Origin of the sequence: Acidovorax sp. SRB_14, from assembly GCF_012932145.1 — a bacterium.
Lineage (GTDB): Bacteria > Pseudomonadota > Gammaproteobacteria > Burkholderiales > Burkholderiaceae_C > Simplicispira.
Genome location: NZ_MWOK01000009.1, coordinates 1 through 56261 on the forward strand (window position 1 = coordinate 1; position 56261 = coordinate 56261).

The following is a 56261-nucleotide window of genomic DNA, read 5'->3' on the forward strand; positions in this document are numbered from 1 at the left end:
GCGCCCGCCGCGCGCCCCGCCGCCGCGCCCGCATCCCGTCCCGCCCCCGCGCCCATGGCCCCGCCCCCGCGCGCGGCGTCGGGGTTTGACGACATGGACGACGACATCCCGTTCTAAAACGAACTTCATTGCGTTCTTGTTGATACCGAGCCCGTTCTCCGAGAGGAGACGGGCTTTTTTCTTGCCCACACTTTGATTTTGTGGTCTTGTTGTGCTTAAGCTCAACTACTACTTAATGAAAATGGTGGGTAAATGGCCAAGTTTGTAGCAAGGCGCGTACGGTTTCGGAACGGGGAGCGTTTCTCCGTTTTGAGTCGACCTGGAGGGTTACCGGTTCACGAAGTGACTCTGTACTTGGCAAGGTTCCGCAAGCGTGGGCGAGCGGCCAACACCATTCACGCTGTGTGCACGACCATGGCGTTGCTCTATCGGGAGCTGGACAAGGCCGGCATCCCGCTGCTCGAACGTTTGAGGCATGGTCAATTTCTGACGGTGCCGGAAGTCAATCGCTTGGCAGATGCTGCGCAGTATCGAGCGGCGGACCTGTCCTACGAGGATGTCGATTCGCCCAGTCGACCCAACGTAGTTGACATCAAGAAAATACGCATGCGCCGCAAGAGTGTTGGCGATGAAGTCAAGGGGGTTGATGCGGCCAACCAGGCGTCTCGTATCCGGTACATGGCAGACTACTTTGGGTTCCTCTCAGACTACTATGGCGCCACGCTGCCGTCGCCTCAGCGAAAAGAACTTGCGGCTGAAAGTGCTCAGGTGCTCAAGGCGTTCCAAGCCCAAATTCCTAAAGTTTCCAAGAGAGCCAAGATTGGCGCGCGGGAAGGGCTGTCGAAGGAAGACCAAGAAAAGCTACTTGCAATCGTTCACCCAGATTCCCCAGACAACCCGTGGGAGCGAGGGTTCGTCCGACTGCGGAACTGGTTGATAGTCGTGCTCCTGCTCGCCACCGGCATGCGTCGTGGCGAACTGCTCGGCCTGCAGATCGGTGACCTCGATCACAGGCTGCCTCAGTTGCGCATTCTTCGACGAGCCGATGCAGCCGAAGACCCTCGTCTCATCCAGGCCAACACCAAGACAAACGACCGAATACTGGAGCTGCGACCGACCATCATGAGGGCTGTCTGGAGCTACATCAGGAACAACAGAAACAAGATCAAAGCCGCCCGCAAGTATCCGCAGCTCATCGTCGCGGATGACGGACAGCCCTTGTCCGCGAAGAGCGTCGACAAAATGTTTGCGCAGATTCGCGAGGCTTGCCCAGGTTTGCCGGTCACGCTCACGAGCCACGTAATGCGGCACACATGGAACGAGCGATTCTCCGAGCAAGCCGAAAAAATGGGGCTGGCTGAAGTCGTCGAAGAAAGGGCCCGGAATGAACAACAGGGCTGGACCGATGACTCAAAGTCCGGCGCAGATTACACGCGACGTCACACGAGCCGAAAAGGTCGTGCAATCGCTCTGAAACTACAAGAGCAACTCGATGGCCCTAGCAACTGAGCCTTGCTCATCAACCGCACTTGCCGTCACGCTACCGGAGTGCGTCTTCACTCGTACGGGCTCAAGCATTGACCCGAGGAATGATGTCTGGGAATGGACCGACGGCCCGTTCCACGCGCGAATTGACTTCGGACGGTATGACAGTGGATTCAGAACCCTCGTTCCTTTCCTGAAGCAAACGCTGGTTCCATTCTTGAAGAGACATTCCTCCGGATATCTCTTGTGTCTAAACAACGGGTTCTGTAGTTTCGCGATCATGACTGGAAGGGGACTTGAGGGAGTGATCACTCCCCAACACATTTCTAACTATTTGGCTCACCTGCCTGTTGATAGGAGGTGGCGAGTGAGCACGCTCAGCGTGCTGCTTCGAAAGTGGCTGCAGCTTGGCCTCCCGGGAGTTGACGCGAAGTGTGAGACGTACTTGCTGGAACGTCGCATACCTGGCGGCAAGAGGGGGGAGCCCGTTAGAACGCGTGACCCTGTTAGAGGACCTCTCAGCGAGGACGAGTACACCGCCCTCCACTCGGCCGTGAACGCCGCGTACGGGCGCGGAGAGCTCCCCTTGTGGACACTCCTGCTAACAAGGCTTCTCCTCGCCTCTGGCGGTCGCATCTCCCAGTATGCTTCTCTGAAGATCTGCGATTTTGATAGCGCCTCAGCCGTCCTCAACCTGCCGCAAGCGAAAACTCGTGAGCAGCACATGCGGACAAGCTTCCTTGCGTTCGACATCAGCCCTCAAACTGCTCGTCTCATGTCCGACTACATCGTCTCGCTGCGTGAAATGGACCATGATGACCAGTCGCCGTTATTTCCTGCCTCCTTGATCATGCCTGTCGGGCCTCGAAAGAACATTCGATCGGTCGACGACTTGTTCTATGGGCACTGTCTTCCAAGACAACTTTCGAGCTGGTTTGTCCAGCTCGTGGCTGAAGTTGCTCCTCCGACGGCTAGGCTCGACTTCGCACCGTTACCTGTTGCGCCCAAACGGTTCCGATACACGTTCGGAACGCGAATGGCCGAGGAAGGAGCAAGCAGAGTGCTGATAGCGAACCGTCTTGGCCATTCTGACCTACAGCACGTCGAGGTGTATGTTGCAGCCTCGCCTAAGGTCGTGGAGAACATCGACAGGGCAATGGGGACGATGCTCGCGCCGCTCGCCCAAGCGTTTCAAGGGCGAGTGGTCGAGGATGAAGAGCACAGCACCCACAAGGGTGCACCCGGCAGCCGCATCATCGACTTCCGCGTGTCATCTGCGCCCGTGGGCAGTTGCGCGGGCAAAGGCGGCGGCTGCGCATTCAACAAGCCGGTGGCCTGCTATACCTGCTTCCGGTTCGAACCTTGGCTTGACGCTCCTCATGAGAAGGTGCTTCAACGCCTGCAATCCGAGCGCGAAAAATGGTCAGCCGACGAGCGCATGGCGGCGGTGAATGATGAGCCGATTCAGGCGGTCGTAGAAGTTGTCGCCCTCTGTGCACAAATTTGGCAACAGCGCGCCGGAGCGAGCGTTGAGGCCACGTCATGAGCGCCGCCGTTCTCAATTTCACGCCTCGGGTCGAACTGGAGCCTATTGCCAACGTCGCGGTTTTCGTCGAACTGTGCAAGAGCTCGTCTGTCCTGAACGCTGCGGCGCAGTTCGACAAGGACGTCTGGGAGGTGGGGTATCAGAAAGGGCAGAACAAGGTCGTGCGGGCGATCTTCAGCACGCTGGAAGCCTCCGGACGAAACGAACCTGAGCCCAGTCTTCCGTCGCCGTTTCTGGACTTCGCTAAGGCCACCCTCGTGTACCTCCACGACAAGCGGCCAGTGGTTTCACAAGCTGTGCGCATCTCGGCACTTCGATGCTTGGAAGCGGCGTTGCGTGAAGGCACTAAGGGCTCGAGGCCCACGGCTGTAGATGAGACGGTACTGGAAAGTGCAGTGGCGCTTGCTCGGAAGCAGGCGGGTCCAAGCGCGGCATATCGAATCGCAGGGCAACTCGAGTACATCGCTGATTTCATGCGCTCGAAAGATTTCATCACGCTCCGGCAGCGCTGGACCCATGGACTCAAGAAACCGCAAGAGGCAGGTTCGCGCATCTCGAAGGAGGCACTACAGGCCCGCCACGACAAGTTGCCGTCCGCTGCGACCCTCCGTGCTCTCGGTGAAATCTTCTACGAAGCCATCGAGCCCGCTGACGTTATGTTGTCGAGCAACACTGCCTTGATGCTATGCGCGCCGGAGCGCATTAACGAGGTGCTTCGGCTGCGGCGCAACTGCATTGTGGACGGGGACGGCGAGTTTCGGGGAAAGCTCGGGCTTCGCTGGTCTGGGTCGAAGGGCTTCGACAACACGACGAAATGGATCCCTACGGAAATGGCCCCCATCGCCCGCAAGGCCGTCGCAAACATGATCGACATGTCGGCGCCCGCCCAAAAGTTGGCTGCTTGGTACACGGCGAATTCGAATAAGTTGTACCTCCATGAAGGGGCAGCGCATCTCCGGGACAAGCAGGTCCTGACGAAGCAAGAAATCGGCCTTGTCCTTTGGGGCGATGAAACGGCAAAGAGCGCTGCCAACACGTGGGCGCTGATAACCAACAAACTGCCCAAGCAGCCGCTTGGCGGGCGCGCCTTTGGCTTCCTATTCTCAGACGTCGAGCGCGCTGTTATTGCGATGCTGCCTGAGACGTTCCCATACGTGCCCGGTGCTCCGGATCTCCTGTGCCGAGACTCGATTGCGCTCATACGCACGAACGAGATGCATTCAGCGAGAGCGACGTACTTGTGCATGTTTAGCTGCGTTGATCATGGCGTGATCACCAACGCCTTCGGAACTCGCGACGATCGCGCCTCTATTTTTGAGCGATTTGACTACACAGAGGACGATGGCTCTCCTATCGAACTGCGCAGTCATAGCTTGCGCCATTACCTGAATATGCTGGCGCAGACCGGCGGTCTGAGCAGTGCCGAAATTGCCATCTTCTCAGGTCGGAAAGACGTTAGGCAAAACCGCGCTTACGACCACATGACCTCGGCAGAGGTGCAAACGCCTATAAACCAAGCCCTGAAGGATGGCTTCACATCCGAGCTGGAGCCCGTATTGAGCGTCGGGCGCAACCTCGTTGCGCGAGGCGAGTTCAAGGGACTGGGGCTTACGGCTGCGCATACGACGGAGTACGGCTGGTGTGTCCACGACTTTGCAGCCGAGCCCTGCCAAATGTACCGCGACTGCATCAATTGCGAAGAGCAAGAGTGCGTTAAGGGACAGGAGCAAAAGGAGAAGAACCTTCGGTTGCTCAAGAGCGAAACGGAGTACCTGTTGAAGCAGGCGAAGACAGCTCTAAGCGAAGAGGAGTACGGCGCCGATAGCTGGGTCAAGCACCAGTCCGGCACCTTGGAGCGAGTAGGTGCCCTTCTGTCGATTCTGGAGGATCCAGCAGTGCCCGTAGGGGCACGGATCAGGTTGGACGTGGCCAACGCTCCGCTCATCACGACCGGCAATATTCATCCCATAAAGTTCGTCAAGAACACTCGGAGAAGGGCGCAGGCATGAAGAAGGGCAGAGCACCGGACCTTACCAGTGAACGTATTGCCACCGTGCTCGAGACGCTCGACACATGGAAGGTAAAGCTCACTTGGGAACTCTTGCTGGACGCCGTGGAGGCTTCGACGGGCTATCGCTATTCGCGGTTTACCTTTGCTGACTATCCTGAGATTGCCAATGCCTTCTCGCTGAAGAAGGACGCATTACGCGGCGCCTTGCCGCGCTCACGTGGCGAGCCGCGTGACGAACGCGTGCGTGCAGCGCTCGCCCAGGCCGAGCGTGCAACTGCCAGGGCCGATCGGCTGGAGGCCGAGAATAGGCTCCTGACAGAGCAATTTGTGACCTGGGCGATCAATGCCGAACGCAAGGGCGTGACTTTGGATATGTTGAACGCTCAGTTGCCCAAGCCTGAGCGTGACCGGTCTAAAGGGGTGAAGTGAATCGCAAACGGTCAACAGGACACACCATGGAGCCGGTTCTGGCGAAAAAAACACCACACCTGCGCCTAGATCGCTTAGTTCCGTCGCAGAGAAGTTTTTCGATTTGCTCGTCGAAGGGCGTCTTCGACTAAGCCTACGATGGTGCAGCTATCAGTGCCAAGAGCTGAACAGATCTTCAATACGACGAACAATGTCGGCTGGCTCTCGCCGCGTTCAATGCGGCCGTAGTACGAACGTTCGACATTTGCCATGTGCGCCAATGCCTCCTGGGATATTCCGGCAGCTAAGCGACCCTCTCTTACGATTGATCCAAAGGCCGCGGCAACATCAGCGTCGAAACTCGTGGCACCGCGAGGGCGGCCGCGAGCGGGGGAAGGCTTGGCGCGTGGGAGCATCCGGCAGAGCGTCGCCCAGCCGTCTCTTTAAAGCCACGTTATTTAAAACGCAACGGAATGAGAGTTAAGTCGACCTGATGTTGCCCCCGTATTCCCGGCCCCGCCTTATTCGCAATAAAGCGCCTGGTCAGTCACCGCGGCCTGCTGCCTCCTGAACTCCCGAGGCGAGCGCATTTTCAACGAAGAGTGCGGATGCCGCTCGTTGAAGTGCTCGAAGGCCGCTGGCAACTGCGCCAGCACAGTCCGCGCGTCACGCAGGTCCATGCGTGCCACGTAGTCGCGCTTGAAGGTATTCACGAAGCTCTCGGCCATGCCGTTGCTCTGCGGGCTGCAGACGGGTGTGTTGATGGGCTTGAGGCCCAGCGAGCGTGCCAATGCCCGCGTTTCTGCTGCGATGTAGGCACCCCCGTTGTCGCTCAGGAACTCCAACTCGTGGCCTACAGGGACCGCCTCCACCGCCCCAAAGCGCCGCTCCACAGCTTCGATGAGCATCTCGCGCACCGGCTCGCCCGGCAGCCCTTTGCCCTCCCAGGCACGCCAGGCCATCACCTCGCGGTCGCAGCAGTCCTTGGCGAAGGTAGCCGTCACCGTCTGGCCCGAGTCACACTTGATTTCCAGGCCGTCGGAGCACCAGCGCAGGTCGCTGCGCGCTACGGCGACGCGGCCTTCGTGTGTGCGTGTGGACTGGCGCCGGCGCGGTGCCTTGGGCAACAGCAGGCCCGCCCCAGCCATGACGCGGTACACGCGTTTGGCATTGACGCGGGCGGCGCCTTGGCGGTTCGCTGGCGGTTCACCAAGGCACAGGCGCGCCGGTAGCCGTAGCTGGGTAACTCGGCAATCTCCTGGTGCAGTTCGACCAGCAACTCGGCATCGTCACGGGGCGTGCGATGGCTGCGGCCGTCTGTCCAGTCATCACCACGCCCGAGCAGGTCACGCACATGCGAGCGCGCCAACCCCAGCGTCCGGCAGACCGTCTTCACAGGTCTTCCCCGGGCAACAAGGGCGAGCGCGCAAGCCACTTTTTTTCGGCAGCGTACTCCACCGCTTCCTTGAGGATTTCGTTCTCCAAGGTCTTCTTGCCCAGCACGCGCTGGAGCTTGGCGATTTCGGCGCGGGCCGCCGCCAACTCGGACGCCGGGACCACAGCTTCGCCAGCGGAGACTGCGGTCAAGGCGCCTTGACGTTCAAGCTTGCGCCACTGAAAAAGCAAGCTGGCGGCGACGCCTTCCTGACGCGCCACAAGGGACACGCTCATACCCGGTTCATAAGTACGCCGCACGAGCGCCGCTTTCTCGGGCAGGGACCAGCGCCTGCGGCGCTGGTCTTTCAAAATCACCTCCACCGATTCCGTATGCCTAGTCGTATTCATAGTCCTACTCCTATCTCAAAGATAAGCGACAGGACGGGGCCGGGGATTCACGGGGCTATCTCAGACCGAAGAGAGCGACAGAACTATCTCCCCTCTGCATCTTTTCGTGTTCTGCGCTTGTCAGTCGGGTCCTTGCATCTCGTCGCGCGAAACCTCGGATCCGGGACCGGACTGCCCTTCAGATTTTGATCAAGTTCCCTTGTAAACGTAACGAAATCGATTTCCAGGGCGTTTAGCCACGACCAGAGTTCGACGACATCTAGACGTCGAGTACCGCGTTCGACCTTGCTGACTGTTGCTTGACCTCGGCCGAGGCGGATCGCCAAGTCCAATTGCCGGAGCCGCTGTGCTTCACGCTTGCTGCGTAGCAAGCCTAGGAAAACATCATTCTGTCGACTGTGTAGAGACTTGAGCATGGGCTACCTTGAACTGAAACCGTAGTTCAATTTGCCGCGTATTCCGAAAAGGAATCTATCCACTGACAGGGGGTATGGCCATCACGAAAATCCAGGCAGCCAGGTCAAGGTTGAATCAGAATTCGTGCGTTTTATATAACTCAAACTGAAACCGCGCTTGCTCAGCGGATTTTCGGAACCAATGAACCAATGTTTGTGACTTTGCCCCAGCTTTCCATCCCGTATCCCACCGCTCTAGGAGTGCGTGGAGCGCAGTACTGGCGTGCCTTCCACTTGACCTTCCCTCACCCCTGGTTCATCGCCAATTTCAAAACAAATGCAGGGGAAGATGAACTTCATGAGGCATGGTGCATGTCCTCTGATATTGAGCTGGTAGATCGGGTGGAGCATGTTACGGATGAAAGGCTGATTGGTTTGCTCTGTGTCGTACCTCCGTGGAGTTCTTGCACTGGACGGTGGTCATGTCGCGAGGTTAGTTCGATTTGGCGTGCACGAGATCCAGAGCTTGGAGCCCGCACGTTGTTGTTTCGCGACCTAGCGGGCGCTGACTTTGTTGCAGGTTTTCGCGTCGAGGTTGCGGAAAATTTCGTTGATCGAAAGCTTGTCGTGGAAATTCCACTGAGCGGGATTTACAGCCCCTCCGCTACTGACGCTCAATGAGCGCTGCCTTGGCGACTTCTTCCCTGACGGTGGTCAACAGAGGTTTAGGATGCCCATCCAAACGCATGAACATCTGCTTCGGATTCTTGAACTCATTGAGTTGGCTAGCGAAACCTTCGAGTCAACCGTTGAGGTTGCACGGTGGCTATGCAGGCCTCACCCAATGCTAAAAGGCATACCCCCGCTAGTGGCGGTCAAGAGCCCCTTCGGTGCCGAGTGCGTGAAGGAAATCCTCGTTGCCGTCAAACACGGTGGAGCAGTTTGAAATAGGGTCCACGCACCGGTGACCGAGCGGGCACACGTCATTCGCGCCCGGTGTTGCAGTGGGTGGGGATTCCCTGCGGGGTGGGCATCGCCCCGACAAAGACCTTGGCCAAGCTGGCCAACCATGTGGCCAAGACCGCAGAGCGCAAACCGGGCTCCTATGAGCGGAACTGCGGACCGGTCTCGCTGTTCTTGACAGCACCCGCGCCACAAACCAGTTCTGGGCGACGGCGTGGGCCGCGCGCAGGTGTATCTAATTCGCGAGCTCGGCCCGACTCACCAGATAGCAGTTAGGCGTTAACGGTCAGCGCCCCTCAGGTCACAACGCCACACCAGCGGCTCGAAGCCAAAGTACTTCTCAACCTCCCAGCGAACATAGCGTTCGACCTGGCACTCGCCCAGTGCGTTCGTAACGACGGCGAGTTCCCACAAGGGATCTGTACCAGCCTTGAGCCATTCGTTGCGGGTTAGGAAGAACCCTGGCAGGTCAGATGCTGTGCCTTTAACCTCTACGTGGAGGACACTTGATCCATCGTCGGCTAGCACATCGATGTCGTAGCCAAGGTTGAACTTGCTGACGTCTTGTGGGTTCAAACCCTCTTTGACGAAAAGGTCCATCATTTTCTCCATCGATTTGGCTTCGACTAGGTCGCGATGGTCCTGATCCGGAAACCTGAACAGCAGCTCTTCTGAGCCTTCGCCGCTGCGTGGTTGCGTAATAAGATCCTGTGGCTTGTCCGGGTCGACGATCTTGCGGTGCGTAAGGTATTGCTCGATCTCGGCGTCGCTAGGAGCCCAGCCGGGCTCGCCTCTGACGAGGATGGCCCGCTCCCGTGCTTCATCCCAGCGTGCGACGTGCCATGGTGAGTCTTTGATCCGCTGGGCAGGCTTTGAGATCTCGTTGCGCTTCAGTTCATCGATCGACCGCTCATTTGTCTGCAGTACCGCGATGAAGGGTTGTCCAGTGAGTATCTTGCTCATGAGACGTCGGCGGTCGTTGGTCCGTTGAAGCTGTGCTGCACTCATCAGCGCCCCGCCAATCAGTGTGCTCCGCTCTTCCAGCCCCTCCACAGAGAACATTCGGCCATTCAATGGATGAACGCCGACATCCTCGGCCCAGATCGTGAAAATCGGCGCGCCGGTTGGGACTTCCCAAACGTACTCGAAGAGCTTGTTCCTGGCGTCACTGACGCCAAGCTTTTCTAGCACGTCGTAGATGTTCCGCTTGCCATAGTTGATAAAGTACTGGTCTACGACCGCAAGGACTTCCTGAGGAACTTCGTGACGCATGGCATGCTGACAGTTGCTGGGCGAGCCAGCTTAGCAGCTTTCAAGTGATTGGCACCCCGACACGCGAGCGACTGCAATGGGTCGAATGCGACCATACTGTGTTTGCCGTTCGTCCTCGTTCCAAGGTCGGGCTGCCCAATAGGCCCACTGTCAGGAGGTGCCATGTCCAAGCACGTGTACAAGGTCCTGGAGCTCACGGACTCCTCGCCTTCGGGCATAGAAGATGCCGTCAACACGGCCATTGCCAGAGCCAGCGAGATCGTGCGCAATATGCAGTGGTTCGAGGTGGTGGAAACGCGCGGCCATATCCACGAGGGCACGGTCGCCCACTGGCAGGTAACAGTAAAGGTCGGACTCACCCTCGAGGGGCGAGGCGCGTAAGCTGCGGTGAGTTCATCGCGGGACCCATCTGACCTGGAATTTTCGAGCAAACCCAGATCTGGGGCTGCTTCCGACCAGGAGCCTTCCCGTGAGGCAGAGAGCCGAGTGTCGGCTTCAGGCGGCGGATTCAACCGGTCGATGCAACACACTAACCACCGCATAGGCGGCAGGAGTGTTGCAGATTAAACAGTCTTGCCGGGATGTGTCCAGAAGACAAAGGCATCGCGTGTCGCGGTGCGCTGCCGCTCGGCGGGGCATCGGGATAGGAGGACAGGCCACGCATGGGGCTGTCCAGGTGCAGGTCTGCGGTGTGAACGAATTTCACGCGAGAAGCTCCTCTTGATTGCCCATGGCCGGACCTGGCGGCAGCCTCACCTGTGGGGGGCGATCCAGTGGCTCCAGACACCGCGCATCCAAGCGCCCAGGTAGATCACGCTCACAATGAAAGTGCCCCATTGGTCTCCTTCCATGCGGCGTAAAACCAGGCGAGCTGGCCCAGCATGCCGAAGATGCAGGCCCAGCGCCGCAGCTTCTCGCTGCGCGCCTGGGACAGCTAGGCTGCGAGGGCGCCGAACAGGGCGATGGCGAATTGGTCGAGTTCCATGTAGCGATTGCGCATGACTGGATGAAATCACAGCACCCAAACTTCTCGACAGCACGAACAGCCGGGCAAATTCGTCGGCGTAAAGAAATGCTGTGCAAATAATCTGCTTGCATCCCTAGTTGGGATGTGTAAGATGCATCCCAACTAGGGATTAATGATGCAGATCTTCGGCAAATCCAGACTTGAAAGTTTTGCGCAAGAGCACGAAGACTCGCGTGTTCCCTTGGGCGCGTGGCAGCTGGAAGCTGAGGAGGCTCAGTGGAGCTGCCCCGAAGAGGTCCAGGCAAGGTATGCCAACGCCGTCGTCCAGCCAGACCGCGTCATTTTCGACATCAAGAGCCTGTACAAGATTCACGTGAAAGCCAAATTTAACCAAGGGGTGCTGTTGATTGACAAGGTGTGGGCGATCGCCACACCCAAACCGGCGGGACGTGTCAGCCGTACTGCCGCCATCAGGAGCAAAGCATGATTCAAACAGTTCGTGTACTGAAGAGCGAGCAAGATCTTGAGAATGCGCTCAGCCGTTTGGGCGAGTTGATGGACCAGGAGTTTCAGCCAGGCTCTGACGAAGAGGCTGAATTTGATCTGCTGAAACTGGTCATCGACAGCTATGAATCCAAGCGCTTTAGCAGCCCAACGGTGACCCCTTTGCAAGCCATCGAGTTCCGGATGGAGCAGCAGGGACTGAGCCGCAAGGACCTCGAACAGTTCATTGGCTCCCAATCCAAGGTTTCTGAAGTGCTCGCTGGCAAACGCCCTCTGAGTCTGCAGATGATCCGTCAACTTCACAAAGGACTCGGCATCCCGGCCAAGGCGCTGCTCGTCTCAGCTGACGAAGCTGAAGTCGATGTGGCGGATGAGGAAACCTACGCTTATGAGAAGTTTCCGCTGAAAGAGATGCGTCAGCGAGGTCTGTTGGATAGCGATGAGAGCGACAAAGCACGTGACCAAGTGCGCGCTTTTCTCCAGCGCATCGCTCAGTTGGATGTTGAACCCGCATTGTTGCGTGCGCCACTCCACCAAAGCGGCGCACGCATCATGGACACGTACGCGCTCCTGATCTGGCGTGCTGTGGTCGTCGACAAGGCGCATCGCAACCCGCCATTGGGAATCTACAGAAAGGGCTCAATCACAACGACTTGGCTGCGCGACTTAGCGAAGCTCTCATGCTTTGATCGAGGGCCTCAGTTAGCTCAGGAGTACCTGAGCCAGCACGGCATCTGCTTGGTGATCGAAGCACCCTTCAAGAAGACCTACCTTGATGGCTGCGCGATGCTCGACGGAGACCGCCCGATTGTGGGGCTGACCCTTCGCCACGACCGAATCGACAATTTCTGGTTCGCGTTGTTACACGAAGTGGTCCACGTGCAAAGGCACTTGACAGTCGATTGCCGCTTCATCGCTGACAACCTAGATGACAAAGGACGCATTGGGCAGGCGCAGGAGGACGAGGCCGATGCTGGGGCGCGCGACGCACTGATCCCGCCAGAGCTCTGGGCCACAGCGGTGGTGCGTGACACCCACGATGCAGAGGATGCGCGAGCGTTGGCCAGGCAAGCGGGAGTGCATCCGGCAATCGTGGCGGGGCGCGTGCGGCATGAAACCGGAAACTGGCGCCTGCTCAGCAGCCTGATCAGCGAGGCAGGCTCTGTGAAGGCATGCTTTTCGGAGTAACGCAATGAATGCGGAAACCGATTTCAATCAACGACAGGAGGGCCGAATGATCAACCATAAATAAGAACAACCGAATGCCTAAGCACTCGGCCGCGGGGTGACGAGCTTGTGACTCGCCGGATTGGCGTCTGCGATTGTCCATAGCCCGTTACTCCCAGTCAAGCGTTATTGGTACCGGCCAGGTCAGCCGGTAGAAGCTGAGGCATGCCTACTCGGCGCCAAGGCACATCCCAATGCTCAACTGTGGAATCCACCATGAGTAACGAAAATTTGAACGAACACGGCCGCGACCATGACAAAGGCGGCAAGGACAAAGACGACAAGCTCGTCACCATCTACGTTGAAACGAAGCCTCACCGCTGGCCGAAAAACGAGCCGATCTCGTTTGTCCAAGTTGTGCAGCTTGAAGTTCCAAGCTACACCCCCCAGTCGAACATCACCTACTCGGTGAAATGGACCAGGGGCAACGGCGACAAACCCGAGGGCATTCTGGTCCCTGGCGCTTCCGTGAAGGTGAAAGATGGCATCCGTTTCACAGTTTCGGAAACTGGTCAGTCGTAACCAGGACATCGCCAAGCTGGTCGAGACGGGTTATGCAGTCACTTTCGATAGTGGCTGGATGATCCTGCGGGACATCCCATATCTCGACCAGCATCGCGAGCTGCACTGGGGCGCAATTGCCACCAAGCTGGTGCCCGTTGACGGCGCCGGCCTGGTGACCCAGGAAGACCACACCATTCTGTTCGCAGGGGCCCACCCCTGTGGGTTGGATGGTCTGACGATTCCAGCGATAGACGCTGGAAAGCACGAACTACAGCTCTCCAGCGCATGCGCGGATGTCGTAGTCCAACGCCGTTTTTCCAACAAACCGATTGTGGGAGGTGTTCACCAGGGGTTTGCCAATTTCTTTGACAAGATCGAAAGCTACGCGGGGATCATTGCTGGACCGGCGATGGAGGTTTATCCCGATAGGGCAAAGCCTTTGACGTTCAGGTCCGTGGAGGACGCGCCAGAGCCCTCCGTGTTTCGCTACCAAGACAGCCTGACCTCCAAGGCGGAAATCTCCGATCTCTCTAACAAGCTGCAGGGTGACATCATTGCCATCATCGGCTTGGGGGGAACCGGTGCTTACACCTTGGACTACATGGTCAAGACGCCGGTGCGTGAAATACGTGGATTCGATGGCGACGACTTTCATGTCCACAATGCCTATCGCTCCCCGGGCCAGCTTGACGAAAAGGAGTTGGGACTCCGAAAAGCTGCCGTCTACCAGGGTAGATACGAGAGCTTTCGAGATGGTGTGCGGCTAGTTTCGCAGTACGTTGATGCCGACTCGGCAAGCGCATTTGAGGGGGTGACCTTCGCCTTCGTTTGCGTCGACAAAGGGTCCTCGCGCTCCGGAATCTTTGACCTGTTGATTGGTCTTGGCATTCCATTCATCGATGTTGGAATGGGCCTTAAAAGGGCAGGAGGACCGTTGAGCGGCATGCTGCGCGCAACATACTTCCCTCCGGAAAAGGCTCAGTCGATGCGTGAGAAGGGTTTGGCAGAAATGCATGATGGTCCGGAAAATCTATACCGGACCAACGTGCAAATCGCGGAGCTGAATGCTTTCAACGCTGCGTTAGCGGTGATGCGCTTTAAGCAACTGCGCGGGTTCTACACTGAGGCTGAATCACTTAGCCATCTCCTGTTCGACCTGGCGGACTTGAAGATCGTGGGGCAAACTGACCATGAGATTTGAAGTACAGAACGTAGTGGCTATGCCTCAAACCCTCGCACCTGGCGTCTTGTACGTCTCGCGAGAGTTTGAGACGGCGCATCATCTTTGCGCATGTGGATGCGGACACAAAGTCCGTACGCCCTTGAGTCCAGCGGAGTGGCAGGTGTTCGAAACCCCGCAAGGGGTGACGATGCATCCTTCGATTGGAAGTTGGCAAGTCCCCTGTAAGTCTCACTACCTGATTCAGGAAGGCGAGGTCGTATGGGCAGGTCGGTGGAGCGACTCCCAGATTGCTGCGGGCCGAGCTCGGGACCAAAGAAAGTTGCATGCCTATGTGAAGAGTCGCAATGCGAAGCTTCCAAGCTGGTGGCGAAAACTGCTGCAGTGGGTGGGCATCGGCTCTTAGTCAACAACATGCACTCCCCTTGGAAGAAGATCTTCCAAGGGGGCAAGGGGGGCCGATACCCTCAGCTTAGTCTTGGCAATAGGCGATGAAGACAGCTTTTGACACACGAAGGCTGCCGGCATCGCGATTCAGCGAAGCTACCAAGTGGGCTGTGATTCATAGCGCCGTGCGGTCATCGACTACCTGCTTCAGGCCGAACGAGAGGCATTGCCTACCGAATGCCGACTGATCTTCGCCTTTGTACTGATGGAGAACCTAAAGCATACGTACGCCGTGAGCGAGGGCATTGCGTTTGCCAATGGCTTCTTCCGAATAGGCCCGAGTCCAAAGGACGCAACGATCTCATGAGCTGTCTCTCAGGAACGACACGCAAAGCGGTCTGATGAGGAGCGGACCATGTACGGCTTAATTGCGTGCGCAAGCTATAGTGTTTGAAACGACTTCCCCACGGACCTGAACCAGCAACGTGTGGCGTGTAGCGCAGGAGGAGCGGCGGGTTTCATGGCTGAATTTAGTACTGTGTTGATATGCACCAACATGCCGCAGAGCTAGGCTACAAGCCCCTTGATGCGCTTTCTGCGCGCCAATTTCGACCGCAAGCGCCAGATATGGCCTGCGGGCTGGTGCGGTCTATATTACGTTTGAGCTCGGGAGGCAGACTGTGACGATCCAACACGGAGCGATCCCCGCACACTGAAACTACTTTCTAGCTCTCGAGGAGGATGTGCATGCGCTTTCGCGATGGATTGAATTCTCGCAAGCGAATGAGGCGACGTACTCGATTGAGCTGGCAAGGTTGCTGATGAACGCCGCTGCCGAAGCGGACGTGGTAGCGAAGGCCGTCTGCGCTCGCATTCGTCCAGGTGCGAACGCTGATTCAATACACAAGTATCAGGACCTACTGTGCGAAGTGGCGCCGATAATCGTTGCGTCGTCAGTTGCCATGCCGCGCTTCGGTATGACCTTCCAGCCATGGTCCAACTGGCAGACTGCACGGAACCCCCAGACTGGTGGTCCGGGAACAATAAGGTCAAGCACCATCGGGCCAATCACTTCAAGGAAGCAAACCTGAAGAATGTGCTGAATGCTTGCGCAGCTCTATTGGTGCTGCTCCTTGTGTATTACAGCGCGGAGCGGCCGTACATTTTCCCGGCCCCACGGATCTATGTTCCCCAAACCTTCGGCCTCATTGAGGGCGAGGCCGTCCGATTGATGAATCCCGACGGGACCAACTTTCCATGGTGAGTGCCCACGATTCAAACTTGAGGAAGGGCGTCGCGCCGAGCCCTCACTTGGCAATCTACGTGGACGTCCTATTGGCCAGCTTTCGCCAGCCTACTGTCCGCCGGTCATTTCTAACTTGGGCATATCCATCAACCATGTGGTACGAATCGCTCCCGAGTGGCTGGTCATGGGACTCGCTTTGGTATGGATACACCCGCTGTGGTTGCGGGGGGATTCGAAACAACGGGAGTGTCTGCGGTGCCTGCAATGAACCGCTCAGCCCACCCGCGGAAATGTTCGTCCAGGGCCCCAATGGCCGGCAGTTCCCTATCGCGCACGCTGTCCCCGGAGGCGAAGGCCGATACGAAGACTACGTTTATCTCCGAATGCTTGAACGGGAATGGCTTCGTCCCCTGAGCGATGAGGATCGATTTCTCGGAATCGTTGAGCAGCACCGTCCGTCAGCTCGTGCAATTGTTGTTCTGACGTTCTGGACCTACTTCGAGACGAAAGTCGACAGACTGTATCGTACGGCAGGCCGGCAACTTCCGGAAAGGGTTGTTGAGGACTTCATGCTTCGTCATTCAAGCATCGGGGTTCGCGTGGATCGAGCGTATCGAGTGTTTTTCGGCACCAACTACTGGAACGATTTGAAAGCTCAAGGCTTTTCAGATACAGCTGAACTCCTGCAGAGGGTGCACAAATGCAGAAATCAGTTCGCGCACGGGCAGCCCGAAGCAATAGACGATAAGCTCGTTGAGGCTTTAGTGGCGGGCTTGCAGCGAGAACACGAGGCTTGGATCTCGGTTTTCAACAAGCGAGTGAATCACCTTGATGTACGTGATGCCTAACTGGTCGGTCGACCGAACACCAACACAGGCCATGCCTTCGGCATTCTCATGGCCTGTGTTGGTGCCCTCCGCCCTCGGGCTACGGCGCCGCTTACCTTGGGCGTTGAGCACCTGCTATCTCCAACTGCCACCGACTGCTCCTGGCCGATAGTACGCGTTCGACGGTATGGAGCGGATGACTGCAATCGCTGCAAAGCACTCACTGGGGATGCTGGCTGAAAGTTCTAAACGGGTCCACAACTGTCCCATGTCACCAGCCGCAACGGACGCTGAGCTGACGTACCGCAAAAGCGCCAGCAGCTTTAGCCCATCCAAACAACTGGGCCGTGACCTTATCCCGATTGCACCTGCGCCTCAACGCCCAGATTGCATAAATGCGTTTACGCCAACGCCGCACTGCGCTGCGCCATAGCGACCAAATCAGTTTTCTGGCTTCCTCGCTGACCAGATGTTCTCGGAATCTCGGCCTCTGAGCCAACAAATGGTGGGGCGGCACGTGAGCAAACAGCCTCGCGACTGCACCCGCTAACCCTTCTGAACGTGACCAACAAAGGCATCTCGCTGAAACCTAGCGTAAACCCGCATTTAAAACAAACATATCACTGATATATTACTAACACATCAACAACATTTCATTCAAGGAGCCCCTGGTGTCCATCAAAATCCGTATCACTTCTCCCCACGTTGCCGAAGCCGCCGAAGGTCTTTGGTCGAACTGCTTGCGCTTTGGCGACGCGGTCTACCTGTCTGGCCTGACGTCACGCGCGAACGACGGGCAGACGATCCAAGGCAATGACGGCTATGAGCAAGGCAAGGTGATCTTCCAGAAAATGAAGCACCTTATGGAAGCGGCCAACGGCAAGATGGATGACATCGTGTCCATGACCATTTTCGTGACAGACATGAAGCACAACCAAGGTGTGTGGAAGGCCCGCAGGGAGTTCTTTACCGGCGACTTTCCTGCCTGCGCATTGGTTCAGGTCTCTGGCCTCGCAAAGCCCGAAATCCTGGTCGAGATCCAGGCCGAAGCACGTCTGCCTGCATAAGCGATGCGGATACTTCGTTTCCTTCAAGCGGGCGCGCCTTGCTACGGTGTGCTCAAGCCCGACAATCTGGTGATGCCCTTGCCTGGGATCACGAGTTTTGAGGAGCTTCGTAGTCACCTCCGTGAGGTCACTGTCGCAGGCGACAGCCCTCTGCTTTCTTTGGACACGCTCACGCTGGTGTCGCCTATCGACCCACCGCGCAACATCCTGTGTGTCGGTTGGAACTATCTCAAGCATTTCGACGAAAGCCTGGGCAAACGCGAAGGCCAGGACGTTCCACTGCCCGACCGTCCCACCTTGTTCACCAAGCTGCCTACCACCGTCGCGGGCCCCTATGACGCACTTCCGCTTCAGCAGTCCTACACCGACAAGCTCGACTGGGAAGTGGAGCTGGCGGTAATCATTGGCACCGGCGGGCGAGACATCAGTGAGCACGACGCCTTGTCGCACGTATTTGGCTACACCGTTGCCAATGACATCAGTGCACGGGACCTGCAGCGGGCGCATGGCGCGCAGTGGTTCAAAGGCAAGAGCCTCGACTGCACCTGTCCCATGGGGCCCGTGCTTGTGACGGCCGATGAAATCACCAATCCGCAGGATTTGGCAATTGCCTGCTACCTCAACGGAGAAGTAGTTCAGTCGGGGCACACCAGTCGCCAGATCTTCTCGGTGGCTCGCGTCATTGCTGAAATTTCGGCGGGCCTGACGTTGCTGCCCGGCGACGTCATCCTGACCGGGACGCCGGAAGGAATTGGCGCAGCCCGCACTCCACCCGTATTCATTCGTGACGGCGACACCATTGAATGTGAAGTTCAAGGTATCGGGCGACTACGCAATACGTTCAAAGCACAACTGCGCGACGCACAACCGGGACGTCACCAGGGCTGAAAACGTCCAGTCTATTTCGAAAGATTTTGTATGAAAAGCATTCTTGCCTGCCTTGCCATGACGGCCCTCACCGTAGCGTCACCCGCCAGTTTTGCGCAGACTGGTCAGCCCACGCTCACGATGATCGTTCCCTACACCGCTGGGGGCTCTTCCGACTCCATCGTACGCGCCATGGGACAGGCGATCACGCGCCAGCACAACATACCGGTGGTTGTGGACAACAAGCCAGGCGGGGGAACTTATATCGGCGCCCAAAGCTTGCTCAGCAAACCTGCCGACGGCCACACCGTGTTCATGATGGGTTCCAGCACCGTCATCAACCCCTACCTGCTCGGCAAGGCACCCTACGACGTTGCCCGGGACTTCGCGCCGGTGTCCGGGGTTGCGGAAAATCCGCATGTACTGGTCGTCAATCCATCGGTTCCTGCCAAAACAGTGCAGGAATACCTGGCATTCGCCAAGGAGAGGAAGGATGCGAGTTTCTACTCGTCCTTCGGCAACGGATCCTCTGGTCACCTGGGCTTCGAACTCTTCAAGAGGAAGACCGGGATCACCCCTTCGCATGCTCCCTACAAGGGCGGCGCCCCAGCGCTCATGGCGGTGCTAAGTGGTGAGGTCAATGCCACGTTTGCCGATGTCGGAACAGCTGCGCCGCACATCGCGGCCGGAAAACTCCGGGCCTTGGGCGTCGTCGGCCCCAAGCGCTCGCCAGCACTGCCCGATGTGCCTACTTTCGGCGAAGCAGGCGTGCCCGGTATTACTTCCCAAAGCTGGTTTGTCATGGTGGCCCGCAATGGCACACCACCTGCCCAACTGGCGCGTCTCACCGAGATCTTGGGAGAATCCCTCAAAGATGCGGAGGTCAAAAAGGCGCTTGCTGCACAAGGCATGGAGCCCCTTAACATGGCACCCAGCGCCATCTCCAGTTTTCTCAAGGACGAAGGCTTGAAGTTTCAGACCGTGATCCGCGAAGCTAAAATTCAAGCCGATTGAGTTTTGCTATAGGGCTTTGCACTGAATGACATCTCCTTCTCACGACACCAGTGCAGAGCCCTCTCCCGCCAAGAAATCGCGCGCCATACAACCTTCGTTGGCCGAGCAGGCCTATGTCACGCTCAAACAACTGGTGCTACAGCATGAGTTGCGCGCTGGTGACCAGCTCAACATCATTGAGCTGAGCGAACAGCTCAGCATAGGGCGAACACCGCTGCACATGGCCATTCACCGGTTGGCCGCGGAAGGTCTGCTGGAAATAGTGCCCCGAAAAGGGATTTTCGTCCGGGCTGAAACGCTGGAGAGTTTTCACGAACTGCTGTCTGCCCGATTGCTTGTGGAGCCGTATCTGGCACGCATGGCATCGATTCACGCTGATGCCCCTCTTCTCGAGGAGCTCGACAGCATCGTTGCCCGGGCTTGGGAATGCCACAACGCAGATGATCGGCGCGGCAGCATGACGGCGGATCGGCTTTTTCATCAGACCATCTATGCGGCAGCAGGTAATGCCATCCTGACCACCTTTGCGCTCAGTCTGCTTGATCGGTCCATGAGCATGTGGTACCAGCCTTCCGGATCGCCTTCACAGGACAAGCCGAACGTGCTTGAACTCGAAGAAATGCTGAGCGTGTTCAAGAACGGAACTCCAGAAGAAGTGGAAGCTTCCATGCGCACCCATATTGAAACGGTGCGCGACAAGTACTGGCGTTCCTCCAACGCGAAGTCCATGGGGTTGTCGCCGACCAAAAATTGACCGTGTCCGTCTAGGGCGTGTCATCAGTCAAGCTCCGAGTGCGCTACGCGGCCGAATAGCGCTGTCGTGACAGTCAAACCATAGCAACGGCAAGGTGGAGCGCCCCGAGGAAGTTACGAGCCGTCTTGTCGTAGCGCGTGGCAATAGAGTGGTACTGCTTGAGCCGAGCGAAGAAGTTCTCAATGACGTGGCGCGCCTTATACAGGTGCTGGTCGTAGTTGCGCGGCTCCTTGCGGTTGCTGCGCGGGAGAATGACGACACTTTCTGGAGGTCGCTACTCCTGTCAAATGTTGGACATCCGGTATCGATAGTAAGCAGTAGCAGCTATTGGCCGGATGCATGAGGTGGGGACGACAGCCAAGACATGTCGGTAGCCAATGGGCAATGGGGTTAGACCCCTCGCTTTGGCATCGCTTCCACCGCTTGAACAGCCGCATTGACAGCGCGAGAATCGAGCGTGAGCGCGATATGCCCGATGCCCGGCAGCAGCGTCACCGGCCAGTCTTTGCCTTGCGCGCGAAAGATTGCCTCAAGCGTGTCTGTCTTGAAGACCTCATCGCTTGCTCCTGCCACTACCGCCACCGGCTGGTGCACCGCCCTGATGTTCGCCTCGTAGTCTCTTTGCGGCTGAAAGTTGGCGGCCAAGGAAAAGGAGTACGTCGGCGTCAGAAATGTCTTCGCCTCCTCACTGAGCGCGAAGTTGGTTACTGGCAGAGCGTTGAACCTGCGGATGCCGAGCCGGCTCAAGACAGCCAGGCCGACGACTCGCGGGATGCCAACGCTGACCCACCCGCCACTGCCGGGCCGAAAGTTCGCAGCCTCATGGCTGAGATACGGCGACAGCAGCAGGTAACTCTGGAACGCGTCTTGTCGCTCGCTGCCGGCGAAACGCAGCACAAAGCCGCCGCCAGAAGAAAACCCAGCAAGTGTTGACGGTTTTGCCAACGACACCATCTGCACGAACGCTGCGAGGTCGTCTTCCAGTTGGCCGATGTAGTCAATCGTGCCCTTTGCGCCCGAGGCGCCGTGTCCTCGCATGTCCAGCGCATAAGCCTCGTAACCGGCCTTGGCAAACGCCTTGGCCAGCACATGCATGCTGTTGCTGCTCGCTGACGAGCCGTGAACGAGAACGACACTTCCCTGGGGTTCTCCTGCAGTGGCGTAGCGGCGATAGGCCAGCACGGTGCCTCCCTCACCCTTGTAGCGCAACAGAGGCGGCAAGTCCGAGAAGTCAACGGCCTCAAATGGGCTGTTGATGCTTTCCATCGGCGGCATCGGCTTGGGACCGCCAAACGCAATCGCGACGGCAAGTGCTGCGGCGATGAGCGCAGCGAGCGCGATGGCGATCTTCGACAGGAGGGACCTGTGCATTGTGCGCAGTCTACGCCTCCCGACTCAGGCGCCGCCTCCTGGGGCGACAACTCGAGCAGCTGAACAGGCTTTCAGCCGGTCGCGCCAGAGAAGTCAGCGCGGCAGCTCTCGCAAGTGAGAGCTACATCGGCAATACAGCAGGAATGGCAGCTTGGGCTAAGCCAGGCGATAGGTCCCCTTGCCCTTCTCGCGCACCGCCCCCGCGGCCACCACTCTGCGAATCGCCAAGCCCACAGACCCTGTGGGAATCCCGGCCCCTTGCGCAATGGCCGCCTGGCTCAAAGCAGTCCAGCTGCGCCGGTCCAACACCGTTTTGAGGTGCGCCAGGACCTTTTCATCGTTCGCACTCAAGCGTTGGGGCGGGCTGGCCGGGTCCTTCGCCGTCTTTCGCACCGGTTTGGCTTTGGACGGCGGGCGTTGCGGCGCCGCCTTGACGACAGCGTCTTGCGCCGCTTCAAGGCTTCGCGTGCCTGGACGAGTCTGCGCGCGTGCTCCATGGCCCGCCAAAGCGACGATGACGGGCGTCTCGGGCTGCATCATTTCCGCCGCTGCCCCGTACAAGGTCTTGAGCTGCTCTTCGATGCCCTGCAGCTCATGCGCCATGCGCGCGATGGCGCGCAGTTGGGCGTAGGCGCGGTCGGCCTCGTTACTGAAAGGCTCGCTGGCGACGATGCCCACCACACGGGCGGCGTTCGACTGGACTTCGCGCGCAAACGCCTGTTGGGCGGTGTGCAGGTTCTCCCCGGCCTTTTGCAGGGCCAACAGGGTCGATGGAGAAATGGGCATGGGGCTCCTTCAAAGGCATCTCGGCCGGGCATGCCGCGCGATGCTGTTGCGTGAAAGATCCTAAGTTTATGGGAGGGCGCAGGGGTGTGCGGTGCCTTTGCGCGCTGCTCCTAGAATCGAATCGCCTGTCTGAATACATCGGCCAGTGAATTTCAACCTACAACCCCACAAGATTCCCATGGCAACTGCAAAGAAGACACCCACTCCCGCCAAGAAGACCACCAAGGCGGCACCCGTCGTCCAGAAAGCGGCTCCTGCAGCCGCTAAACCGGCAGCGGCCCCCATCAAACCCATCAAGACGGTATTCAACAAGACCACCCTGATTGCCCACCTGGTCGAGCGCTCGGGTGTCGAGCCCAAGGCCGCCAAGGCCGTGCTCGCCGCGCTGGAGGCTGCGATTCTGGGCTCCGTGCACAAGAAGGGATCGGGAGAGTTCACGCTGCCGGGTCTCATGAAGATCGGCTTGCAACAGATGCCTGCCAAGAAGAAGCGTTTTGGCAAGGATCCGTTCACGGGCGAAGAGCGCTGGTTCCCGGCCAAGCCGGCATCGGTGAAGATCAAGACGCGCGCATTGAAGAAACTCAAGGACGCGACGCTCTGACCGGGCAGTGGGGCCGCCGCCTTCGCTGCGCGGCATCGCCCCGAGGCGTTTGGGCGTGCCGCAGGCAGCGTGCGGTGCACTTTCGATGAACATGTGTTTTATCGCAATTCCCATGTGGCCCGGAGCTGACTTTCCATGCGGCGGGACGACCGACCGCTGCAGGCTGGGTGCTGTCGCTCAGTTTCGGCGCCTCAAGGACAGCTACTACCAGTACCAGTCGTTGAACAGTTCGCGGGACGGCGGACCGCTGCACCTCCAGGACCGGCCGTTCAGCACAGGCCTGGGCAGGGTAGCCACGGTCCGACGTCCCGCCCGGGTCGGGGGAAGCTCTAACGAACTACCAATTGGTGCGCCCGACCCATTACGGAATCCGGCCTGGGTGAGGCGGACCCCCGGAAAGCTGAGGCTCAACGTTCGACGTAAGGCGCGTCTTGCGCCTTTGCGCCGCCGTTGCCCGTCGAGACCATGTTGCGCGTCTACTGCCAGCAGCTGTGCTGGAACCAGCACACCTCGGCCGGAGAGAAACTGCACGGGCGGCCGCTGTCCTCCCGCTTCGTAGGCCAGGAAGGTGCGGCCCCGCATGCCACAATCTCCGAGAAGAAGATGGGGCGCACATGACGAAGAATTCTGTCATCAAGGGAGTTGCCGCCATTGGCAACGAGGGTATCAAGAAGCACTTCAAGACTGCGGAGATTTGGCAGCCGCTGTTTGAACTCGCCTGGAACGGCTTTGATGCAGCCGCAACCAGTGTGTCGGTCGACTTGGTCGAGAACAGCATGCACGGCATCGAGCGAGTCATCGTAAAAGATGATGGTCACGGTATCGACTTCGACACACTGAACGACACCTTCGGGAGCTTCAACGATTCCGCGAAGAAGGCAAACCTCGCATTAAAGGGCGCGCACGGGCGCGGACGGCTCGCGTTCCATCTACTCTGTCGCAATGCATCCTGGTTCACCCGGTCGAGCAGCGTAGATGCGGTCATCGATGTCGACGCAGCAAGCATCAAAGAGTTTGTCGGCCGTCCACTTGAGACACAGCAGCAGCGAGAGGAACTGATCGCGCAAGGCCGTGGCACCCTGGTTGAGTTGACCCACTTCACCAGCAGTCTGCCAGCGATGGCGGACCTTCGCGAGAAATTGTCCGTGGAGTTCGGTTGGTACCTGGCGGTGCACTCTGAAAGAAAGCTGCTGCTAAATGGCATCCCCGTAGCTGTCCCGGCGCATGAGGCTGTCAGGAAGACCATCGAAGTTAACGATGCGGTCTTCGAGGCACAAGTGATTCGATGGGAGCGCCGCCCCACATCGGAGAAGTCGTTTCTGTACCTGATGAATTCGAGCGGTGAGCTCGTCTACAAGGTCCATAGCTCGCTGAATCAAAAACCAAATTTCTTCACCAGCGTCTGTGTCACTTCCGCCTGGGCCGACACCTTCTCTAAAGAGAGGGACCTGCTGAAGCCAGACGCGCACACGCCGACGTCTCGCACCTGGCGGAAATTTCAAGCCCAGCTCGACCAGCTCAACCAGTCCGTCTATGACGAGTTCCTCCGCCGGCGGGCAGAAGAGGTGGTGCAGGGTTATGAGAAGGATGGCTACTTCCCCACTTACGCCGGGTTGGATGAGCCCGAGAAGGCTTGGAGGCACCAGCACGCGAGAGAGATGGTGAGGCAAATCTACATTGCTGACCCGCGCGTCTTCCACAACGCTAACAAGAAGCAGGCCAAAATAATCATTCGGCTGTTGGACAGGCTGGCTGTGTCGAACGAGAACGATGCGCTACTTGATGTGCTCAATGACGCGCTCGACCTAGACGCAGCGTCCATGGAGAAACTCGCGAACCAACTGCGTCGTTCGAGCCTTGAGAACATTGTCGCAAGCATCGAAATCCTGCAGCGCCGAACCGCAGCGGTTCAGCAACTCCGATACATCATGAACGAGCACTACCGTGAAGTGCTAGAGACGCCTGACCTGCAGAAAATCATCGAGAGCAACACGTGGCTTTTCGGTCCTCGCTACGAGACCATCGGCGCGGAGGAGGATAGCTTCACCAAAATCGCCAGACGCTTGCGAGAGGACGTTATGGCGCGCTCGAAAGTGGACGAGGAAGATGTGGCCGACGAGGAGGATCTAGCTGGTGCAAACCGGCAATCCGACCTCTTCTTGGCGCGAAAGTTTCCGACCTTCGATTCGTCGGGGCAGAAGGTCTTCAAGTGCATCGTCGTGGAAATTAAGCGCCCGGCAATTTCGCTGAATAAAAAGCACCTTCGGCAGCTCGAAGACTACGCGGACATCATCAAGCGCTATCCAGAGTTCAAGTCGGAGAAGATGCACTTTGAGCTAATCCTGCTGGGAAGACAGATTTCATCCGCAGACACGCAAATACCTAGCCGCCTCAACAATCTTATCGCGCGTGGAGAGCCCGGCCTGGTCGCCGATGACCCGCGCATGAAGCTATACGTCTTGAACTGGTACTCGCTACTTGATGGATTCGAGCTGACCAACGGCTTCATGCTCGACAACCTCAAGCTCAAGCGCGATGACTATAGTGCGGTATCAAAGAAGGAGCTTGTCGCGGAGCTGCAGACTGAGCATTGAAGCGAGAGTCGGTCGACCGAGAGGATCGACGCACAACATGACAATTCAGCCCGAGCTCAGATAGAACAGGAAATCTTGTGAGTATCCTTGACCCAAAGTACCAGAGGCTTGGCCCCAGCCTGGCTTTGCTGACCGACGAAGCTGTGTTGGCCCAGGCCTGGAAAAAGACCGACTCAGATGTTAGGCGTCACAACTGGTACGCCGATACTCTTGAACTGGAACAGACGTCTCTCCTGCTGCCTCAGAAGCTCCATGAATGGGCGTCAGAGTTGAATCTTGGACCGGATCTGCACAAGACAACACCTGCCAGAGTCGTCCAAGCACCGAAAAACGCAAAGTGGTATTTCCCAGAGGAGAAAACAGGCGGGTGGCACTTCAAGCCGCAGGTTGACGCCAAGGGAAAGGAAGTCAAGCAACCAGATCTGCGCCCACTGGCCCACCTGACCATTCGTGATCAGGTCATGGCCACAGCAGTCATGATGTGCGTGGCTGATGCAGTTGAGAGCCTGCAGGGCAATACCGACTCATCTCGTTGCCCCAGCGCCAGCGCCGCACGCAAGCATGTTCTCAGTTATGGCAACCGCTTGTTCTGTGATTGGTCATCCGGGCCAACGGGCAGACAGCAGGCCCGCTTTCGATGGGGCAACGTAACCACATACTCGCAGTTCTTCAAGGACTATGAGCGCTTTCTGGAGCGCCCAGCCAGCGTCTGCAGAGAATTGCTGCCCTCCCTGCAAGGCAAACGTCTGTACGTGGTCAAGCTCGACTTAGCAAAGTTCTACGACTGCGTCGATCAATCTCGCGCGCTGGCTCGCCTGAAGGGAATGTGGGCGGCCTACGCCCAGGAGTTTGGAGCCCCTCAAGCCGTGACAGGTGAAGCCGATCAGAACGCATTCTGGTTAGCTGCCGAGCGTGTACTGCAATGGTTCTGGCATGCTGAAGACAGCAAGAAAGTCGGTAGTTTGACCATGGGCCTGCCCCAGGGGCTAATTGCCAGCGGCTTCTTGGCTAATGCCTACATGCACGACTTTGACAGGCAGGTGGCTGCCAAAATTGACACAGAAATCGATGTGTCGCACATCAGCAAAAGTTTGACCGATACAGGTCTTGCCACCGTGAAGCTGCTCGACTATTGCCGCTATGTGGATGACATGCGGCTGGTGGTTGCTTTGCCCTTGAATGAGGCGGAAAACCTCCCGCTGGAGCATTTGGCTTCCGGTATCAGCGCATGGATCAATCAAGCGCTTGAAGCTTACGAGGGTGACGGTTCCCGCTTGAGTACCAATCCCGAAAAGTCTGAAGCTGTGGCCTGGGAAGACTTTGCGGTGCAAGGCAGCACTTCGCAGTTCATGAGAGGAGTGCAAGGACAAATCAGCACTGCACCTGATCCCACCACGCTGCTCCAAGCCACCGGTAGTCTTGATCACTTGTTGTGGCTCGCTGATGCACTCAATGACGACATCCACGTGGACGGCAATTTACTTGCACTGTCAAGAATTGCCCTGCCCAAGGTGGACGTTAGAGATGACACGATCCGCAGGTTCGCGGCAAATCGCCTTCGTCAGGTCCTGAGACTTCGGCGCAGTATGGCCGATCCGGAGTTACCGGGTCTCGACGCCATGTCGAGTACCGAGGTCAGTGAACTGCGCGCGCTGGACCACGAGATGGAGGCCGTCGCTCGCAAGCTGGTGGCTTGCTGGTCAAGGAACCCCGCTCTGACTACTGTGCTTCGCTGCGGAGTGGACATTTTCCCGTCCGTGGAACTTCTGCGGCCGGTGACTGAAGCGCTGTTGTCAAAGCTGGCGAAGCTCAACAAGGAGACTCTCGTTGCTCTCTATGTGCTGGCCGATTTGTTCAAAGCTGCTGCTGTTGAGACCGGACTTCATCGGCCAGAAAGCTACCCTGCGGATTCAGACATCCATGCGTACAGGGCGGAACTCATTCAGCTTGCACTGGGTCTGCTTTCCAAGCCAAAGCTGCCTTGGTACCTACACCAGCAGATTGCGCTTTTCATGGCAGTGATGCAGTTCCCGATAGATCTGCCTCGTAAGCAGAGGGAGCTGACCCAGTACTCAAAGCTTCACTCAGCACTTCGCTATGAGGTTCCAAAGCAGCCGGATACTGACTATTTGACCGCAGGGCTGCTGGTTCTGCGTATCACGGGGGAGCGAGCCAAGTTCGTGATCTGGCTCGGCCATTGGCTGGACAAGTTGACCAAATCTCAAGCCATGAAGCTGATTGACCAAGTCGCCATGATTGAACCTGCGGTCCTAACCGATGTTCTGCGCGCGCATAGCGCCACTTCCAGGAAGGCATGGCTGGAACGAGTTCGTTTGCACGTGCCATGGACTGCGTCGCTGGATCACTCTGAACCGTTGGCGGATTGGCGCCCCGGCAAGAGGTCGCTGGCCCGAATCACAGCACATCCGGAGAATCCATTCGTTCAGGAAAATGCGCTGCTGAAGCTGGCGTCGGCCTTGTTGAATAACGGTGCTCAAGCACTAGAAGACGACCGGATTTGCATTCACAAGATCGATGTTGAATGCCGTAAATGGCCAACGATCCAAAATCCTGAAACGTCCATCGAGATCTCCATCATCGATGGTGTGATCTATGCGCCCCCGTGGACTGAAACGCCGCCGTGGGTTCAAGCTGATATGCGTTGGGCCTATCGCTTGGGAAGGCTCTTGCGTGCGGCCATCGTAGGTGAGAGCGACTACACCTCTCGCCACTATCCGCTGCGCGAAAGCGCCTTTGATCGCTACCGCGGTCTTCAAAGCAGCTGGTACAAGCGCCGGATGGGCTTGATGCCACTGACCGCAGGCCTGGGGGCTGAGCCAACACCGATCTCACCTTGGCTCAACGAGCTGATCATGCGCCTGCTGCAATGGCCAGGTCTGGAATTGCAAAGGGATGGGATTGCAGAGTTCAGTATTGTCAGACACCCTGCAGACCTTCTCAGGCTCATTACGAAGCGTCAACAGATTCAGCATGGCTGCTACGGAAAACTGTCTCAACTGCCCGCATATCTGCTCCCGGTAGACGGCAGTGCGTCCATGGATCTGCGTAGCTTTAAAGTGGCTCTGGTTCAAACCTTGATGCCGAAGGATGCTGATTTTTCCTCAACCGATCCGTTACTGTGGATGCCTGAGTACCGCGCGCGCCATCGCGCCCATTTGGCATCTATGTGTCGATTGATCACTCAGCAGTTGGCTGCGGGTCGGTTTGCAGCCAAGAGGACCGACGTCGATCAGGCAAGACGCCTTGATTTGATCGTGTTTCCTGAATTGGCCATTCATCCAGATGATATGTGGCTGCTGAAACGCCTGTCCGACAGCACCGGGGCCGTTATCTTCGCCGGGCAGACCTTTGTCCAACACCCCTATCTCAAGAAGCCCATCAATCGTGCCTTCTGGTTGCTTCGCCAAACAACCAAAGCTGGTCGGAGCATTGCGACGGTCTACCAGGGCAAGCAGAACGGCATCCCATGGGAGGTGAGCAATGGCGTGGTTGGGCACAGGCCCTATCAGGTCGTTGTTCAGTTTTCGGACAAGCAGGGCACATCGGCCAACCTAACCGGTGCCATTTGTTATGACGCCACCGATCTCAAGCTGTCTGCGGACATGCGTGACGTCAGTGATGGCTTCGTGATCGCAGCACTCAACAAAGACATCAACACGTTTGACACCATGGCAAGCGCCCTTCAGTTCCACATGTACCAACCTGTTATGTTGGCGAACACGGGGCAGTATGGTGGATCGACGGCTCAAGCCCCATTCAAGGAACACCACGAACGACACATCGCCCATGTACACGGAAACAACCAAGCGGCAGTGAGCCTGTTCGAAGTTGACCTCACAACGTTCAAGAGCGCAGCAAAGGTGCCTGCACCGAAGGAAAAGAAGACTGCGCCTGCGGGCTTCAAAGGCCGAAACTAATCGTAGGTCGTGGTCTGCAATATTTTGGGGACAATGGCTACTTGGTATGCGCCAGCACCTGACTTGCGTGACTGACCTCCGTGCTTGTGCTCTTGCAGTCTACTGAAAGCGGTTGTCGATCGGCTAAGGGGCTTCCGTATGGTGAGCGTCCAGTCTGACCATCTTGAAAGCCCGCTCGTGGCATAGGAGCCTTGTGCCCACCTCAACTCTTGGTGGACACGTGAGCACTATCCCCGATCAGCAGACCGGCGCACGCTGGCGGCGTCGCGTTCACAGCGACGCATTCAAGGCCAACACTCCGTATGACTGCTTCATTGCAGAGACCGTGAGTTCACTCTGCAGTTCCGAGCGGCAGCAACCGCTGCATAGCAACCATCGGAACCGCCCGAGTGAATGGCTGCTCTGGGTGGCGGATTCAACCGGTCGATGCGACATGGCCGGTCCATTCTTTGCCTGCGTCAGTTTTGTAGAGGCATCCGCGTCGCCCACACCCGAACCGTGCAGGCCGGTGTACGCGGCCATCGTGGAAGATGCCCAAGTCGAACTTAGCCAGGCAAATGCCTGAGCGGGACACAGTGGATGCGGTCCAGGTACTCCCGCCTACTGGCACAGACACCCGGTAGTCCTGGTGCGGATCAGCCCCAAAAAGGCGGCTGGCAACTCCGACCCGCCAAGGTTAGCGCAAAGCCATAAGCCAAATGGGAGCTTCGCCGGGCCACTCATCCATTCGGTCAAAGGCCGATCCTCAACAGGTACAGGTATAGCTCACAGCCGATTTGATCGGCAGAAGGTATGCTAAAAGTGCTATCTTTTTTAGAGACACCAAATGACCTCTTACAAAGAACTGCTCGCTCAACGCGAAGCCCTCGACAAGAAGATTGCGGAAGCCCGTGACATCGAAATTTCTGCCGCAATTGCCAAGGCGCGTGAACTGATCGCCCAATACGGCTTGAACGAGGGCGACGTGTTTTCCAAGAAGGCAGGCCGTGCAGGCAAGCCCACCGGCACCGTGGCGCCGAAATACCGCGACCCGGCCACTGGCGCCACCTGGACAGGGCGCGGCAAGCCGCCGCGGTGGATCGCGGGCCAAGACCGCGCGCAGTTCGCTATCTGAGCAGGGGGCATGGCTTTGCATGCTTCGACGAAGGAACGCCACGCAAAGCCGCTCCTTCTGACCGGGAGCCCTTGCCCAGGAGGCCATGATGCCGCTGCAGCGTTTTCTCAAAGCGCAGGAGCCTGTTTACGCACAGGTCTTGGCAGAACTGCATGCGGGCAAGAAAACCAGCCATTGGATGTGGTTCATCTTCCCGCAGCTCAAGGAACTGGGCCGCAGTGCCACAGCCCAGTTGTATGGCATCGCATCGAACGCGGAGGCCCAAGAATATGCGCGGCACCCCATTCTGGGCATGCGCTTGAAGCAGTGCGCCCAGATCGTGTTGGAGCACAGGCACAAAACCGCGCATGACATCTTCGGCTCGCCCGACGACATGAAGCTGCGGTCCTGTATGACGCTTTTTGCTTTGGCGGCACCCGACGAGCGTGTTTTTACTGACGTGCTGGACGCGTTCTATCCGGGTGACCCCGACCTGCGAGCCCGAGAGATATGGGCTCGAACAGCCGCACCCAGACCTTTGCAGAACGGCCCTGACACCAAAACGAACCGCCAATAACGACGCCGCTCGCGGCAAGCAGCAGTGGTGTTGTCGCCAGCCACTCAGGTCCGCTCCGCACAGTCCCCCTTCGGCACAACCGGGGCAGCGCGGCCTCGGCGCTCCAAAGACAGCGCGCTCGGCTTCCGATCGCGAAGGCAAACTCAGCGCTTGCCGAGCGATGCGAGCACCGCACCGGCGTCGGTGTCTTCGAGACACGGCGTCACCGTCATCGCGAGCAAGTCCGCCCACTGCGCCTGATGCTCGACATGTCCGTGAAGACACAAGCCTTGCGGGCAGTTTTGAATCCCAGCCGGTTCCGGGTTCTGGGCCTTGTAGCTGGGCTAAAAAATGCTCCAATCGGCCGCTCTTCCATCTCCACCGATTGCTGTGAATCCGATTTTTTCCTGGCCCCGCCGCTGGCGTCTGGCCGCCGCACTCGTCGTGTCTCTGGCCGGCGCCGGCCTCTCCAGCCTCTCTCTTGCACGCGCACCGCAGTTCGACAGTTCCGCCCTCGGCGCGCCGCATCCGGCGAGCTTTGCCCAGTGCCCGCAGTTCTTTGCCAACGGCAAGCCGCCTGCGATCACGCGCCAGCCGCAGCTTCGCGAGCTTTGCTACGAGGCCTTTGCGGTGCTGCACAGCGGCGCGAGCAAGACGCCGCTCTATGTGGCCCAGCGCCTCAACCGCCAGAGCATCGAGGATGCCGACGAAAAGCGGGCCAAGAAGTTCTTTGCCGATGCACGCCTTCCGAGCGGCGAGCGCGCCGAGCTCGACGACTACAAGCACTCGGGCTACAGCCGCGGGCACATGGCCCCAGCCGGCGACATGCCCACGCCGACCGCGATGGCCCAGAGCTTCAGCCTCGCCAACATGGTTCCGCAGAATGCCCAGCACAACGGTGGTGCCTGGAGCAAGATCGAGCAGGACACCCGGCGCTACGTGCGCCGGGCCGCAGGAGATGTCTATGTGATCACGGGACCCGTATTCACCGACAACGGATCCCGCATCGGGGCCAATGGCGTGAAGGTCCCGACCTACCTGTACAAGCTCGTCTATGACGCGACCACCCAGCGGGCCTGGGCTCACTGGCAGGAGAACCGCGAGGGACAGATGGTGGGCCGGCCCATCAGCTACGCCGAGCTGGTCAAGCGAACGGGCGTCGAGTTCTTGCCCAAGGTTTCGCCGCAGCACTGAGCCCAAGCCCGGGCCTGCAGCGCGTGGCACGCACGGGCACGAATGCGTCAACGGCCGCAGCATCCAAGGTTCTGCGACCCGAGAGCGGGGCCCCCGGTCTTTGGCGTTCAGAACGGCGCCGGTGACGCGACCAGCTGCACCGGCCCCGGCCCCGCATAGATCACTTCGCCCGTGTGCCTGACCGTGACGCGCCAGGCCTTGCCGTCCTGCGCCATCGCATAGGCCTGAGGCTCAAGCGGCAGCACGGTCTCTCGCGGAAACGCGGTCCCACCCGTGCGGCCAGGCGTGCAGAGCAAGGTCGGATAGTCCCAAGGTGCCGTCATGGCGCGGCCTCGACACGCACGGGCCCGGGCCGCGGTGCATCAGTCGTGCCGTGGAGCACCACGACCCAGTCCGCGCCGTCCTGCGTGACGGTGTAGTCGCTCACGTGCCCGCCCAGCGGAATGCGGCCGTCCCGGCCAGGAATGGTGCACGGCCAGATCAGCACCGATAGCTTGGCATGTGGGCTGTGAAAACTCGCGCACACCAGTTCCGCAGGCTGGTCCAGGATGATTCGCTCGGTGCGCGTGCCCTGCACGGGCGTCGCCTCGGGAAACTCTTTGCGGATCGCCTCTTCGGACGCGCTGTAGCGTGTCGCGCGCCACCGGCCCGCCGGGGATTGGACGCGCCAGCGGTAGTGAATCTCGACCTTCATGGCAGCCACACGTCAAAGTACGCACTGCGCGCTTCGGCGAGGCCACGGAACCCGGCCTGCCTGGCTGCGACGCTGGCCTTGCCCCAGGCCTTGAGCAGCGTGAGGTCGCCCGGCGAGAGCATCTGGGGCGGGGCTTCCTCGAGGCTTGTCATCGTGTCCAGGGCGGCCGCCACCTGCTCGGGGCCGCCCAGTTGCCTCTCGAGTTCCTGGGCGTAGCGTCCCTCGGCGGCGATGCGCTCGGTGGCGGGGAGCTGTTCCGGATAGTCACGCAAGGTGACGGTGTAGGTGCATTCGACGGTTTGCATGGTGCTTCTCCTGCAATGCGTGCTGTATAAATATACAGTCTTTTAGAGAGGCCCGCAGCTACGATGCACGCAAGGAGGCAGCCATGGCGTTGCTGGTCGGAACGGCATCCTGGACAGACAAGACGCTGCTCGAGTGCGGCAGGTTCTACCCCGCAAGCGCCAAGTCGCCCGAGGCGCGGCTGCGCTTTTATGCCTCGCAGTTCAACCTCGTCGAGGTCGACACCAGCTACTACGCGATTCCCTCCGTCGCAACGGCCCAGCACTGGGCCGAGCGCACGCCCGAGGGGTTTGTGTTCAATGTGAAAGCGTTCAGCCTCTTCACCGGGCAGTGGACCAGCACGGACGTGCTGCCCAAGGACATCAGGCAGGCGCTCGGCGCGGGCCGCAGGCTGGTCTACAAGGACCTGGCCGAGGAGCTGCGGGCAGAGCTGTGGCAGCGGTTCGCGGCATGCCTCGCGCCGCTGCAGGCCGACGGCAAGCTCGGCCTCGTGCACTTCCAGTTCTCGCCGAAGGTGTCGAGACACCCAGCGGCCGTCGCGCACATAGAGCATTGCCTCGAGCGCCTGCCGGGCCACACGCTGAGCGTCGAGTTCCGCCACCCCAGCTGGTGGGAGAACGCAGAGGCCACCGCAGAGACCCTGGCGATGCTGCGCGCGCTTGCCGTGGTGCACACGATTGTCGACGGACCGCAGGGCTCAGCGCACAGCGTGCCGGGCATCTGGGAGACCACACATCCGCAGCACACGCTGCTGCGCCTGCACGGTCGCAATGCGCAGGCCTACGCAACGCCGGCCAGGACAGCAGCCGAGCGGTTCGACTATGCGTACACGGCGGGCGAATTGCAGGCCCTGGCCCAGCGCTTTGAGCCGATGGCGCGGTCGGTCAAGTACGCGCACGCCGTGTTCAACAACTGCATGGAAGACAAGGCGCAGCTCAATGCGAGAGCCTTTCGTGCGCTGCTGGCCCGGCGAGGGTGACGGCCGCATGGTCACTCGAGCGAGCATGACCGTTTCAGCACCCGGGACCGAACCTCGGCCGCGATCTGCGGACATGGCACAGGAACCCTGGCTTGTTTACTGTGACGGCAGCGCCGTGCCGAACCCCGGCCGCATCGGCCTTGGCGCTGTGTTGACCGAGCCCGATGGAACGCGCCACACTCTTTCGCAAGCGGCGCAGGAGAGCGGCTGCAACAACGAGGCGGAGCTAAGAGCTCTGCTGGCGGCGCTTGAGGAACTGAAATTGCGTGGGGCGGGTGCGCTGCGCATCCACTGCGACAGCAGTGTGGTCGTTGCACAGGTCGGCAGCGGCACAGCAAAGCCGATTGCCCGGCTGGCTTCCTTGTTCGATGAGGCGCGGGCACTGCTCCATTCGTTCGATCAGGCAACCCTGGTGTGGATACCGCGCCATCGCAACAGAGAAGCCGATGCACTCGCTCGTGCTGCACTGGGAATGGCTGAAAAGCGCGTTGTCAAATTATCCAAGAAGCGGCGGTAGTCCCAGGCAAGCTGAGGCTACAGTCGGCCCAAAACGGCTGATGAAGTCACCGCAACGGTGGACCGGTTTAGGCTGACTGCAGTCGTTCAACCTTTAAATACAAATGACTGCTGATGCCCGGAGCAGTCATTCAGCAGGGGCTTGGGTAAAAGCCTACTCAGGGCTTGAAACTGTTTAGGAAAAGCTGGTCGTTTAAATCAGGGGGTCTAGCTCAGTGGGGGCGACGTCTCAACACCTGTTTGCCAGAACGTCATCAGAGATAGAGTGCATAAAAAAGCCGACCAAAGTTTCGATCGGCATTCTTTTCAAGGTGACTGGCTATTAGTCGCTTAGGCCGAGCCGAGCGCGATCTTCTGCGATCTCATCCAAGTCATCTTGATTCAATGGGCGTTCAGACAAAGGAATGATGATATTGGCTTGCTCAAGCACGCGACTGACCTCTTCTTCAAACTGGAGATCGACCGTCTCATCGATAGCGGTAGAAAGAAATGTGCTGCTCAGATCCATCTTAAGGCCAAGGTGATCATCGTGACAGACATATACCTTGTCTGTATTGCCAAGATTCACCAAAGCATCAACTAAGTCGCCAACAGTGTGGAAGTCGGATGGGTCGTCGCTCAACTGGAATGCCAGCTCATCAATAGTTTCAATTTTTTCGGCCATATTTTCTCCGTTATGACTTCAAGTAGTGAAGCCCGTTAGTTTGAACATTTGTTGTCTGTGTTTGGCACAGGCAACAAATGGTCGCTCTTTCAAGCCTAAGCTGCTAGAAAAGCTGGCTCAAGCGGAGTCCGAGATGACATCTTCGTATCAAATTTCACTCCGTCTTGCTCCCCCTCGGGGGTAGCCCGGAAGTGCGCGAACCCAGTGACTGGGATTCGGTATAAGCCTTGAGTTCACTGCGAATTAGACAGTTTTTAATGGGGCGGAGCATTAAAAAATTACTTCTCTCGAATGACCTAGAAGTAGCCGAGACTAGTCAGTCGTGATGCGAGCGTGGCAGGCAGCTATGGCTACAAACCAGCCCTAGGGGTGTAGGGCTGGTTCAGGCTGCTTGCCGCGATCCGGTTCTACCCGCCAATGAAGGCGCATACCCAGAGCAGCAATTGCAAGGCATCCTTACCCGAATTTTCGCCCTACGCACTCAACATATCAGATACTCATATTGATGCTGCCGTCGGCCAAAATCCATCTGGAATGGGATGCGCCAATGAGATGCTTATTTGGTCAGCCGGTATGCGGTACATCAGAATTTCACCCTCGGCCAGCGCCAGTGATTCTGCAAACTGACTTTCCTGAGCCCAAAGATCGAAGTCATGCAAGCTTAGTGCTTTAAGTGTGCGCAACTTCTCGGTCAGAGAAACAAAATTGAAGTATCTGGCAAGTAAGTACTGCTCCATCGCTTCATCATTGATAGCTATGTGCTGCTCGCTGCGATGTACTGCCATCACTATGTGCTTGAGTAGATTCTTCGTAACCGTCGGCATCTCCCCGCCACTCAAGCTCTCATTCAAGAGCGCGTGCTTGGCGTGAGCGCGGCCATGCACGCGGGGTAACACCTGCGTGCTGTGCAGGTGAAGCCAGATAAAGCAGAACGCACTGGTGTTCAAGATGGTACTGAAGATGCCATTGGCCGCGTTTTCACCTTGGCTGTACTCGATACGACGCAGGTAGCCAGGGATGCGCTCATCCTCACGGATAATTCCGAGCGCGATATCTAATATCCGCTCACATTGCTCATTCGAGATTCCACGCGGCAATGGCTTGACCTCATCGGCTTGCATTTTCAGCACGTCCTTGACCAACTCCATCAGGAGTTCAAGATTGTCGTACTGCTTCTGGCCCGTGGATTGTTCGCAGGAGTCTATGTACGCGTTCTCAACGTGGATCCCGCGGTTGTAATAGTAGGCAATGGACTCAATGAGTGTCGGTGCATATTCATGCAGATCGAGGTAGTGCGCGCTGTACTCAAGGAAGGCACGATTCAACCCCAGATGGTGTAAGAGCAGTGCGAACAAGGGCGTGCGTATACATTTGGCGGCTTTTACCTTGGGCTTGAATTCATCTGGGATTGCATGGAGCACTTGAGCATTGGCGTTCCACGATTGAACGCAGGCAGCATTATTCTCAATGGAAGTCCTTCGAATGAAAGTCGCCACTCTGTTGCTGACTGGATCCCTGGCAAGGGCGGAATCAGCATCAAGCAGAAGATAGGCATATGGTCCTAGATTCTGGCGGATCTGCTCCCACTCACCACTTTGGTAAATCCGCGGTGAGATTTCTCCTGTAGATTTGATAAACAGGTTGTCGGTGATCGCTTTGCCTGCAAGCCCACGGTCGTTAAAAACACGAGCCAGATTTTGATAAAGCAGTTTGATGAATTCAGCACGGATCTCACTGTGCTCTGCAGTCTTGGCATCGGACTCGGTTTCTTTGGATGGTTCCAATTCCAAGTCCGTGAAAAATTCCAGCAGATTCTTATGCGAGCAGTATTGACTGAAATGGCGCATGGCCTTTTCGTGCTCTGGCGACGTGTTGGGCTGTGTCATCCAGTCTGATTTAAGCAAGTTCAGGTACTCATGAGGTACACAAACTAAGCATGCCTTGGTCCAGTTGTAATAGCGTTGCTTCATGGTACTCAACACAAGGCTAAACAAGTCCAGCTCTTCGTTGAGCTCGCGCTTTTCATTGGGCTTAAGCTCAGACACGTAGCTGGCCCATTCCGCATCGGTCCAACTCAAGATGGACTTGACGGTCTTGAGAGTAGTGCGCAGGTCTACGGATTCACATTCTTTAGTCATAACTAGGGATCGAAAGGTCGCAGCTCGTTGCAGAAACTCAGTTGCCGTTGGGTTTGCGAATGGGCATGAGCGAGAAGACGTTGCTGGTGCTGGGTACCTTGGTGCGTTTACGTGTCTCATGGCAAGGCATGATCCCTTGAGCCAGCATCGTGTGGTACTGAAGCAGATGGGTAGCCATACCAATGGCCTCAAACGTGCTCAGGTTCGAGTTGTGGCTAGCAAGAGTGTTGGACATCATGTTGACTGCCTGCATAGGACCATGCTCGGCAATCAAGCGATTTCCGGCGTAGGCATCCTTGCCAGCATTCCAGGCCAAATAGACAGGTTTCGATTTCGGCATGACAACTCCAGTGAGATTGAACAGTGTTTGTCTGTGCGAATCACAGATGTGCCAATCGTCGTCGTTTCAATCCCAACCCGATAGCAAAGCTGGCTCAAGTGGAACCTCCCAATGACCGCTCCCGAGTAGGAAAACGTGAGTTCATGGTACGGCCGTGGCTGACTGGAACCGCTGCAGACCTGCCGCTGGCCAGCGCACCGTGAAGGACTGCAACGGGTCGTTTGCTGTCCGTGGCCAGCGCCAGCATCCTGGTCGCCTGCAATCGGTATGGCGGTCAACGATGTCCAGCGCCTGCACTGGATAGGCTCTTCGGCTTCAGCTGGCGCAATTCATCGGAATTCGTGGCGTTCCGAGGGGGGCTCCATTTCGATGGACCGCTGGTCGTCATGGCGCGTTTCGACATGGTAGGCTCTACCCACACTTTTGGCCAAAAGCGTCCCCTCTCGACGAAAAATGGCATTTCCCAGCCCGCTACCAACATTTTTTATACTGCAGGTGCGCTTCACTCACTCGCATCGAACGGTCTATCAACAATTTTTAGTAGGCATAACCTTTCTAACCGGGGTTTTTGACTGGCCTTCCGGCCGGTGCCCGCCCGGGCTCGCAGCTTGCAGCGCTGCGGGCCTTTTTGCTTTTTTGGTCTGCTGCGGCCTTGGTGCCGTGCCTTTTTTCACCCGACTGCGCGCCCCGCGCCGCCTTGTAGATAGATGTCCTCACACACCGACGAACAACACGCTGCCGAATGGCGCCAACTGCTGCATCGCCACGGCGAGCCGGTGCGCCAGCAGGTGCGCGCCCTGGCGGCAGCGCACCGCCAGGCGCTCGCGAGCCACTTTTATGCCCAGATGATGGGGGATACGGCGGCGTCCGCGTTCCTCTCGCACGAGCAGGTGCACAGCCGCCTGCACGCGTGCATGCAGGCCTGGGTGGTGGGCGTGTTCGCCCTGGAGCCCGAGGACGACCTGGTGCCCGTGGTCGCGCAGCAGAACAAGATTGGCGAGATCCATGCACGCATCGATGTGCCGGTGCACCTGGTGCTGCGCGGCGCCCGCAGCCTGAAGGAAAAAATGCACGCGCTGTTGCAGGATGGGCCAGCGCCCGATGGCGCAGCGCGTGTCGAAGCCATGCAACTGGTCGCGCAGGTCGTGGACCTGACCATGGAGATCATGAGCCAGGCGTACTCCAGCTCGCGCGACCGCAACTCGCGCGCCAAGGAGGCCTACCGCCTGTTCGCTGTGGCGCAGAACGTCTCGACCGAGCGCGAGCGCCGGCGCGCCGCCCTGCTCGACTGGGAAAACCAGCTCATGTTCGACCATGCCGTCGGCCTGCAGTCGGTGCAGCTGCCGCGCCTCGCGGCCTCTGAGTTTGGCCTGTGGTTTCGCCACAAGGGCACGCATGTGTTCCAGGGCACCCAAGAGACCGAGGCCATCCTGCGCACTATGCAGCACATCGACGAGGCGCTGCTGCCCGCCTTCGCCCAGGCCGGCGACGGTGCCGACGAGCGCATCGCCCGGCTGCGCGAACTGCGCGAGCACAGCAAGCGCATCGCCTTCCAGCTCGACGCCCTGTTCGAGCAGAACAGCGAGCTCGAGGCCGGGCGCGACGTGCTCACGCGCCTGCTCAACCGCAAGTTCCTGCCGGTGGTGCTGGGCAAGGAGGTGAACTACGCGCGCGACAGCGGCAGCAGCTTTGCCGTGCTGGCGATCGACATCGACCATTTCAAGCGCATCAACGACGGGCATGGCCACGAGGCCGGCGACATGGTGCTGCAGCAGATGGCCGCGGTGCTCAGCCACCACACGCGCGGCGGCGACTACCTGTTTCGCCTGGGTGGCGAAGAGTTCTTGCTGCTGCTGGTGGACACGCCGCTGGCCGGGGCACAGCGGGCGGCGCAGAAGCTGTGCCAGCAGGTGGCGGCCGAAGCCTTTCAGCTGCCGCGCGATCAAACCCTGCAGGTGACCGTCAGCATCGGCGTAGCGGCTTTCAACGGCCACCCCGACTACCAGAGCCTGCTGCGCCGCGCCGACGCTGCGCTCTACCAGGCCAAGAACGCCGGGCGCAACGGAGTGGCCGCGGCAGACTGAGCGCTGGCCCGGTGGGGGACCCTCATTCACTACTGAATTCATAGCTATCAGCGATTTTCCCGTAAGCGCTGGAGGCCTTTTTTCTTGAATTTCGGATCCTGGGTGCGGTGCACCGACGCGAGGCGCTATTCCTTGTCCAGGGCCCGCGCCGGAGATGCCCAGCGAACCACGCCGGCCTTCAAGGGTTGGGCCGGCACCCGTGCGGCCTGCGGGCTGGCCTCTTCGCCGACGTCGTAGGACCCGAAAACGTCCCGGGCGGAGCGGATTTCGGGCAGTACATACACAATGCCGTCCGTTCCGGTGAAAGCAGGACTCACCACGTTTTCGTAAAACCTGGCGGGAATATTGATGCAGCCATAAGAGATTCGGCGCTCTGACGGCGACGAACTCGCTAGCCTCGCGGCGCGGCGCTCCCTGGCGTTGCTGGTGACGACACGGTGCATGGAAATGGCGGTGTCGTAGTCGACCCAGAGAATTTCCTCGCCCTTCAGGCTTTTGTCCAGGTTGGCCACGAAACGGCCGGCCGGCGTGGTGCGCTCCTCGGGGCGGATGGCGGACAGCTTTTTGGTGCCGATGCCAGGCACCGAGTGATCGCCGACGGCCAGGCCGAGCAGCGCGGGAGAGTCTCCGCGCAGCTGGCCCTGGGCATCGAACACGAAGACCTTGGCGTCCCGCTTGTCGATGATGACAAACGGCCTGCCCAGGTTGTCGCCTGAATCCACCACCCAATGGGCCACATGCCGTGCTTCTGCGGAGGCCTGGGCCTGTTCGAAGTGGGCGCGTTTTGAGCCTCTTCCCGCCAATGGGGCTTGCGTTTGCGTGACCGCCGGACTGGTGCCGGCATCCAGCACAGCCTCTGCCAGCCCAGGCCCTGGCAAGTGCGCAGCACCATGGGATGCATGCGCCGGGGTGCAGACCAGTCCTGCGGCCAGCAAGCCCTGGAAAATCTGTCGGATCAGGAGTGCCGATATTTTTTCAGGGTTTCCCATGGCAGCCTTTTAGTTGCGTTCCGGTTTGGGCTTGCGGACGGGCGCCTGGTATTTTTCGGGCGGCGCTGCGACGGGCGCCGCCGCAGGCACAACGACCTGTGGAGCCGGTGGCGCTTCAACGACCAGGACGGAAGCCGGCGCAGGCGCAGGCGCAAGCACCGTCAAAACATACCCGGGAGGCGTGGCGGCAGGTGGTGCGGGCGGCGTCCACACGGGAGGCAATGGCGCGTTCCCTTCAGGGCGAACCGTGACGGGCGGAGCAACGACCGGCGGGATCACGGCGGGCGGTGGTTCCACGACGACGGGCAGTGGCACAACCACGGGTGGTGGCACCGCCGCCGCTGTGATACTCGCGGTGGTGGTGGAGACAGCAGGACCGCAACAAGGAGTAGCCAACGCGTATTGATTGGCGTCTGCGCCGCCCAGGCTGTAGCCGGTCAAGGTGATGGTCTTGTTCGTCCCCACGTCCGGGGTATCGAATTTGGCCGTGCTGCCGGGGCCTGCAGCCAGTGTCACACCGGCCGGACTTCCCTTCAGTGAAGAGACCGTTGCCGTGGTGGTCCCGTCGGCGTCTTTGTCTTGGCCCTGCGCAAACACCAGCATGTGCTGGATGGGTGCGGCACCAATGATGTTGACGGAATAATCCGTGGGCGTGGCGTACGCGACCGGGTTGTAATTGATGGTCGTGGGCGCATTCGTGACGGTAGCAGGCGCCAGCGGATCAAAAACCACCGTGCCACCGCCAACGCCTGGGGCACCGGCGCCATACCCGGCGCTCAGTACCAGGCCCAGCGGCAGGCCCAGGCTCTGGCCGGGAACGATGGTGGTGGTGTGGGTCAGTGTGATCTTTCCCGCGATGTTGACATCGTTGGCCGCGCAGATGCTGACATTGCCGTTGGTCGTCGACAAAGCGCCTTCCAGGTTGACGTCATTCCCGGCGCTGAGCAAAACGCTTCCGTTGGTCGTCGTGATGTCTGCGCCCAATTTCACATTCACATCGCGCCCACAGCAAACCGCCAGGTTTCCATTGGTGGCAGTGATGGACTGGTTGATGTTGACGTTTCCGTCGGCCAGCAACGACAGCGTCGTCGGACTCGAACTCGCTGACCATGCAATGGCATCGTTGACGTGAATGTCGCCGCTGCCGGTCTTCGCCGTGCTGATGGTCACGCTATTGGTCACCAGCTGGGCTGACAACGTTGTGCCAGAGATGTTGTCCGTGGACAGGCTCCCAACGGTGAATTCCCGTGTGTTGATCCGCCAGGTGCCCGTAGTGTCCTGTGGGGCCGCAGTCGAAGTGACTTTCACACCGCTGGCAATTTTTACATCGGCCGCAGAGGTTTCGATGAAACCGCCATTGCCGCCGGCGGGTGCAGAAGCGTCCAATGTGCCAGCCACGTTCATCGTGCCGTTTTCCATGCCGCCGAGCAGTTTGATCGTGCCGTTTTCGCCGGCGACCAGCGTCTGCGCCTGGATCGTGCCGGTGTTGTTGACGGCACTGGCCAGCAGGCTGCCCGCCGCCTGCGTGGTCAGCAATACCTGGCCGCCGTCGGCCTGGACCATGCCGCCGTTGGCCACCAGGGCATTGATCGCACCCTGGTCCACCGTGATGTTGAGCAGCTTGTCGCCCGCCATGTCCAGCGTGACGGCATTGCCGGCCGCCAGCGCGACCATGCCCAGCCGGGCAGCAATGACCCCCTGGTTGCTGACGTTCGCACCCAGCAGCGCAACATAGCCGCCATCGGCCGCCTTGATCGCGCCCTGGTTCTCCACCGAGCCGGTGCCGGCGCCCGAGAACTTGTAGTTGTTCGCCATGAAGTTGGCATCCGAGATCGCCAGCGTCGAAGCCACCAGCCCGCCCACGTTCACCGACGCGCCGTTGCCGAACAGGATGCCGTTGGGGTTGACCAGGAACACCTTGCCATTGGCCGTCAGGCTGCCCAGGATGTGCGATGGATCCGATCCGACGACGCGGTTCAGCGCCACCGAGCTGCTGCTCGGCTGATCGAACCGAACCGACTCGCCGGCATTGATGCCAAAGCTCTGCCAGTTGATCGCCACGTTGGGCGTGGTCTGGGTGATCGTCATGTTGCCCGCCGTGCCGCCAATGGTGGCGCTGCCGGCCGACACCACGCCGCCCGCCGGCTGGGCATAGGCACTGGCCCCGCAGGCCATCATCAAGGAAACGGCCAGGATTTTCAGCCGGAAGCTGCCGCCGGCGCCCGCCGCGGCCGTGCAGGACGAGATTTTCTTGCCGGCGCTGCGGGTGTTTTCAGAAACGGCCACGAAGGTGCCGGTCTGGTCGTTCCAGATGGAGCGGTGAATGAGGTTCATGGAATTCTTTCGCGTGTTCTTCAAAGTTCGGGGTCGGTCCGGCGTTGGCGCAGGCGCAGCCTGCGCTGGACGGGGTCAGAAATATTTGACGGCCTGAACCCAGAACCGGCCCGACTTGTCGGGTGCTGAAGTTGCCGCGTCGTGGCCCAGCTTGCGGGCGTAAAACGCCCTCACCAGAAAGTTGTTGGTGTCCGACCAGTTCACGCCGACGCCCGCGCCGCTCAGGGTTCTGCGGTTGTCGCCAGTGCTCCACGGGTTCTTGTTGATCGTCACGCTGCCAGCGTCAATGAAGCCAATCAGCTGTACCTGGCCGGGGAGCTGGTAAGGCGTGGGGAGCCGCATCCGGGCTTCCAGTGCCAGGACATAGCCTTGGTCCCCATAGGCTTCGCCTTCGGGATAGGCGCGCACGCCGTACATGCCGCCGAGTTCCATTTTTTCCGACACATCGAGGTTTTTCGAAGCCACCTGGCCATTGATGCCGGCATACAGCGAGACCGTGTCCGTCACGTTTTGCAGCCGCATGGCACTGAAACCCAGCTTGCTGAAGTGGCCCTGGCTTTGCGCACTTCTCGCGTCCAGGGCCTTGATCGCTGGCGTTGCGATGTCGATGTTGCCAACGGACCAGGTGACCGAATAAGCCGTCAAACCGCCGCGCCCCAGATCGTCCCGGTGGTCACCGCGCAGGCTCGCCATCAGCACCTGGGCTTTCTTGTCTTCCCTTGGTGTATCCAAGTTCAGCGGTCGCTTGTCTTGAAACGTCTTGGCGTCAAACGCAAGACCGGCGTACAGATTGGTATTGCGTGAACGGACCAAAGGGTAGCTGCCGTACACGCTCGCAATCTTGGCCGTCCCGGTGGCCTGCGCGTATGTGAATTCCCGGCCCAGTTCGTAGCCCAGCCAGCTGTAAGCCACGCCGGCCGTTGCCTTGCCAAACTGCATCTGGTAGGACGCCCGGGCATAGTTCAGACCCGTGCCCGAGGTCAGCACGCGCAGGGAAGCGACGTCGCCATGCCCGGCCGCATTGTTCAGGTTCACCGTCGCTCCGAGACGGTACTCGCCGGTGTAGCGGTTGCCGGCATTGTCGGCATCGATGCTGCCGGTGACGCGCTGACCTGGAAGGACGTCGACGATCAGATCGGACGCGCCGACGGATGCGCCCGGCGCCAGGGTGGAGGTGACTTTCACGCCAGGAATGTCCGACAGCATCAACAGGCGGCTTTCCAGCGGCGCGATGGCGACCATGTCGCCGCTGTGGAGTCCCTCAAGCTGGCTTTGGATCAGCCCATCGGACAGCGCGCTCTTGTTGCGCACGACCACCTTGCCGTACTGGCCCTCGATGACGGCAATGGTGACCGCGCCGTCCGTGATCTCCTGGGCGGGCAGATAGGCCTGGGCCACGAAATAGCCACTGCTGCGGTAACGATCGGTGATTTTCAAAGCCATGGCGCGCAGATCGGCCAGGGTCAGTTCGCTGCCGGGCTTGAAGCCTGTCAACGCCACCAGTTCGGCTTCGGGATAGATCTGCATGCCCGTCACCTGCAGGCGGTTGACGATGATTTTTACGGCGTCTGGCGCGGCAGTCGCTGGCGCACTGCTGGGCGCCTCGATGCGGATAACGGGTGCGGCCTTTTGCGGGCTGGGAGACGGAGGGATCTGCTGGATCTGGATGCCGGCGCTGGGGGGCTGCTGGGCGAACACGGCCTGGCTCAGGGACAAGAGCGCAAACGGAAGGAATTTATTTTTTAACACAAGCTGCCCTTGGCATGACTGACGTTTGATTCGGAGCGAACGCAGTTCAGGGCGCGGCTAAGGAGGGGCAAGTCTCGAAAAAATCCTGTGTCATCTTGTGACTTATTCGACTTTTTGCCTTATGGCTATTGAATCAGTGAATTTGATAAATTTAAGTAATTGTTTGTAGGATGGCAGCCTGAAGTGAAGTAGTGCGAGAGAAGTGTGAGCGCGACACACATCGCGATGGGTCCGGGTAAGGAAGAGAATGCATCGCGTTTAAGCCAGCTGCTGGCTGTCCTATCTCGGACGCTGGCATGGGCGGCATGTATCGCCCTTGTTGATGGGCCACGCTGTGCTGCACGGATCCACAGTCGATTCAATCCACGGCTAGAGCGCGCTCATGCGAAAACCCGTGCACCTCGGCCGCTGGCCGACCAAGCGATTGCGGCGCCAATCCCGGGCAATGGGTTTGGGCGCGCGTGAGTAGCGGCCAACCGCTCGCTGCGCGCTTGAAGCTTCTTTAGCGCCGAGAAGGCGCGCCTCGCTCTTCGGCGCTCAAAGGTCAACAGCCTTTGATCATGTAAACATTCTGCATGTTTTGATAAGACGGTTGCACCTTCCCCTTGAACCGCCCCGCGAAACCTAGACCCGGTCCACCGCCGCGATCACGCCGCCGCCCAGGCACACCTCGCCGTCGTAGAGCACGGCACTCTGCCCGGGCGTGACGGCCCACTGCGCCTCGGGAAACTGCAGGCCAAAGCCGGCCGTGTCCGCGCCCGCGAGCGTGCAGGCCGCATCCTGCTGGCGGTAGCGCGTCTTGGCCGCATAGGCGCCGGGGGCCGGCGCGTGGCCCGCGGTCCAGCTCGCGTCCTGGGCGTCCAGGCGGTGCGAGAGCAGCCAGGGGTGATCGTGGCCCTGCACCACGCGCAGCACGTTGGTGCCGAGTTCCTTGCGCGCCACGAACCACGGCGCATGCTCGCCGCCGCCGCGCTGCGCGCCCTTATCCTTGACGCCGCCTATCCCTAAGCCCTGGCGCTGGCCCAGCGTGTAGAAGGACAGGCCCACATGGCGGCCGAGCTTGCGCCCGCGCTCGTCCAGGATGGGCCCGGGAGCATGCGCGATGTAGCGGTTCAAAAACTCGCGGAACGGCCGCTCGCCGATGAAGCAGATTCCCGTGGAGTCCTTCTTCTTGGCGTTGGGCAGGCCGATCTCGGCGGCGATGCGGCGCACCTCGGTCTTGTGCAGCTCGCCCACCGGGAACAGCGTTTTGGCCAGCTGCGCCTGTGTCAGCCGGTGCAGGAAATAGCTCTGGTCCTTGGACGGATCGAGCCCCTTGAGCAGCTCGAACAGGCCGGACTGCGGGTTCTGGCGCACGCGCGCATAGTGCCCGGTGGCAATCTTCTCGGCGCCCAGGCGCATCGCGTGGTCGAGGAAGGCCTTGAACTTGATCTCGGCGTTGCACAGCACATCGGGGTTCGGCGTGCGCCCGGCCTGGTATTCGCGCAGAAACTCGGCGAACACGCGGTCCTTGTACTCGGCGGCGAAGTTGACATGCTCGATCTCGATGCCGATCACGTCGGCCACGGCGGCGGCGTCGACGAAGTCGACGTTGGACGAGCAGTATTCGCTGTCGTCATCGTCTTCCCAGTTCTTCATGAAGATGCCGACCACCTCGTGGCCCTGCTGTTTGAGAAGGTGGGCCGTGACGGCGGAGTCCACCCCGCCAGACAGGCCGACCACGACGCGCTGCTTGTTCATAGGTGTGCGATTATCCCAGCCATCACGCAGTGTGATGTGTGACAGGGACAAGGAAACTCCAATGGAATTGCGGCAATTGCGCTACTTCGTGCGCATCGTCGAACTCGGCTCCATGGGCCGGGCTGCGATCGACCTCGACGTGGTGCAGTCGGCGCTGAGCCAGCAGATCAGCCGCCTCGAAGGCGAGCTGTGCACCCGGCTGCTGCAGCGCACGGCCAAGGGCGCCGTGCCCACCGAGGCCGGGCTGGCCTTCTTCCGCGAGGCGCAACTGGCGTTGCGCCACGCCGACCAGGCCGCGCGCGCGGCGCAGCAGGCGCGCCTGACGGGCACCGTGAGCGTGGGCCTGTCGCCGACCACGGCCTCGGTGCTCGGCGTGCCGCTGATGCGCGCCATGCACGAGCGCTACCCCGACGTGCGCCTGCACATGGTGGGCAGCCTCTCCGGCCACCTCTCCAACATGCTCAACGCGCGCCAGCTCGACCTGGCCGTGCTGTTCGACACCCAGCCGGCGCGCCGCTGGAGCGTGCTGCCGCTGCTCGAAGAGCGCCTGTTTTTGATCCGCTCGATCCGCCACCGCGCGCCGGACCAGGCGCCGCTGCCGCGCCAGGTGTCCCTGGCCGCGCTGGAGGCCGAGCCGCTGATCCTGCCCACCGGCCCGCACGGCCTGCGCAGCCGGCTCGACACGGCGTTTGCCCAGGCGCGCGTGGCGCCGTGCATGGCCATGGAAATCGACTCTCTCGAGCTGCTGATGGACGCCGTGGACATGGGCCTGGGCAGCACCATCCAGCCCTGGGCCGCCGTGGGCCGCTACAGCGACGCGGCGCAGCGCTTCGAACTGGCCGAGATCGAGGACGGCCCGGCCTTCCGGCCCGCCGCGCTGTGCAGCCTCTCGGACGACGAGCTCTCGCCCGCGGCGCTGGCGGCGCGCGTCGTGCTGGCCGACTGCGTGCGCGAACTGGTGCAGTCGGGCCAGTGGATCGGCGCGGCGCTGGTAGCGCCCGCCGCCCCCCACACGCTCTGACCGGCCGCCTGGCCCCCTCGGGGCTTGCCGCCACCGAGTCATCACGATTCGTGATGGGGCCATGCCCGCACGCCCCCTGCGCAGGCGGCGGTGTTCTTCCTACAGTCGGCCCTCCCCGATGAATGGAAGATCCACCGTGTCCGCCCTTGCCTTGCCTGCGCACCGCACCGTCGCCGCACCCACCCGGGTGCGTGAACAGCCTCCACTCCGCCTGGGAGTGGCGGCATGAGCCCCGACGTCCTGGTGATCGGCGGCGGCAACGCCGCCCTGTGCGCCGCGCTGATGGCGCGCGAGGCCGGCGCCAGTGTGCTGCTGCTCGAATCGGCCCCACGGGAATGGCGCGGCGGCAACTCGGCCCACACGCGCAACCTGCGCTGCATGCACGATGCGCCGCAGGACGTGCTGGTCGAGGCCTACCCCGAAGATGAGTACTGGCAGGACCTGCTCAAGGTGACCGGTGGCCTGACCAACGAGCACCTGGCGCGCCTGGTGATCCGTGCCTCCTCGACCTGCCGCGACTGGATGCGCAGCCACGGCGTGCACTTCCAGCCACCGCTGTCGGGCGCGCTGCACGTGGCGCGCACCAACGCCTTCTTCATGGGCGGCGGCAAGGCGCTGGTGAATGCGTATTTCCGCAGCGCCGAAAAGCTCGGCGTGCAGGTGCGCTACGAAGCGCCCGTGGACCGCATCGAGATAGAAAACGGCCGCTTCGTCGCTGCCCATTGCAAGGGCGAGCGCATCACGGCCAAAAGCTGCGTGCTGGCTGCGGGCGGCTTCGAATCGAACCGCGACTGGCTGCGCGAAGCCTGGGGCCAGAACGCGCGCGGCGAGTGGCCCTCCGACAACTTCCTGATCCGCGGCACGGCCTACAACCAGGGCGTGCTGCTGCGCCACCTGCTCGAGGACCACGGCGCCGACCGCATCGGCGACCCGACCCAGGCCCACATGGTGGCCATCGACGCGCGCGCGCCGCTGTACGACGGCGGCATCTGCACGCGCATCGACTGCGTCTCGCTCGGTGTGGTGGTCAACCGCGAGGCCGAGCGCTTCTACGACGAGGGCGAGGACTTCTGGCCCAAGCGCTATGCGATCTGGGGGCGCCTGGTGGCGCAGCAGCCGGGGCAGATCGGCTACTCGATCATCGACAGCAAGGCCATCGGCCGCTTCATGCCGCCCGTGTTCCCCGGCGTGAAGGCCGACAGCTTGCCCGAGCTCGCGCAAAAGCTCGGCCTGCCCGTGGACACCTTCATGCGTACGCTCGATGCCTACAACGCCGCCTGCCGCGTGGGCACGTTCGACCACACCGCCCTCGACGATTGCCATACCGAAGGCATCACGCCCGCGAAGACGCACTGGGCCCGCCCCCTCGACACGGCGCCCTATTACGGCTACGCGCTCAAGCCGGGCGTGACCTTCACCTACCTCGGCCTGCACACCGACGACACGGCGGCCGTGCGCTTCAACAACCAGCCGAGCGACAACCTGTTCGTCGCCGGCGAAATGATGGCCGGCAACGTGCTGGGCAAGGGCTACACGGCCGGCGTGGGCATGAGCATCGGCACGGCGTTCGGCCGCATCGCCGGCACCCACGCGGCCTTGGCATCAAAAAGGCCTGCAGCGCTTGTACAGAAAGCGCCAGCAGCTACAAAACAAGGAGTAAACAATGCAGTCGCTTGAAGCCCTGACGCGCGACGCCCGGGCGCTGGCGAACGGCGATGTCGTGCTGTCCGCCGCCGAGACCGAGGTGGCGCGCCAGATGCAGATCTGCAACGCCTGCCGCTACTGCGAGGGCTTCTGCGCCGTGTTTCCGGCCATGACGCGCCGGCTCGAATTCGGCAAGGCCGACATCCACTTCCTCGCCAACCTGTGCCACAACTGCGGCGCCTGCCTGCACGCCTGCCAGTACGCGCCGCCGCATGAATTTGCGGTGAACGTGCCCCAGGCCATGGCCCAGGTGCGCGGCCAGACCTATGCCGACTATGCTTGGCCGCCCGCGCTGGGCCAGCTCTACCAGCGCCAGGGGCTCACGCTGTCGCTGGCACTGGCCGCGGGGCTCGCGCTGTTCCTGGTGCTGGCCGTGGTGCTCCACGGCCAGGGCCTGGCTGCGCTGTGGGGCACGCCGCAGGGCGGCTTCTACGGCATCTTCCCGCACAACCTGCTGGTCGGCCTGTTCGCGCCGGTGTTCCTGTTCGCCACGCTGGCGCTGTCCCTGGGCGTGCGCCGCTTCTGGCGCGACGTGGCGCCGGCCACCAGCGGCGCGCCGCTGTCGCCCCCGGCCACGGCCGAGGCGGCCGACGCGGTGCTGCGCCTGAAATACCTGGACGGCGGCCACGGCGATGGCTGCCACAACGAAGACGACGCCTACACCCTGTCGCGCCGGCGCTTCCACCACTTCACGTTCTACGGCTTCCTGCTGTGCTTTGCCGCCACCAGTGTGGCCACGCTCTACCACTACCTGCTCGGCTGGGTGGCCCCCTACGAACTGCCCAGCCTGCCCAAGCTGCTGGGCGTGGCCGGCGGCGTGAGTCTGATGATCGGCACGGCTGGCCTGTGGCGCCTGAACCTGCAGCGCCATGCGCTGCACGGCGACGCAGCGCAAAAGCCCATGGACCGCGGCTTCATCGCGCTGCTGTTCCTCACCAGCGCCAGCGGCCTGCTGCTCTGGCTGGGCCGCGGCACGCCGGCGCTGGCGCTGCTGCTGTGCCTGCACCTGGGCGCGGTGATGGCGCTGTTCGCCACGCTGCCCTACGGCAAGTTCGCCCACGGCATTTTCCGCACCGCCTCGCTGTTGCGCCATGCGGTGGAAAAGCGCCAGCCCCACCCGATCGGCCTGGGCGCCGACTGACCGAACCCCCCGACGACTCCGCCGTCGAGGCACCGATGGCTTTGCAAAACCAAGAAAGAGACTGCATATGGCGTACGACGATATCCCGAAGCTCCAGATTTCCTCGATGAAGAACCAATGCTCGGAGGCCGAGTGGAAAGCGCGCGTCGACCTGGCGGCGTGCTATCGGCTGGTGGAGCATTTCGGCATGGCGGACATGATGGCCAACCACATCTCCAGCCGCGTGCCGGGGGAGGACGACGCCTTCCTGATCAATGCCTACGGCATGATGTACGGCGAGATCACGGCGTCCAGCCTGATCAAGGTCAGCCATGACGGCACCGTTCTCGCCAAGCCCGACTTTGGCGCGCTGGACTATGGCGTCAACAAGGCCGGCTACGTGATCCACAGCGCCGTGCACGATGCGCGCCCCGAAGTCGATTGCGTGATCCACACACACAGCTGGGCCTCGATGGCCGTGTCGTCGCTTGAGTGTGGGCTGCTGCCCATCACTCAGACCGCCATGCGCTTTCTGAAGATCGGCTATCACGACTACCAGGGCGTGGTGCTCGACACCGCCGAGCAGGAATCCCTGATTAAAGACCTGGGCCAGGGCGAGGCGCTGATCCTGCGCAACCACGGCGCGTTGACCGTCGGCCGCACCGTGGGCGAGGCGTTCAACTGGATGCACCGGCTCGAACTCGCCTGCCGCTCGCAGCTGGCGGCCATGGCCTGCAACACCCCCTTGGTCCAGGTGCCGCAGGCGGTGTTGCACGAGACCTGGAACAACTACCAGCCCGGCACCCGGCGTCCCTATGGGGTGATGGAGTGGCCGGCCCTGCTGCGCATGCTGGACCGCCTGGATCCCAGCTTTCGCACCTGAGCGCCACCCCGTACCGGCTGTGCGCCCACCCCCGCATCCGCTGGGCCGCCGCGCCCGCGCCGCACGCGGCGCCGCGGCGCATGCCCGGCCGCCCGGCCCCGCCCAGACCACCGACATCGCACCGGGCCGCACACGGCCCGGTGCCCACGCTTTTGACCCGCCGCACCGGTCCCCCCACGGGACGCGGCTCCGACTGCCGCACTGGCCACCGCCCCAGGGGCTGGCGTTGCCACGTCGGGGTCGAAAACCCGGCAAGGCCCTGCCGCGCTGAGCGGCCAGGCCTTGCATTTCACACAAGAACCACCGGAGACAAACATGCCCGATTCTTTGACCCCCCTCGCCCGGCTTCCGCGCCGCCTCGTCTCGGTCGCCCTGTTGGCGAGTCTGCTGCCCATGGGCTCCCACGCCCAGCAGCGCAGCTGGCCCGCCAAGCCCGTCAAGGTCGTCGTCGCATTCACCGCGGGCGGCACCACCGACATCCTCGCGCGCGCCGTCGCGCAGAAGCTCAACGAGAAGCTGGGCCAGTCGTTCATGGTGGACAACAAGCCCGGTGGCGGTGGCAACATCGGGACGGCCGAAGTGGTGCGCGCCGCGCCCGATGGCCATACCCTGATCGTCAATTCGGTGGGCCCGATTTCGATCAACCAGTCGCTCTACAAGAAGATGTCCTACGACCCGCTCACGGACCTCGTGCCCGTGGTGCAGATCGCCGATGTGCCGAACGTTCTGGTCGTGCACCCCTCCGTTCCGGCGCAAACCTTCGAAGAGTTCGTGGCGTACGTGAAGTCCCAGCCAGGCAAGCTGAGCTATGGCTCGACCGGCATCGGGACCTCGTCGCACCTGTCGAGCTACATGCTGACGCAGCGCATCGGCAGCGACACCTTGCACATTCCCTACAAGGGCGCCCATGCGCTGAACGACCTGCTCGCAGGCCGCCTGGAGTTCATGTTTGCCACCATCCCTTCGGTGATCCAGCACATCAAGGCCGGCAAGCTGCGCGCATTGGCGGTGTCGAGCCCCGTGCCTTCGCGCTCGCTGCCCAATGTTCCCACCGTGGCTGAAAAGGGCTTCCCCGGCTTCGCCGCAGGTTCCTGGTTCGGCTTCTTTGCACCCAAGGGCACGCCCGACGCCGTGGTGGCGGTGCTGAACAAGGCCGTCAACGAGGTGCTGCCTTCGCTCGAGGAGCAAATGGTGCGCGAAGGGGCCGATCCGATTGGCGGCACACCGGAGCAGTTCGGCCAGTTCACGCGCCGCGAGTACGCCAAATGGAAGCTCATCGTGCAGCAGTCCGGGGCCACGGCGGAATGAACACGGGAGCCGCCGTTCGAATCCTCCTGTCGGAGGCGGCCCGGCTGCGGCTGGCGCCGGCCCTGGTGCAAGCGGCCGGCAGCAGGCCGCTGCACTTCGTGCAGCCGGGCGAAGGCGAGGCCGACCTGGCCTTTGTCTCGCGCGACGTGACCGGCCTGTCCACCAAGCACCGCGTGACGCCCGAGACGCAGGCTTTTTACGACGCGCTGCGCGCAGCGTCTGCGCTCCAGTGGGTGCATGTGCATTCGGCGGGCGCAGACCGTCCGGTGTACCTGGAGCTGCACGGCCGCGGCGTTGCGCTCACCACGTCGGCGGGTGCCAATGCCGATGTGGTCGCGCAAACGGCGCTGGCCGGCCTGCTGGCGCTGGCGCGGCGGTTTCCGCAGCTGCAGGCGGCGCAGCGCGCGCACCAGTGGGCGCCGCTGATCCAGACGGGCCTGCCGCGCGACCTGCGCGGCCAGACTGCCGTGGTCGTCGGCTGGGGCGGCATTGGCCAGTACCTGGGGACGATGCTGCAGGCGCTGGGCCTGCATGTGGTGGCCGTGCGGCGCCAGTCCGCGCCACCGCACGGCGGTCTGGAGACCGTGTCGTACGACGAGCTCGACGCCGTCTTGCCGCGCGCCGACTGGCTCATCCTCGCCTGCCCGCTGACCGAGCGCACGCGCCAGCTGATCGGTGCGCGGGCGCTCTCGCGCCTGCCGTCGGGCGCGCACCTGATCAACGTGGCGCGCGGGGACGTGGTCGACGAGCCGGCGCTGGTGGAGGCGCTGCGCACCGGGCGGCTGGCCGGCGCCCACCTCGATGTGTTCGCCCACGAACCGCTGGCGCGGGATTCGCCGCTGTGGGATCTGCCCAACGTCATTGCGACACCGCACAGCGCGGGCTTTTCCGATGCCAATGCCGCGCGCGTCGATGAGGCCTTCGTCGACAACTTCCAACGCTGGCTGGCAGGGACCGGCTTGCGCAACCGCATCTGAGAAATAACCAGGAGAAACCATGATGAAACTTCAACACCTTGTCCATCGCAGCGCGCGCCTTGTGGCCGCAGCGGCACTGCTCGGCGCCACCGTGGCCGCCGCCCAGGACTTTCCACCCCAGAAGCCCGTCACCCTGGTGGTCGGCTTCGCCCCGGGCGGCGCCGCCGACGCGGCCGCGCGCCTGATCGCCAAGAAGCTCGGCGAAAACATCGGCCAGTCGGTGGTGGTGGACAACAAGGGCGGCGCGGGGGGCAACATCGCACACCAGTTCGTCGCCAACGCGGCGGCCGATGGGTCGGTGCTGCTGTTCGGTTCGGTCGGCCCGCTGACCATTGCCCCGCACCTGATGAAGCTGTCCTACGACCCGTTCAAGGACCTCGCAGCAGTCTCGGGCGGCGTGAACTTCCCCAACGTGCTGGTGGTGCACAAGGGCGCCGGGGCCAAGAACCTGGCCGAGTTCATCGCGCTGTCCAAGAAGAAGCCCGGCAGCGTGGACTTCGCCTCCACGGGCGCGGGCTCGGCCTCGCACCTGGCGGGCGAGTTGTTCAACCAGCGCGCCGGCGTCGACATGGTGCACGTGCCCTACAAGGGCGGCGCGCCCGCGCTGCAAGACCTGCTGGGCGAACGCATCACCTCGTACTTTGCCGCGCCGCCCACCGCCATGCCGCACGTGGAAACGGGCAGGCTGATTCCGCTGGCGACCACCGGCCTGACCCGGCCCGCCTACCTGCCCAACATTCCCACCGTGGCCGAGTCGGGCTTCCCAGGGTTCGAAGCGCTCAACTGGTACGCCTTCGTGGCGCCGGGCAAGACGCCGACGCCGCTGCTCGAGCGCTGGAACAAGGAGATCGTCAAGGTGCTGAACGACCCCGGTGTAAAGGAAGCGTTGCTCAAGCACGGCCTCACGCCCCAGCCGACCACGCGCGCCGAACTCACCGCCTTCATGAAGAAGGAATCGACCCAGTGGGCCGCGATCATCAAGGAGCGCAAGCTCACGGCGGATTGAGCGGACTGAGGGCGCGGCCCGCCGCTGTCACCTGCGCGGCGGGGTCAGCCCGCCGGCTGCAGCACGCTCGCGTCGGTGTGCACCAGCGACAGCGGAAAGCGCTGGCCCGCCAGGTAGTCTTCGAGGCTGCGCAGAAGCAGCGGGCTGCGGTGGCGCCCGGGGCAGGCGCGGATCTCGTCGGCCGTCATCCATACGGTGCGCACGATGCCCGCGTCGAGCGTGCGCCAGCCGTGGTGCGCGCCCAGCGTGCCGGCAAAGGCAAAACGCAGGTAGGTGAGGTCGTCGCCGGTGCGCGTCTTGGTGAAGCGGTTCAGGTACACGCCCACCAGCGCGCTCGGCGCGAATTCGTGCGCGGTCTCTTCCAGCACCTCGCGTGCGCAGGCGTCGGCCGGAGCTTCGCCGGGGTCGAGGTGGCCCGCCGGGTTGTTGAGCTTGAGACCGTCGCGGGTTTGCTCTTCCACCAGCAAAAAGCGGCCACCCTGTTCAATGATGGCCGCCACGGTGACGTTGGGTTTCCAGCGATTTGGCATGGAGCGCATTATCGCCAAGCAACCCTACAGCCCGATGACGGGGCTTGGCTGCGCGGTGCGGCGCATGCTCAGGGCGCGCCGCCGTCCAGGCGCCGCAGCATGTAGACCGCACCGGGGCCGTAGCTGGCCAGCCGCGCGCGCTGCGCCGCCTGGTCCAGCGCCTGCACCGCATACCCCTGCCGCTCCCAGTACGCCCGCGAGCCCTGCACCGACACCAGCGCCGAATGGCGCAGGCCGCGGGCAGTGGCCCCCGCCCACAGCCGCGCCAGCAGCGCACGCGCGAGGCCGCGCCCGGCGAACTGCGGCAGCACGGCCATGTCGTGCAGGTAGAGCGTGTCGGGGATGCCTGGTGCGGCCACGGCCTCAAAGTCGCCCTGCAGCGGCGTCACTTTGTGGCGCACCGAGTGGTAGGCCGCCAGGTAGGCCACGACCTGTCCGGCGTGTTCGAGCACCAGCGAGCAGTTGGCCGGGCTGGCCAGGCGGCGCGCAAAGACCTGCGCCCCTTCGACCAGCGCCGCGCCATAGCAGGCCTGCTGCACGGCCAGCAGGCCGGGCAGGTGCTGGGGCGCGAGCGCGCACACGCGCGCGCTCACTGTGGCGTCTGCACCTGCGGGCGCAGGAAGTCGTCGAGCGACAGGCC

General features: G+C 60.8%; 54 protein-coding genes and 4 pseudogenes (1 of these 58 running past the window's edge). 36 read left to right on the forward strand and 22 right to left on the reverse strand.

Annotated elements, in window-relative coordinates:
• The 5 genes and pseudogenes from B2J86_RS18135 to B2J86_RS08765 all read left to right on the forward strand — a co-directional run.
• Window positions 1–117 (forward strand): annotated as a pseudogene (locus tag B2J86_RS18135) (single-stranded DNA-binding protein); the annotation flags it as partial.
• 297 nt (window positions 118–414) lie between these two features.
• A complete protein-coding gene (locus tag B2J86_RS08750) occupies window positions 415–1509 on the forward strand; it encodes a site-specific integrase (RefSeq protein WP_254068018.1) in 1095 nt (364 codons plus the stop codon).
• Window positions 1493–3031 (forward strand): site-specific integrase, encoded by a 1539-nt coding sequence (locus tag B2J86_RS08755; RefSeq protein ID WP_173025256.1) that lies wholly within the window; start codon window positions 1493–1495, stop codon window positions 3029–3031. Before B2J86_RS08750 ends, B2J86_RS08755 begins: the two co-directional genes overlap by 17 nt.
• Entirely contained in the window at window positions 3028–5040 is a 2013-nt protein-coding gene (locus B2J86_RS08760; protein WP_173025257.1) for an integrase, read from the forward strand. Before B2J86_RS08755 ends, B2J86_RS08760 begins: the two co-directional genes overlap by 4 nt.
• Window positions 5037–5471: a hypothetical protein gene (locus tag B2J86_RS08765; protein ID WP_173025258.1), complete on the forward strand. Its 435-nt coding sequence runs from the start codon at window positions 5037–5039 to the stop codon at window positions 5469–5471. Before B2J86_RS08760 ends, B2J86_RS08765 begins: the two co-directional genes overlap by 4 nt.
• A 74-nt stretch (window positions 5472–5545) precedes the next feature.
• Here B2J86_RS08765 and B2J86_RS08770 read toward each other — a convergent pair whose 3' ends face one another.
• From B2J86_RS08770 to B2J86_RS08780, 3 genes and pseudogenes are all read right to left on the reverse strand, one after another.
• Window positions 5546–5866, reverse strand: coding sequence for a helix-turn-helix transcriptional regulator (locus tag B2J86_RS08770; protein ID WP_173025259.1), 321 nt, complete (start codon window positions 5864–5866; stop codon window positions 5546–5548).
• Between the two features lie 105 nt (window positions 5867–5971).
• A pseudogene (locus B2J86_RS08775) lies at window positions 5972–7235 on the reverse strand (IS3 family transposase).
• An 83-nt stretch (window positions 7236–7318) separates the two neighbouring features.
• The gene (locus B2J86_RS08780; RefSeq protein ID WP_173025260.1) at window positions 7319–7651 is read right to left on the reverse strand and encodes a helix-turn-helix domain-containing protein; all 333 of its coding nucleotides are present in this window, start codon (window positions 7649–7651) and stop codon (window positions 7319–7321) included.
• Between the two features lie 709 nt (window positions 7652–8360).
• On the opposite strand from B2J86_RS08780, the gene B2J86_RS18385 reads away from it, so the two are divergent.
• Window positions 8361–8576, forward strand: a complete 216-nt coding sequence (locus B2J86_RS18385; protein ID WP_173025261.1) for an MbcA/ParS/Xre antitoxin family protein — start codon at window positions 8361–8363, stop codon at window positions 8574–8576.
• An 18-nt stretch (window positions 8577–8594) separates the two neighbouring features.
• A pseudogene (locus B2J86_RS18140) lies at window positions 8595–8737 on the forward strand (DNA polymerase V subunit UmuC); the annotation flags it as partial.
• Window positions 8738–8872: 135 nt separating this feature from the next.
• On the opposite strand, the gene B2J86_RS08790 reads toward B2J86_RS18140, so the two are convergent.
• Window positions 8873–9865 (reverse strand): DUF3883 domain-containing protein, encoded by a 993-nt coding sequence (locus B2J86_RS08790; RefSeq protein ID WP_216842334.1) that lies wholly within the window; start codon window positions 9863–9865, stop codon window positions 8873–8875.
• A 162-nt stretch (window positions 9866–10027) separates the two neighbouring features.
• On the opposite strand from B2J86_RS08790, the gene B2J86_RS08795 reads away from it, so the two are divergent.
• Window positions 10028–10246: a dodecin gene (locus B2J86_RS08795; RefSeq protein ID WP_173025262.1), complete on the forward strand. Its 219-nt coding sequence runs from the start codon at window positions 10028–10030 to the stop codon at window positions 10244–10246.
• A gap of 371 nt (window positions 10247–10617) precedes the next feature.
• Here B2J86_RS08795 and B2J86_RS18145 read toward each other — a convergent pair.
• Window positions 10618–10799: pseudogene (locus tag B2J86_RS18145) on the reverse strand (hypothetical protein).
• A 208-nt stretch (window positions 10800–11007) separates the two neighbouring features.
• Between B2J86_RS18145 and B2J86_RS08800 the strand changes: the two are divergent.
• The 10 genes from B2J86_RS08800 to B2J86_RS08840 all read left to right on the forward strand — a co-directional run bounded on the left by B2J86_RS08800 (window position 11008) and on the right by B2J86_RS08840 (window position 20409).
• Window positions 11008–11319 carry a type II toxin-antitoxin system HigB family toxin gene (locus B2J86_RS08800; protein WP_216842335.1) on the forward strand — a complete coding sequence of 104 codons (312 nt, stop codon included), beginning with the start codon at window positions 11008–11010 and terminating at the stop codon, window positions 11317–11319.
• Window positions 11316–12524: a helix-turn-helix domain-containing protein gene (locus tag B2J86_RS08805; RefSeq protein ID WP_173025264.1), complete on the forward strand. Its 1209-nt coding sequence runs from the start codon at window positions 11316–11318 to the stop codon at window positions 12522–12524. Before B2J86_RS08800 ends, B2J86_RS08805 begins: the two co-directional genes overlap by 4 nt.
• Window positions 12525–12779: 255 nt before the next feature.
• A complete protein-coding gene (locus tag B2J86_RS08810; protein WP_173025265.1) occupies window positions 12780–13085 on the forward strand; it encodes a multiubiquitin domain-containing protein in 306 nt (101 codons plus the stop codon).
• Window positions 13045–14268, forward strand: coding sequence for a ThiF family adenylyltransferase (locus B2J86_RS08815; protein ID WP_173025266.1), 1224 nt, complete (start codon window positions 13045–13047; stop codon window positions 14266–14268). The genes B2J86_RS08810 and B2J86_RS08815 overlap by 41 nt, the downstream gene beginning before the upstream one ends.
• Before the next feature lie 19 nt (window positions 14269–14287).
• Window positions 14288–14653, forward strand: coding sequence for a DUF6527 family protein (locus B2J86_RS18390; RefSeq protein WP_371736355.1), 366 nt, complete (start codon window positions 14288–14290; stop codon window positions 14651–14653).
• A 1610-nt stretch (window positions 14654–16263) separates the two neighbouring features.
• On the forward strand, window positions 16264–16728 hold the full coding sequence (locus B2J86_RS08820; RefSeq protein WP_173025267.1) for a hypothetical protein: 465 nt from the start codon (window positions 16264–16266) through the stop codon (window positions 16726–16728).
• A gap of 650 nt (window positions 16729–17378) precedes the next feature.
• Complete coding sequence (locus B2J86_RS08825; protein WP_173025268.1) at window positions 17379–17774, forward strand: RidA family protein; 396 nt, start codon at window positions 17379–17381, stop codon at window positions 17772–17774.
• 48 nt (window positions 17775–17822) lie between these two features.
• Window positions 17823–18662: a fumarylacetoacetate hydrolase family protein gene (locus B2J86_RS08830; RefSeq protein ID WP_371736327.1), complete on the forward strand. Its 840-nt coding sequence runs from the start codon at window positions 17823–17825 to the stop codon at window positions 18660–18662.
• A 30-nt stretch (window positions 18663–18692) separates the two neighbouring features.
• Entirely contained in the window at window positions 18693–19655 is a 963-nt protein-coding gene (locus B2J86_RS08835; RefSeq protein WP_173025270.1) for a tripartite tricarboxylate transporter substrate binding protein, read from the forward strand.
• A 25-nt stretch (window positions 19656–19680) separates the two neighbouring features.
• Window positions 19681–20409: a GntR family transcriptional regulator gene (locus B2J86_RS08840; protein ID WP_173025271.1), complete on the forward strand. Its 729-nt coding sequence runs from the start codon at window positions 19681–19683 to the stop codon at window positions 20407–20409.
• 73 nt (window positions 20410–20482) lie between these two features.
• Here the strand turns inward: B2J86_RS08840 and B2J86_RS18395 are convergent, their stop codons facing one another.
• The 3 genes from B2J86_RS18395 to B2J86_RS08855 all read right to left on the reverse strand — a co-directional run bounded on the left by B2J86_RS18395 (window position 20483) and on the right by B2J86_RS08855 (window position 22542).
• On the reverse strand, window positions 20483–20662 hold the full coding sequence (locus tag B2J86_RS18395; protein WP_371736357.1) for a transposase: 180 nt from the start codon (window positions 20660–20662) through the stop codon (window positions 20483–20485).
• Between the two features lie 137 nt (window positions 20663–20799).
• Entirely contained in the window at window positions 20800–21780 is a 981-nt protein-coding gene (locus B2J86_RS08850) for an alpha/beta hydrolase (protein ID WP_173025272.1), read from the reverse strand.
• 156 nt (window positions 21781–21936) lie between these two features.
• Window positions 21937–22542, reverse strand: a complete 606-nt coding sequence (locus B2J86_RS08855) for a hypothetical protein (RefSeq protein ID WP_254068019.1) — start codon at window positions 22540–22542, stop codon at window positions 21937–21939.
• 202 nt (window positions 22543–22744) lie between these two features.
• On the opposite strand from B2J86_RS08855, the gene B2J86_RS08860 reads away from it, so the two are divergent.
• From B2J86_RS08860 to B2J86_RS08890, 7 genes are all read left to right on the forward strand, one after another.
• Window positions 22745–23167 (forward strand): HU family DNA-binding protein, encoded by a 423-nt coding sequence (locus B2J86_RS08860; protein WP_169170648.1) that lies wholly within the window; start codon window positions 22745–22747, stop codon window positions 23165–23167.
• A gap of 465 nt (window positions 23168–23632) precedes the next feature.
• Complete coding sequence (locus B2J86_RS08865) at window positions 23633–23785, forward strand: hypothetical protein (protein WP_173025274.1); 153 nt, start codon at window positions 23633–23635, stop codon at window positions 23783–23785.
• On the forward strand, window positions 23782–25761 hold the full coding sequence (locus B2J86_RS08870; protein ID WP_173025275.1) for an ATP-binding protein: 1980 nt from the start codon (window positions 23782–23784) through the stop codon (window positions 25759–25761). Before B2J86_RS08865 ends, B2J86_RS08870 begins: the two co-directional genes overlap by 4 nt.
• Before the next feature lie 77 nt (window positions 25762–25838).
• Window positions 25839–29699, forward strand: a complete 3861-nt coding sequence (locus B2J86_RS08875; RefSeq protein ID WP_173025276.1) for an RNA-directed DNA polymerase — start codon at window positions 25839–25841, stop codon at window positions 29697–29699.
• 220 nt (window positions 29700–29919) lie between these two features.
• Window positions 29920–30264 (forward strand): hypothetical protein, encoded by a 345-nt coding sequence (locus B2J86_RS08880; protein WP_173025277.1) that lies wholly within the window; start codon window positions 29920–29922, stop codon window positions 30262–30264.
• 261 nt (window positions 30265–30525) lie between these two features.
• Window positions 30526–30813 (forward strand): H-NS family nucleoid-associated regulatory protein, encoded by a 288-nt coding sequence (locus tag B2J86_RS08885; protein ID WP_173025278.1) that lies wholly within the window; start codon window positions 30526–30528, stop codon window positions 30811–30813.
• Window positions 30814–30898: 85 nt separating this feature from the next.
• Window positions 30899–31369, forward strand: coding sequence for a DUF1810 domain-containing protein (locus B2J86_RS08890; RefSeq protein WP_173025279.1), 471 nt, complete (start codon window positions 30899–30901; stop codon window positions 31367–31369).
• Between the two features lie 143 nt (window positions 31370–31512).
• Here the strand turns inward: B2J86_RS08890 and B2J86_RS18400 are convergent, their stop codons facing one another.
• Window positions 31513–31635, reverse strand: coding sequence for a DUF3303 domain-containing protein (locus B2J86_RS18400; protein WP_371736330.1), 123 nt, complete (start codon window positions 31633–31635; stop codon window positions 31513–31515).
• 103 nt (window positions 31636–31738) lie between these two features.
• Here B2J86_RS18400 and B2J86_RS08895 point away from each other — a divergent pair, with 103 nt between their 5' ends.
• On the forward strand, window positions 31739–32542 hold the full coding sequence (locus B2J86_RS08895) for a DNA/RNA non-specific endonuclease (protein WP_173025280.1): 804 nt from the start codon (window positions 31739–31741) through the stop codon (window positions 32540–32542).
• A 107-nt stretch (window positions 32543–32649) separates the two neighbouring features.
• Here B2J86_RS08895 and B2J86_RS08900 read toward each other — a convergent pair whose 3' ends face one another.
• From B2J86_RS08900 to B2J86_RS08910, 3 genes are read right to left on the reverse strand one after another with little or no spacing between them, the layout of a single operon-like run.
• Window positions 32650–32865 carry a hypothetical protein gene (locus B2J86_RS08900; protein WP_173025281.1) on the reverse strand — a complete coding sequence of 72 codons (216 nt, stop codon included), beginning with the start codon at window positions 32863–32865 and terminating at the stop codon, window positions 32650–32652.
• Window positions 32862–33236 carry a hypothetical protein gene (locus B2J86_RS08905; protein ID WP_173025282.1) on the reverse strand — a complete coding sequence of 125 codons (375 nt, stop codon included), beginning with the start codon at window positions 33234–33236 and terminating at the stop codon, window positions 32862–32864. Before B2J86_RS08905 ends, B2J86_RS08900 begins: the two co-directional genes overlap by 4 nt.
• Window positions 33233–33541 (reverse strand): hypothetical protein, encoded by a 309-nt coding sequence (locus B2J86_RS08910; RefSeq protein ID WP_173025283.1) that lies wholly within the window; start codon window positions 33539–33541, stop codon window positions 33233–33235. Before B2J86_RS08910 ends, B2J86_RS08905 begins: the two co-directional genes overlap by 4 nt.
• A gap of 83 nt (window positions 33542–33624) precedes the next feature.
• Between B2J86_RS08910 and B2J86_RS08915 the strand changes: the two genes are divergently transcribed.
• Both B2J86_RS08915 and B2J86_RS08920 read left to right on the forward strand, forming a co-directional pair.
• On the forward strand, window positions 33625–34518 hold the full coding sequence (locus B2J86_RS08915) for a DUF72 domain-containing protein (RefSeq protein ID WP_173025284.1): 894 nt from the start codon (window positions 33625–33627) through the stop codon (window positions 34516–34518).
• 73 nt (window positions 34519–34591) lie between these two features.
• Window positions 34592–35035, forward strand: a complete 444-nt coding sequence (locus B2J86_RS08920; RefSeq protein ID WP_173025285.1) for a ribonuclease HI family protein — start codon at window positions 34592–34594, stop codon at window positions 35033–35035.
• A gap of 321 nt (window positions 35036–35356) precedes the next feature.
• Here the strand turns inward: B2J86_RS08920 and B2J86_RS08925 are convergent, their stop codons facing one another.
• The 3 genes from B2J86_RS08925 to B2J86_RS08935 all read right to left on the reverse strand — a co-directional run bounded on the left by B2J86_RS08925 (window position 35357) and on the right by B2J86_RS08935 (window position 38176).
• The gene (locus tag B2J86_RS08925; RefSeq protein ID WP_173025286.1) at window positions 35357–35698 is read right to left on the reverse strand and encodes a hypothetical protein; all 342 of its coding nucleotides are present in this window, start codon (window positions 35696–35698) and stop codon (window positions 35357–35359) included.
• Between the two features lie 497 nt (window positions 35699–36195).
• Window positions 36196–37776 carry a hypothetical protein gene (locus B2J86_RS08930; RefSeq protein ID WP_173025287.1) on the reverse strand — a complete coding sequence of 527 codons (1581 nt, stop codon included), beginning with the start codon at window positions 37774–37776 and terminating at the stop codon, window positions 36196–36198.
• A 97-nt stretch (window positions 37777–37873) separates the two neighbouring features.
• On the reverse strand, window positions 37874–38176 hold the full coding sequence (locus B2J86_RS08935) for a hypothetical protein (protein WP_173025288.1): 303 nt from the start codon (window positions 38174–38176) through the stop codon (window positions 37874–37876).
• A 707-nt stretch (window positions 38177–38883) separates the two neighbouring features.
• Here B2J86_RS08935 and B2J86_RS08940 point away from each other — a divergent pair.
• Complete coding sequence (locus B2J86_RS08940) at window positions 38884–40260, forward strand: diguanylate cyclase (RefSeq protein ID WP_173025289.1); 1377 nt, start codon at window positions 38884–38886, stop codon at window positions 40258–40260.
• Window positions 40261–40385: 125 nt separating this feature from the next.
• Here the strand turns inward: B2J86_RS08940 and B2J86_RS08945 are convergent, their stop codons facing one another.
• The 4 genes from B2J86_RS08945 to mnmA form a co-directional block, all read right to left on the reverse strand.
• On the reverse strand, window positions 40386–41249 hold the full coding sequence (locus B2J86_RS08945; protein WP_216842336.1) for a hypothetical protein: 864 nt from the start codon (window positions 41247–41249) through the stop codon (window positions 40386–40388).
• 9 nt (window positions 41250–41258) lie between these two features.
• The gene (locus tag B2J86_RS08950) at window positions 41259–43583 is read right to left on the reverse strand and encodes a filamentous hemagglutinin N-terminal domain-containing protein (protein WP_173025290.1); all 2325 of its coding nucleotides are present in this window, start codon (window positions 43581–43583) and stop codon (window positions 41259–41261) included.
• A gap of 75 nt (window positions 43584–43658) precedes the next feature.
• Complete coding sequence (locus B2J86_RS08955) at window positions 43659–45281, reverse strand: ShlB/FhaC/HecB family hemolysin secretion/activation protein (RefSeq protein ID WP_371736333.1); 1623 nt, start codon at window positions 45279–45281, stop codon at window positions 43659–43661.
• A gap of 675 nt (window positions 45282–45956) precedes the next feature.
• Window positions 45957–47072: a tRNA 2-thiouridine(34) synthase MnmA gene (gene mnmA / locus B2J86_RS08960; RefSeq protein ID WP_173025292.1), complete on the reverse strand. Its 1116-nt coding sequence runs from the start codon at window positions 47070–47072 to the stop codon at window positions 45957–45959.
• A 61-nt stretch (window positions 47073–47133) separates the two neighbouring features.
• Here mnmA and B2J86_RS08965 point away from each other — a divergent pair, with 61 nt between their 5' ends.
• The 7 genes from B2J86_RS08965 to B2J86_RS08995 all read left to right on the forward strand — a co-directional run bounded on the left by B2J86_RS08965 (window position 47134) and on the right by B2J86_RS08995 (window position 55091).
• Window positions 47134–48093, forward strand: a complete 960-nt coding sequence (locus B2J86_RS08965) for a LysR substrate-binding domain-containing protein (protein WP_173025293.1) — start codon at window positions 47134–47136, stop codon at window positions 48091–48093.
• 225 nt (window positions 48094–48318) lie between these two features.
• Window positions 48319–49770 carry an FAD-dependent tricarballylate dehydrogenase TcuA gene (tcuA, locus tag B2J86_RS08970; protein WP_173025294.1) on the forward strand — a complete coding sequence of 484 codons (1452 nt, stop codon included), beginning with the start codon at window positions 48319–48321 and terminating at the stop codon, window positions 49768–49770.
• Window positions 49757–50938: a tricarballylate utilization 4Fe-4S protein TcuB gene (gene tcuB / locus B2J86_RS08975; RefSeq protein ID WP_169168719.1), complete on the forward strand. Its 1182-nt coding sequence runs from the start codon at window positions 49757–49759 to the stop codon at window positions 50936–50938. The genes tcuA and tcuB overlap by 14 nt, the downstream gene beginning before the upstream one ends.
• Window positions 50939–51005: 67 nt before the next feature.
• Window positions 51006–51800: a class II aldolase/adducin family protein gene (locus B2J86_RS08980; RefSeq protein ID WP_240964776.1), complete on the forward strand. Its 795-nt coding sequence runs from the start codon at window positions 51006–51008 to the stop codon at window positions 51798–51800.
• Between the two features lie 315 nt (window positions 51801–52115).
• Entirely contained in the window at window positions 52116–53108 is a 993-nt protein-coding gene (locus B2J86_RS08985) for a tripartite tricarboxylate transporter substrate binding protein (RefSeq protein WP_173025295.1), read from the forward strand.
• Entirely contained in the window at window positions 53105–54085 is a 981-nt protein-coding gene (locus B2J86_RS08990) for a D-2-hydroxyacid dehydrogenase (protein WP_169635006.1), read from the forward strand. Before B2J86_RS08985 ends, B2J86_RS08990 begins: the two co-directional genes overlap by 4 nt.
• Window positions 54086–54104: 19 nt before the next feature.
• The gene (locus B2J86_RS08995) at window positions 54105–55091 is read left to right on the forward strand and encodes a tripartite tricarboxylate transporter substrate binding protein (protein ID WP_173025296.1); all 987 of its coding nucleotides are present in this window, start codon (window positions 54105–54107) and stop codon (window positions 55089–55091) included.
• 44 nt (window positions 55092–55135) lie between these two features.
• On the opposite strand, the gene B2J86_RS09000 is transcribed toward B2J86_RS08995, so the two are convergent.
• From B2J86_RS09000 to B2J86_RS09010, 3 genes are all read right to left on the reverse strand, one after another.
• A complete protein-coding gene (locus tag B2J86_RS09000) occupies window positions 55136–55621 on the reverse strand; it encodes an NUDIX hydrolase (RefSeq protein ID WP_169168722.1) in 486 nt (161 codons plus the stop codon).
• A gap of 68 nt (window positions 55622–55689) precedes the next feature.
• Entirely contained in the window at window positions 55690–56214 is a 525-nt protein-coding gene (locus B2J86_RS09005; protein ID WP_169168723.1) for a GNAT family N-acetyltransferase, read from the reverse strand.
• Window positions 56211–56261, reverse strand: partial view of a riboflavin synthase subunit alpha gene (locus B2J86_RS09010; RefSeq protein WP_173025297.1) — the 3' end only. Its footprint extends 657 nt past the window's final position; the window shows 51 of its 708 coding nt (coding positions 658–708); its start codon lies beyond the right edge, outside the window; its stop codon occupies window positions 56211–56213. Before B2J86_RS09010 ends, B2J86_RS09005 begins: the two co-directional genes overlap by 4 nt.

What these genes read in the sequence shown, in the direction of transcription:
- B2J86_RS08750 (WP_254068018.1), top strand. Translation starts at nt 415, where the DNA reads ATGGCGTTGCTCTATCGGGAGCTGGACAAGGCCGGCATCCCGCTGCTC.
- B2J86_RS08755 (WP_173025256.1), top strand. Translation starts at nt 1,493, where the DNA reads ATGGCCCTAGCAACTGAGCCTTGCTCATCAACCGCACTTGCCGTCACG.
- B2J86_RS08760 (WP_173025257.1), top strand. Translation starts at nt 3,028, where the DNA reads ATGAGCGCCGCCGTTCTCAATTTCACGCCTCGGGTCGAACTGGAGCCT.
- B2J86_RS08765 (WP_173025258.1), top strand. Translation starts at nt 5,037, where the DNA reads ATGAAGAAGGGCAGAGCACCGGACCTTACCAGTGAACGTATTGCCACC.
- B2J86_RS08770 (WP_173025259.1), bottom strand. Translation starts at nt 5,866, where the DNA reads ATGCTCCCACGCGCCAAGCCTTCCCCCGCTCGCGGCCGCCCTCGCGGT.
- B2J86_RS08780 (WP_173025260.1), bottom strand. Translation starts at nt 7,651, where the DNA reads ATGCTCAAGTCTCTACACAGTCGACAGAATGATGTTTTCCTAGGCTTG.
- B2J86_RS18385 (WP_173025261.1), top strand. Translation starts at nt 8,361, where the DNA reads ATGCCCATCCAAACGCATGAACATCTGCTTCGGATTCTTGAACTCATT.
- B2J86_RS08790 (WP_216842334.1), bottom strand. Translation starts at nt 9,865, where the DNA reads ATGCGTCACGAAGTTCCTCAGGAAGTCCTTGCGGTCGTAGACCAGTAC.
- B2J86_RS08795 (WP_173025262.1), top strand. Translation starts at nt 10,028, where the DNA reads ATGTCCAAGCACGTGTACAAGGTCCTGGAGCTCACGGACTCCTCGCCT.
- B2J86_RS08800 (WP_216842335.1), top strand. Translation starts at nt 11,008, where the DNA reads ATGCAGATCTTCGGCAAATCCAGACTTGAAAGTTTTGCGCAAGAGCAC.
- B2J86_RS08805 (WP_173025264.1), top strand. Translation starts at nt 11,316, where the DNA reads ATGATTCAAACAGTTCGTGTACTGAAGAGCGAGCAAGATCTTGAGAAT.
- B2J86_RS08810 (WP_173025265.1), top strand. Translation starts at nt 12,780, where the DNA reads ATGAGTAACGAAAATTTGAACGAACACGGCCGCGACCATGACAAAGGC.
- B2J86_RS08815 (WP_173025266.1), top strand. Translation starts at nt 13,045, where the DNA reads ATGGCATCCGTTTCACAGTTTCGGAAACTGGTCAGTCGTAACCAGGAC.
- B2J86_RS18390 (WP_371736355.1), top strand. Translation starts at nt 14,288, where the DNA reads ATGCCTCAAACCCTCGCACCTGGCGTCTTGTACGTCTCGCGAGAGTTT.
- B2J86_RS08820 (WP_173025267.1), top strand. Translation starts at nt 16,264, where the DNA reads ATGCTTGAACGGGAATGGCTTCGTCCCCTGAGCGATGAGGATCGATTT.
- B2J86_RS08835 (WP_173025270.1), top strand. Translation starts at nt 18,693, where the DNA reads ATGAAAAGCATTCTTGCCTGCCTTGCCATGACGGCCCTCACCGTAGCG.
- B2J86_RS08840 (WP_173025271.1), top strand. Translation starts at nt 19,681, where the DNA reads ATGACATCTCCTTCTCACGACACCAGTGCAGAGCCCTCTCCCGCCAAG.
- B2J86_RS08850 (WP_173025272.1), bottom strand. Translation starts at nt 21,780, where the DNA reads ATGCACAGGTCCCTCCTGTCGAAGATCGCCATCGCGCTCGCTGCGCTC.
- B2J86_RS08860 (WP_169170648.1), top strand. Translation starts at nt 22,745, where the DNA reads ATGGCAACTGCAAAGAAGACACCCACTCCCGCCAAGAAGACCACCAAG.
- B2J86_RS08865 (WP_173025274.1), top strand. Translation starts at nt 23,633, where the DNA reads ATGTTGCGCGTCTACTGCCAGCAGCTGTGCTGGAACCAGCACACCTCG.
- B2J86_RS08870 (WP_173025275.1), top strand. Translation starts at nt 23,782, where the DNA reads ATGACGAAGAATTCTGTCATCAAGGGAGTTGCCGCCATTGGCAACGAG.
- B2J86_RS08885 (WP_173025278.1), top strand. Translation starts at nt 30,526, where the DNA reads ATGACCTCTTACAAAGAACTGCTCGCTCAACGCGAAGCCCTCGACAAG.
- B2J86_RS08890 (WP_173025279.1), top strand. Translation starts at nt 30,899, where the DNA reads ATGATGCCGCTGCAGCGTTTTCTCAAAGCGCAGGAGCCTGTTTACGCA.
- B2J86_RS08900 (WP_173025281.1), bottom strand. Translation starts at nt 32,865, where the DNA reads ATGACGGCACCTTGGGACTATCCGACCTTGCTCTGCACGCCTGGCCGC.
- B2J86_RS08905 (WP_173025282.1), bottom strand. Translation starts at nt 33,236, where the DNA reads ATGAAGGTCGAGATTCACTACCGCTGGCGCGTCCAATCCCCGGCGGGC.
- B2J86_RS08910 (WP_173025283.1), bottom strand. Translation starts at nt 33,541, where the DNA reads ATGCAAACCGTCGAATGCACCTACACCGTCACCTTGCGTGACTATCCG.
- B2J86_RS08915 (WP_173025284.1), top strand. Translation starts at nt 33,625, where the DNA reads ATGGCGTTGCTGGTCGGAACGGCATCCTGGACAGACAAGACGCTGCTC.
- B2J86_RS08920 (WP_173025285.1), top strand. Translation starts at nt 34,592, where the DNA reads ATGGCACAGGAACCCTGGCTTGTTTACTGTGACGGCAGCGCCGTGCCG.
- B2J86_RS08925 (WP_173025286.1), bottom strand. Translation starts at nt 35,698, where the DNA reads ATGGCCGAAAAAATTGAAACTATTGATGAGCTGGCATTCCAGTTGAGC.
- B2J86_RS08935 (WP_173025288.1), bottom strand. Translation starts at nt 38,176, where the DNA reads ATGCCGAAATCGAAACCTGTCTATTTGGCCTGGAATGCTGGCAAGGAT.
- B2J86_RS08940 (WP_173025289.1), top strand. Translation starts at nt 38,884, where the DNA reads ATGTCCTCACACACCGACGAACAACACGCTGCCGAATGGCGCCAACTG.
- B2J86_RS08945 (WP_216842336.1), bottom strand. Translation starts at nt 41,249, where the DNA reads ATGGGAAACCCTGAAAAAATATCGGCACTCCTGATCCGACAGATTTTC.
- B2J86_RS08950 (WP_173025290.1), bottom strand. Translation starts at nt 43,583, where the DNA reads ATGAACCTCATTCACCGCTCCATCTGGAACGACCAGACCGGCACCTTC.
- mnmA (WP_173025292.1), bottom strand. Translation starts at nt 47,072, where the DNA reads ATGAACAAGCAGCGCGTCGTGGTCGGCCTGTCTGGCGGGGTGGACTCC.
- B2J86_RS08965 (WP_173025293.1), top strand. Translation starts at nt 47,134, where the DNA reads ATGGAATTGCGGCAATTGCGCTACTTCGTGCGCATCGTCGAACTCGGC.
- tcuA (WP_173025294.1), top strand. Translation starts at nt 48,319, where the DNA reads ATGAGCCCCGACGTCCTGGTGATCGGCGGCGGCAACGCCGCCCTGTGC.
- tcuB (WP_169168719.1), top strand. Translation starts at nt 49,757, where the DNA reads ATGCAGTCGCTTGAAGCCCTGACGCGCGACGCCCGGGCGCTGGCGAAC.
- B2J86_RS08980 (WP_240964776.1), top strand. Translation starts at nt 51,006, where the DNA reads ATGGCGTACGACGATATCCCGAAGCTCCAGATTTCCTCGATGAAGAAC.
- B2J86_RS08985 (WP_173025295.1), top strand. Translation starts at nt 52,116, where the DNA reads ATGCCCGATTCTTTGACCCCCCTCGCCCGGCTTCCGCGCCGCCTCGTC.
- B2J86_RS08990 (WP_169635006.1), top strand. Translation starts at nt 53,105, where the DNA reads ATGAACACGGGAGCCGCCGTTCGAATCCTCCTGTCGGAGGCGGCCCGG.
- B2J86_RS08995 (WP_173025296.1), top strand. Translation starts at nt 54,105, where the DNA reads ATGATGAAACTTCAACACCTTGTCCATCGCAGCGCGCGCCTTGTGGCC.
- B2J86_RS09000 (WP_169168722.1), bottom strand. Translation starts at nt 55,621, where the DNA reads ATGCCAAATCGCTGGAAACCCAACGTCACCGTGGCGGCCATCATTGAA.